Source organism: Gordonia gummivorans (assembly GCF_022513585.1).
GTDB lineage: Bacteria > Actinomycetota > Actinomycetes > Mycobacteriales > Mycobacteriaceae > Gordonia.
Genome location: NZ_JAKWBF010000013.1, coordinates 1 through 55,397 on the forward strand (window position 1 = coordinate 1; position 55,397 = coordinate 55,397).

Annotated in this window: 57 protein-coding genes and 1 pseudogene (1 of these 58 running past the window's edge); 30 read left to right on the forward strand and 28 right to left on the reverse strand. The window is 64.9% G+C overall.

Annotation, left to right across the window (positions count from 1 at the left end):
• Window positions 1-112 precede the first annotated feature (112 nt).
• Both MKW15_RS11375 and MKW15_RS11380 read right to left on the reverse strand, forming a co-directional pair.
• Window positions 113-928 carry a mycofactocin-coupled SDR family oxidoreductase gene (locus MKW15_RS11375; protein WP_240857735.1) on the reverse strand — a complete coding sequence of 272 codons (816 nt, stop codon included), beginning with the start codon at window positions 926-928 and terminating at the stop codon, window positions 113-115.
• Window positions 929-1,077: 149 nt separating this feature from the next.
• Window positions 1,078-2,073 carry an AraC-like ligand-binding domain-containing protein gene (locus tag MKW15_RS11380; protein WP_240857736.1) on the reverse strand — a complete coding sequence of 332 codons (996 nt, stop codon included), beginning with the start codon at window positions 2,071-2,073 and terminating at the stop codon, window positions 1,078-1,080.
• Window positions 2,074-2,195: 122 nt separating this feature from the next.
• On the opposite strand from MKW15_RS11380, the gene MKW15_RS11385 reads away from it, so the two are divergent.
• Genes MKW15_RS11385 through MKW15_RS11395 form a run of 3 tightly spaced genes read left to right on the forward strand, consistent with a single transcriptional unit; the run spans window position 2,196 to window position 4,828 of the window.
• Window positions 2,196-3,422, forward strand: a complete 1,227-nt coding sequence (locus tag MKW15_RS11385) for a cytochrome P450 (RefSeq protein ID WP_240857737.1) — start codon at window positions 2,196-2,198, stop codon at window positions 3,420-3,422.
• 43 nt (window positions 3,423-3,465) lie between these two features.
• Window positions 3,466-4,494, forward strand: coding sequence for an NADH:ubiquinone reductase (Na(+)-transporting) subunit F (locus MKW15_RS11390; RefSeq protein ID WP_240857738.1), 1,029 nt, complete (start codon window positions 3,466-3,468; stop codon window positions 4,492-4,494).
• A 34-nt stretch (window positions 4,495-4,528) separates the two neighbouring features.
• On the forward strand, window positions 4,529-4,828 hold the full coding sequence (locus tag MKW15_RS11395; protein ID WP_240857739.1) for an EthD family reductase: 300 nt from the start codon (window positions 4,529-4,531) through the stop codon (window positions 4,826-4,828).
• A gap of 11 nt (window positions 4,829-4,839) precedes the next feature.
• Here MKW15_RS11395 and MKW15_RS11400 read toward each other — a convergent pair whose 3' ends face one another.
• On the reverse strand, window positions 4,840-5,841 hold the full coding sequence (locus MKW15_RS11400) for an AraC family transcriptional regulator (protein WP_240857740.1): 1,002 nt from the start codon (window positions 5,839-5,841) through the stop codon (window positions 4,840-4,842).
• Window positions 5,842-5,975: 134 nt separating this feature from the next.
• Here MKW15_RS11400 and MKW15_RS11405 point away from each other — a divergent pair, with 134 nt between their 5' ends.
• From MKW15_RS11405 to MKW15_RS11415, 3 genes are all read left to right on the forward strand, one after another.
• On the forward strand, window positions 5,976-7,541 hold the full coding sequence (locus MKW15_RS11405; protein ID WP_240857741.1) for a 4-hydroxyphenylacetate 3-hydroxylase family protein: 1,566 nt from the start codon (window positions 5,976-5,978) through the stop codon (window positions 7,539-7,541).
• A 53-nt stretch (window positions 7,542-7,594) separates the two neighbouring features.
• Entirely contained in the window at window positions 7,595-8,077 is a 483-nt protein-coding gene (gene nphA / locus MKW15_RS11410; RefSeq protein WP_240857844.1) for an NADH-dependent flavin reductase, read from the forward strand.
• 154 nt (window positions 8,078-8,231) lie between these two features.
• Entirely contained in the window at window positions 8,232-9,041 is an 810-nt protein-coding gene (locus MKW15_RS11415) for an IclR family transcriptional regulator (protein ID WP_240857742.1), read from the forward strand.
• 17 nt (window positions 9,042-9,058) lie between these two features.
• Here the strand turns inward: MKW15_RS11415 and MKW15_RS11420 are convergent, their stop codons facing one another.
• A complete protein-coding gene (locus MKW15_RS11420; RefSeq protein ID WP_240857743.1) occupies window positions 9,059-9,811 on the reverse strand; it encodes an IclR family transcriptional regulator in 753 nt (250 codons plus the stop codon).
• Window positions 9,812-9,899: 88 nt separating this feature from the next.
• Here MKW15_RS11420 and MKW15_RS11425 point away from each other — a divergent pair, with 88 nt between their 5' ends.
• From MKW15_RS11425 to MKW15_RS11445, 5 genes are all read left to right on the forward strand, one after another.
• Window positions 9,900-10,691, forward strand: coding sequence for a 2-keto-4-pentenoate hydratase (locus MKW15_RS11425; protein ID WP_240857744.1), 792 nt, complete (start codon window positions 9,900-9,902; stop codon window positions 10,689-10,691).
• Window positions 10,688-11,488, forward strand: coding sequence for a 2-keto-4-pentenoate hydratase (locus MKW15_RS11430; RefSeq protein ID WP_240857745.1), 801 nt, complete (start codon window positions 10,688-10,690; stop codon window positions 11,486-11,488). Before MKW15_RS11425 ends, MKW15_RS11430 begins: the two co-directional genes overlap by 4 nt.
• Window positions 11,489-11,490: 2 nt before the next feature.
• On the forward strand, window positions 11,491-11,700 hold the full coding sequence (locus tag MKW15_RS11435) for a tautomerase family protein (RefSeq protein WP_240857746.1): 210 nt from the start codon (window positions 11,491-11,493) through the stop codon (window positions 11,698-11,700).
• 124 nt (window positions 11,701-11,824) lie between these two features.
• Window positions 11,825-13,081: an acyl-CoA dehydrogenase family protein gene (locus tag MKW15_RS11440; RefSeq protein WP_240857747.1), complete on the forward strand. Its 1,257-nt coding sequence runs from the start codon at window positions 11,825-11,827 to the stop codon at window positions 13,079-13,081.
• A gap of 48 nt (window positions 13,082-13,129) precedes the next feature.
• Window positions 13,130-14,185 carry an AraC-like ligand-binding domain-containing protein gene (locus MKW15_RS11445; RefSeq protein WP_240857748.1) on the forward strand — a complete coding sequence of 352 codons (1,056 nt, stop codon included), beginning with the start codon at window positions 13,130-13,132 and terminating at the stop codon, window positions 14,183-14,185.
• On the opposite strand, the gene MKW15_RS11450 is transcribed toward MKW15_RS11445, so the two are convergent.
• The 9 genes from MKW15_RS11450 to MKW15_RS11490 all read right to left on the reverse strand — a co-directional run bounded on the left by MKW15_RS11450 (window position 14,136) and on the right by MKW15_RS11490 (window position 22,388).
• Window positions 14,136-15,293, reverse strand: a complete 1,158-nt coding sequence (locus tag MKW15_RS11450; protein WP_240857749.1) for an NAD(P)/FAD-dependent oxidoreductase — start codon at window positions 15,291-15,293, stop codon at window positions 14,136-14,138. The two genes, MKW15_RS11445 and MKW15_RS11450, sit on opposite strands and share 50 nt — an antisense overlap.
• Window positions 15,290-15,490 (reverse strand): ferredoxin, encoded by a 201-nt coding sequence (locus MKW15_RS11455; RefSeq protein ID WP_240857750.1) that lies wholly within the window; start codon window positions 15,488-15,490, stop codon window positions 15,290-15,292. The genes MKW15_RS11450 and MKW15_RS11455 overlap by 4 nt, the downstream gene beginning before the upstream one ends.
• On the reverse strand, window positions 15,490-16,713 hold the full coding sequence (locus tag MKW15_RS11460) for a cytochrome P450 (RefSeq protein ID WP_240857751.1): 1,224 nt from the start codon (window positions 16,711-16,713) through the stop codon (window positions 15,490-15,492). Before MKW15_RS11460 ends, MKW15_RS11455 begins: the two co-directional genes overlap by 1 nt.
• A gap of 45 nt (window positions 16,714-16,758) precedes the next feature.
• Window positions 16,759-17,577, reverse strand: coding sequence for an alpha/beta hydrolase (locus MKW15_RS11465; RefSeq protein WP_240857752.1), 819 nt, complete (start codon window positions 17,575-17,577; stop codon window positions 16,759-16,761).
• Between the two features lie 211 nt (window positions 17,578-17,788).
• Window positions 17,789-18,220, reverse strand: coding sequence for a tautomerase family protein (locus MKW15_RS11470; protein WP_240857753.1), 432 nt, complete (start codon window positions 18,218-18,220; stop codon window positions 17,789-17,791).
• A 15-nt stretch (window positions 18,221-18,235) separates the two neighbouring features.
• Window positions 18,236-18,988 carry an SDR family NAD(P)-dependent oxidoreductase gene (locus MKW15_RS11475; RefSeq protein ID WP_240857754.1) on the reverse strand — a complete coding sequence of 251 codons (753 nt, stop codon included), beginning with the start codon at window positions 18,986-18,988 and terminating at the stop codon, window positions 18,236-18,238.
• Between the two features lie 6 nt (window positions 18,989-18,994).
• The gene (locus MKW15_RS11480; RefSeq protein ID WP_240857755.1) at window positions 18,995-20,464 is read right to left on the reverse strand and encodes an aldehyde dehydrogenase; all 1,470 of its coding nucleotides are present in this window, start codon (window positions 20,462-20,464) and stop codon (window positions 18,995-18,997) included.
• Entirely contained in the window at window positions 20,461-21,513 is a 1,053-nt protein-coding gene (gene dmpG / locus MKW15_RS11485) for a 4-hydroxy-2-oxovalerate aldolase (protein WP_240857756.1), read from the reverse strand. The genes MKW15_RS11480 and dmpG overlap by 4 nt, the downstream gene beginning before the upstream one ends.
• Entirely contained in the window at window positions 21,510-22,388 is an 879-nt protein-coding gene (locus MKW15_RS11490; RefSeq protein WP_240857757.1) for an acetaldehyde dehydrogenase (acetylating), read from the reverse strand. The genes dmpG and MKW15_RS11490 overlap by 4 nt, the downstream gene beginning before the upstream one ends.
• Before the next feature lie 226 nt (window positions 22,389-22,614).
• Between MKW15_RS11490 and MKW15_RS11495 the strand changes: the two genes are divergently transcribed.
• Together MKW15_RS11495 and MKW15_RS11500 are read left to right on the forward strand one after the other, a co-directional pair.
• Entirely contained in the window at window positions 22,615-23,703 is a 1,089-nt protein-coding gene (locus MKW15_RS11495) for a VOC family protein (RefSeq protein ID WP_240857758.1), read from the forward strand.
• Between the two features lie 112 nt (window positions 23,704-23,815).
• Window positions 23,816-24,829 (forward strand): zinc-dependent alcohol dehydrogenase family protein, encoded by a 1,014-nt coding sequence (locus tag MKW15_RS11500; RefSeq protein ID WP_240857759.1) that lies wholly within the window; start codon window positions 23,816-23,818, stop codon window positions 24,827-24,829.
• Between the two features lie 33 nt (window positions 24,830-24,862).
• On the opposite strand, the pseudogene MKW15_RS11505 reads toward MKW15_RS11500, so the two are convergent.
• Window positions 24,863-25,648, reverse strand: a pseudogene (locus MKW15_RS11505) (EamA family transporter); the annotation flags it as partial.
• A gap of 131 nt (window positions 25,649-25,779) precedes the next feature.
• Here MKW15_RS11505 and MKW15_RS11510 point away from each other — a divergent pair.
• Window positions 25,780-26,706 (forward strand): LysR family transcriptional regulator, encoded by a 927-nt coding sequence (locus tag MKW15_RS11510; RefSeq protein ID WP_240857760.1) that lies wholly within the window; start codon window positions 25,780-25,782, stop codon window positions 26,704-26,706.
• Window positions 26,707-26,729: 23 nt separating this feature from the next.
• Here the strand turns inward: MKW15_RS11510 and MKW15_RS11515 are convergent, their stop codons facing one another.
• From MKW15_RS11515 to MKW15_RS11525, 3 genes are read right to left on the reverse strand one after another with little or no spacing between them, the layout of a single operon-like run.
• A complete protein-coding gene (locus MKW15_RS11515; RefSeq protein WP_240857761.1) occupies window positions 26,730-28,214 on the reverse strand; it encodes a flavin-containing monooxygenase in 1,485 nt (494 codons plus the stop codon).
• A complete protein-coding gene (locus MKW15_RS11520; protein WP_240857762.1) occupies window positions 28,211-29,143 on the reverse strand; it encodes a patatin-like phospholipase family protein in 933 nt (310 codons plus the stop codon). The genes MKW15_RS11515 and MKW15_RS11520 overlap by 4 nt, the downstream gene beginning before the upstream one ends.
• Complete coding sequence (locus MKW15_RS11525) at window positions 29,140-30,018, reverse strand: SDR family oxidoreductase (protein ID WP_240857763.1); 879 nt, start codon at window positions 30,016-30,018, stop codon at window positions 29,140-29,142. The genes MKW15_RS11520 and MKW15_RS11525 overlap by 4 nt, the downstream gene beginning before the upstream one ends.
• 97 nt (window positions 30,019-30,115) lie before the next feature.
• Between MKW15_RS11525 and MKW15_RS11530 the strand changes: the two genes are divergently transcribed.
• The gene (locus MKW15_RS11530; RefSeq protein ID WP_240857764.1) at window positions 30,116-30,715 is read left to right on the forward strand and encodes a TetR/AcrR family transcriptional regulator; all 600 of its coding nucleotides are present in this window, start codon (window positions 30,116-30,118) and stop codon (window positions 30,713-30,715) included.
• A gap of 247 nt (window positions 30,716-30,962) precedes the next feature.
• Here the strand turns inward: MKW15_RS11530 and MKW15_RS11535 are convergent, their stop codons facing one another.
• From MKW15_RS11535 to MKW15_RS11545, 3 genes are read right to left on the reverse strand one after another with little or no spacing between them, the layout of a single operon-like run.
• Complete coding sequence (locus MKW15_RS11535) at window positions 30,963-31,565, reverse strand: TetR/AcrR family transcriptional regulator (RefSeq protein ID WP_240857765.1); 603 nt, start codon at window positions 31,563-31,565, stop codon at window positions 30,963-30,965.
• Between the two features lie 13 nt (window positions 31,566-31,578).
• On the reverse strand, window positions 31,579-32,793 hold the full coding sequence (locus tag MKW15_RS11540) for a hypothetical protein (protein ID WP_240857766.1): 1,215 nt from the start codon (window positions 32,791-32,793) through the stop codon (window positions 31,579-31,581).
• A 2-nt stretch (window positions 32,794-32,795) separates the two neighbouring features.
• A complete protein-coding gene (locus MKW15_RS11545) occupies window positions 32,796-34,331 on the reverse strand; it encodes an NAD(P)/FAD-dependent oxidoreductase (protein ID WP_240857767.1) in 1,536 nt (511 codons plus the stop codon).
• A 130-nt stretch (window positions 34,332-34,461) separates the two neighbouring features.
• On the opposite strand from MKW15_RS11545, the gene MKW15_RS11550 reads away from it, so the two are divergent.
• The 4 genes from MKW15_RS11550 to MKW15_RS11565 are packed head-to-tail and all read left to right on the forward strand — an operon-like array spanning window position 34,462 to window position 37,813.
• Window positions 34,462-35,511, forward strand: coding sequence for an ABC transporter permease (locus MKW15_RS11550; RefSeq protein WP_240857768.1), 1,050 nt, complete (start codon window positions 34,462-34,464; stop codon window positions 35,509-35,511).
• On the forward strand, window positions 35,508-36,344 hold the full coding sequence (locus tag MKW15_RS11555; RefSeq protein WP_240857769.1) for an ABC transporter ATP-binding protein: 837 nt from the start codon (window positions 35,508-35,510) through the stop codon (window positions 36,342-36,344). Before MKW15_RS11550 ends, MKW15_RS11555 begins: the two co-directional genes overlap by 4 nt.
• On the forward strand, window positions 36,341-37,204 hold the full coding sequence (locus MKW15_RS11560; protein ID WP_240857770.1) for an ABC transporter ATP-binding protein: 864 nt from the start codon (window positions 36,341-36,343) through the stop codon (window positions 37,202-37,204). The genes MKW15_RS11555 and MKW15_RS11560 overlap by 4 nt, the downstream gene beginning before the upstream one ends.
• A gap of 3 nt (window positions 37,205-37,207) precedes the next feature.
• Window positions 37,208-37,813, forward strand: a complete 606-nt coding sequence (locus tag MKW15_RS11565) for a TetR/AcrR family transcriptional regulator (RefSeq protein ID WP_240857771.1) — start codon at window positions 37,208-37,210, stop codon at window positions 37,811-37,813.
• An 89-nt stretch (window positions 37,814-37,902) separates the two neighbouring features.
• Here the strand turns inward: MKW15_RS11565 and MKW15_RS11570 are convergent, their stop codons facing one another.
• Together MKW15_RS11570 and MKW15_RS11575 are read right to left on the reverse strand one after the other, a co-directional pair.
• Complete coding sequence (locus MKW15_RS11570) at window positions 37,903-38,700, reverse strand: aldo/keto reductase (RefSeq protein ID WP_240857845.1); 798 nt, start codon at window positions 38,698-38,700, stop codon at window positions 37,903-37,905.
• A gap of 53 nt (window positions 38,701-38,753) precedes the next feature.
• Entirely contained in the window at window positions 38,754-39,149 is a 396-nt protein-coding gene (locus MKW15_RS11575) for a (R)-mandelonitrile lyase (RefSeq protein WP_240857772.1), read from the reverse strand.
• A gap of 92 nt (window positions 39,150-39,241) precedes the next feature.
• On the opposite strand from MKW15_RS11575, the gene MKW15_RS11580 reads away from it, so the two are divergent.
• Window positions 39,242-39,907, forward strand: coding sequence for a TetR/AcrR family transcriptional regulator (locus MKW15_RS11580; RefSeq protein WP_240857773.1), 666 nt, complete (start codon window positions 39,242-39,244; stop codon window positions 39,905-39,907).
• Here MKW15_RS11580 and MKW15_RS11585 read toward each other — a convergent pair.
• On the reverse strand, window positions 39,904-40,203 hold the full coding sequence (locus MKW15_RS11585) for a hypothetical protein (protein WP_240857774.1): 300 nt from the start codon (window positions 40,201-40,203) through the stop codon (window positions 39,904-39,906). The genes MKW15_RS11580 and MKW15_RS11585 overlap by 4 nt on opposite strands.
• Before the next feature lie 204 nt (window positions 40,204-40,407).
• On the opposite strand from MKW15_RS11585, the gene MKW15_RS11590 reads away from it, so the two are divergent.
• From MKW15_RS11590 to MKW15_RS11600, 3 genes are all read left to right on the forward strand, one after another.
• Window positions 40,408-41,385, forward strand: coding sequence for an alpha/beta hydrolase fold domain-containing protein (locus MKW15_RS11590; protein WP_240857775.1), 978 nt, complete (start codon window positions 40,408-40,410; stop codon window positions 41,383-41,385).
• Between the two features lie 43 nt (window positions 41,386-41,428).
• A complete protein-coding gene (gene acmB / locus MKW15_RS11595) occupies window positions 41,429-42,634 on the forward strand; it encodes a methyl acetate hydrolase AcmB (RefSeq protein ID WP_240857776.1) in 1,206 nt (401 codons plus the stop codon).
• A 96-nt stretch (window positions 42,635-42,730) separates the two neighbouring features.
• Complete coding sequence (locus MKW15_RS11600) at window positions 42,731-43,756, forward strand: CdaR family protein (protein ID WP_240857777.1); 1,026 nt, start codon at window positions 42,731-42,733, stop codon at window positions 43,754-43,756.
• A 16-nt stretch (window positions 43,757-43,772) separates the two neighbouring features.
• On the opposite strand, the gene MKW15_RS11605 is transcribed toward MKW15_RS11600, so the two are convergent.
• A complete protein-coding gene (locus MKW15_RS11605; protein WP_240857778.1) occupies window positions 43,773-45,089 on the reverse strand; it encodes a vWA domain-containing protein in 1,317 nt (438 codons plus the stop codon).
• 61 nt (window positions 45,090-45,150) lie between these two features.
• Here MKW15_RS11605 and MKW15_RS11610 point away from each other — a divergent pair, with 61 nt between their 5' ends.
• Window positions 45,151-46,098, forward strand: coding sequence for an NAD(P)-dependent alcohol dehydrogenase (locus MKW15_RS11610; protein ID WP_240857779.1), 948 nt, complete (start codon window positions 45,151-45,153; stop codon window positions 46,096-46,098).
• A gap of 28 nt (window positions 46,099-46,126) precedes the next feature.
• On the opposite strand, the gene MKW15_RS11615 is transcribed toward MKW15_RS11610, so the two are convergent.
• Window positions 46,127-46,804, reverse strand: coding sequence for a DUF6319 family protein (locus tag MKW15_RS11615; RefSeq protein WP_240857780.1), 678 nt, complete (start codon window positions 46,802-46,804; stop codon window positions 46,127-46,129).
• 207 nt (window positions 46,805-47,011) lie between these two features.
• Between MKW15_RS11615 and MKW15_RS11620 the strand changes: the two genes are divergently transcribed.
• The 3 genes from MKW15_RS11620 (at window position 47,012) to MKW15_RS11630 (ending at window position 50,576) form a co-directional block, all read left to right on the forward strand.
• On the forward strand, window positions 47,012-47,629 hold the full coding sequence (locus MKW15_RS11620; protein WP_240857781.1) for a TetR/AcrR family transcriptional regulator: 618 nt from the start codon (window positions 47,012-47,014) through the stop codon (window positions 47,627-47,629).
• Between the two features lie 3 nt (window positions 47,630-47,632).
• A complete protein-coding gene (locus MKW15_RS11625) occupies window positions 47,633-49,396 on the forward strand; it encodes an oleate hydratase (RefSeq protein ID WP_240857782.1) in 1,764 nt (587 codons plus the stop codon).
• Window positions 49,397-49,484: 88 nt separating this feature from the next.
• A complete protein-coding gene (locus MKW15_RS11630) occupies window positions 49,485-50,576 on the forward strand; it encodes an ABC-2 transporter permease (RefSeq protein ID WP_240857783.1) in 1,092 nt (363 codons plus the stop codon).
• 75 nt (window positions 50,577-50,651) lie between these two features.
• Here the strand turns inward: MKW15_RS11630 and MKW15_RS11635 are convergent, their stop codons facing one another.
• Window positions 50,652-51,560, reverse strand: coding sequence for a LysR family transcriptional regulator (locus MKW15_RS11635; protein WP_240857846.1), 909 nt, complete (start codon window positions 51,558-51,560; stop codon window positions 50,652-50,654).
• Window positions 51,561-51,664: 104 nt separating this feature from the next.
• On the opposite strand from MKW15_RS11635, the gene MKW15_RS11640 reads away from it, so the two are divergent.
• Window positions 51,665-52,612, forward strand: coding sequence for an EamA family transporter (locus MKW15_RS11640; RefSeq protein ID WP_240857847.1), 948 nt, complete (start codon window positions 51,665-51,667; stop codon window positions 52,610-52,612).
• On the opposite strand, the gene MKW15_RS11645 is transcribed toward MKW15_RS11640, so the two are convergent.
• Both MKW15_RS11645 and MKW15_RS11650 read right to left on the reverse strand, forming a co-directional pair.
• The gene (locus tag MKW15_RS11645; protein ID WP_240857784.1) at window positions 52,545-52,940 is read right to left on the reverse strand and encodes a type II toxin-antitoxin system VapC family toxin; all 396 of its coding nucleotides are present in this window, start codon (window positions 52,938-52,940) and stop codon (window positions 52,545-52,547) included. The genes MKW15_RS11640 and MKW15_RS11645 overlap by 68 nt on opposite strands.
• Window positions 52,927-53,115 (reverse strand): hypothetical protein, encoded by a 189-nt coding sequence (locus MKW15_RS11650; RefSeq protein WP_240857785.1) that lies wholly within the window; start codon window positions 53,113-53,115, stop codon window positions 52,927-52,929. Before MKW15_RS11650 ends, MKW15_RS11645 begins: the two co-directional genes overlap by 14 nt.
• A 71-nt stretch (window positions 53,116-53,186) precedes the next feature.
• Between MKW15_RS11650 and MKW15_RS11655 the strand changes: the two genes are divergently transcribed.
• Window positions 53,187-53,903 carry a TetR/AcrR family transcriptional regulator C-terminal domain-containing protein gene (locus tag MKW15_RS11655; RefSeq protein ID WP_240857786.1) on the forward strand — a complete coding sequence of 239 codons (717 nt, stop codon included), beginning with the start codon at window positions 53,187-53,189 and terminating at the stop codon, window positions 53,901-53,903.
• Window positions 53,900-55,397 carry the 5' portion of an acyl-CoA dehydrogenase family protein gene (locus MKW15_RS11660; RefSeq protein ID WP_240857787.1) on the forward strand. 182 nt of this gene lie beyond the right edge of the window, so the window shows 1,498 of its 1,680 coding nt (coding positions 1-1,498); the start codon lies at window positions 53,900-53,902; the stop codon falls past the right edge of the window. The genes MKW15_RS11655 and MKW15_RS11660 overlap by 4 nt, the downstream gene beginning before the upstream one ends.

Below are 55,397 nucleotides of genomic sequence, written 5' to 3' on the forward strand. Positions count from 1 at the left end.
TTTCTCGCGGATGACTATGAACCCCGGGGAAGAAGTTCTTCCCCTAGATTTCGCGGGCACGGCGCTGACGCGTTTTCCCAGGTCAGCGGGGGCGGTCACCGGGCTCTTCGGATCAGAAGTACTGGGCTCCCCCGTCGACGCTGAGGTGCTCCGCGGTGACGAATGACGACGCGGCGGACGCGAGGAACAGCACCGCGTCGGAGATCTGCTCGGGTTCGGCGGCGTAGGTGTCCAGGAACGGGGTGCCCATGTTGTTCAGCCGCGGGTTGGTTTCACCGGCGGCCGCGAGCCGCACCTGCATGTCGCCCGAACCCATCGGTGTATTCACGCCGCCCGGGTGAATGCTGTTGACGCGGATGCCCAGTGGGCCGAGTTCGGCAGCAAACGCCCTGGTCATACCGGTGACCGCATGCTTGGAGGTGGCGTAGGGAACCATGAACGGCTGCACCTTCTTACCGGCATACGAGCTGATCAGGATGATCGAGCCACCGCCGCCTGCGGCCATGTGGGACGCCGTGGCCATCACCGTGTTCCAGACGCCGACGACGTTGATGTCCAACGTGTCCCGCAGGATGTCCGGCGTGATCTCGTTCCACGGCGCCGGAATACAGATACCCGCGTTGGCCACGACCACATCGATCCGCCCCAGTTCGTCGACGCCGCGCTGGGCCAGCCCCTTCAGATGATCCAGGTCGCGCACGTCGCCCTGCTCGACGACGATCCTGCGACCCTCGGCCTCGACCAACTTCACCGTCTCGTCGAGGTCGGCCGAGGTCGGTGAGTCGTAGGGCACTCCGGGCAACGGCCTGGCAAGGTCTTGCGCGACGATGTCGGCGCCCGCCCGCGCCAGCGCCACGCAATGTGCGCGGCCCTGCCCACGGGCCGCGCCCGTGACAAAGGCAACCTTGCCGTCGAATCCTGAAGTCATTCGTCTCACCTGATTTCTGTCACGACTTGATCCATAGCGCCTCAGCCGTGATCGGCATCACAACGTCGGCTCTGCCATTCGATCACACCACCCTCCGGGTTTTGTCACCGGGTGCCAATAGTGTCGCGAGTGGCCGCTGCCTGCCCTTCTCAGGAACCGGAGGCACGGAACTGACTCGGACTGCGCCCGCAACGCCGGCTGAATGTGCGGCTGAAGTGTGAGGCGTCGCGGAACCCGAGTTGGAGGCCGATCTCCGCGGCTCCGAGATCGGTTTGCAGCAGTAGACTCTTCGCTCGGTCAATCCTCTTGCCGTACAACCATGCTCGCGGTGTCGAGCCCGAGGCGCTGAACAGTTTGTGTATGTAGCGCACCGACATCCCAAGTTCGGCAGCGGCATCGGCGATCGTCCGATCCGGGTCGGACATGTCCCGGATCATCACCGCCTGGACCCGCCGGAGGTCATCGATGTGAACACGTTCGGTGAGCGACAAACCGGCGGCCTGATGATTGACGGCGGCCGATACGACGTCGAGCACTGCCGAGGACACCGCGTCGAGGGAGGCGGCAGCGATCACGTCATCGTGAGTCGCGATGTCCACCAAAAGGTTCGACGCCAACCGCCCGACACCGTCATTCGCCGAAATAGCCCGTGCCGTCAGACCGTCGGCAATGTTCGCACCGACTCGTGAGGCAAGTAGGGATCGGGAAGCGCGCATCACCACCTGCTCGAACTCGGTTTTCCCGCTGACGACGAACGGCCGAGATGAATCGACCAGCCCAAAGGACCCATGGGCCAGCGTGGCCGTTCGGGCGTCCTGCGTGATTGTGGCGGTCCCCTTGGAGATCAGGCACAGAAGGTAGTCGTCGCCTGGGTCGGAGTCGATCATCGCGGGTGTCCGAACGACGGTGTGCGGGTCCGCCCGGACAACACTGACCGACAGGTCACCCACCGGCCGCGCGCGGATGTCGGCAGCGAAAGACGTCTGCGCGGACGGCCAGTCGACCGCCATTTCGCAGTAGGTGGAATCCAAGGTCTCGGCCCAGATCGCGCGCCCTTCGGTCGAGGCGAGCCGGCGCGTGCTGAGGGCAACTGTGCCGGCCGACCCTGTGCACTCCGGATCAAGGATCCGTGCAGTCTCGGTCATTCTTTCGCGCCTCCTGGACTCATAGTGTTCCAAGTCACAGGGAATGGCCAGCCCGCGGCGTCATAGCCGAACAATCGCTCACCACCACTCCCTTCCATCCCGCTATCCCGACGGAGGAACCCATGACCACGACGCAGGCGCTCACCCCCAGCTGGATCACGGAAGTGACGATGGCCGACCTCGAGGCCGACCCTCACTCGGTGTACGAACGTCTCCGGAGGGAGGCGCCGGTCGCCTACTTTCCGCAGCTGGGCCTGCACATCGTCTCAACCCGAGAACTGTGCATGGAGATCGCCAAGGATTCGGCCAACTGGCCTGCAGTGATCTCGCCGGCCGGCGGCCGCACCTTCGGGCACGGGGCCATCCTCAACTCCAACGGCCCAGAGCACCGCGACCTGCGCGACATGGTGGAACCCCACTTGCAACCCTCCGAGGTGGACAAGTACATCGATCCACTCGTTCGACCGTTCGCCCGCGAGCGACTCGCCACCATCGAGGACAACGGCGCCGCGGACATCGTCGCCGAGTACTTCGAACCCGTCAGTGTGCGAGCACTCGGCGATCTGTTGGGCCTCGACGACGTGTCGACCGACAAGTTGCGCGAATGGTTCCACAAACTGAGCGTCTCGTTCACCAACGCCGACATGACGGCCGACGGTGAGTTCGCCAATCCCGACGGGTTCATCCCCGGCGACGAGGCAAAGGCCGAGATCATCGCGCACGTCGACCCGAAGATCGACCATTGGATCGAGCATCCCGACCGCACGGCCATCTCACACTGGCTGCACGACGGGATGCCCGAGGGCCAGACCCGCAGCCGCGACGTCGTCTATCCGAATCTGTACGTGTTCCTCCTCGGCGCCATGCAGGAACCGGGCCACGCCATGGGCACCACGCTGGCCGGACTGTTCAGTCGTCCGGAACAGCTGGAGCGGGTCATCGACGACCCGACACTGATCCCGCGTGCAGTCAACGAGGGGATGCGCTGGGTCGCTCCGATCTGGTCGGCGGCCGTGAAGGTCTCGACCAGTGAGGTAACTGTCGGCGGCGTCACACTGCCGGAGGGCTCGCTGGTCATGCTGTCCTACGGCTCGGCCAACAACGACGAGAATGCCTACGACGCACCGACATCCTATGACCTCGATCGCGCGGTCATCCCGAACATGACCTTCGGCGGCGGTGTTCACGCCTGCGCCGGAACGTATTTCGCCAGTGCGGTGGTGCGGATTGCCCTCGAGGAGCTCTTCGAGACGATTCCCAACATCGAACTCGACCCCAACCATGACGTCGACTTCTGGGGCTGGGGATTCCGGGGACCCAAGGAACTGCACGTCGCCTGGGAGGTGTGAGGTGACCGCGACGATCCCGGAATCGGACATCACGGAGAGGCCCATGGATCAGACACACCGGGTCAGGATTGCTGGCACCGACACCGATCTCTCGGTGGCACAGGATCAACCGATCCTCGATGCCGCGTTACGCGCCAACGCCTGGATTCCTCACTCGTGCACTCAGGGCACCTGCGGTACATGCAAACTGAAGGTTCTGTGCGGTGCGGTCGACCATCACGGTTCACCCGACTACACCTTGACCGCCGAGGAACGATCGAGCGGACTGGCGTTGGCCTGCATGGCAACTCCGCGGACCGACGTCACGGTCGAACCCATCGGTGCCGTTGACGACGGGGTGCCCCATCACCCGCTGCGGGACTACACCGGCACGGTCATTCAACTCGACGACATCGCGGCCAACACCCGCCGCCTGGTCGTCGAACTCGACACGGAGATGACGTTCAACGCCGGGCAATACAGCGAGCTGATCGTGCCGGGCACCGGCGTCGGCCGACAGTATTCGATGGCCAATCCGCCAAGCGAATCACGACGTCTCGAGTTTCATGTCAAGCTGACCCCAGGCGGCCTGGCGACTGATGGCTGGATCTTCTCGTCACTGTCCGTCGGCGACCCGATCTCGCTGCGTGGACCACTGGGGCAATTCAATCTCGTCGCCGAGCAACCCCAGCCGGCGATCCTGATTGGCGGCGGAACAGGGTTGGCACCCTTGAAATCGATTGTGCAGCACAGCCTTGCACACCAACTCGTGCCGGAGATCTATCTCTACCACGGTGGGCGTCGCCGCGAAGACCTCTACGACTTCGAGTACTTCACCGCATTGTCAGAAGACAACGCCAACCTGCACTATCGGCCGGCACTGAGTGAGGAGACCTGGTCGGGCGCCAACGGATTGGTGACCGACGTCGTCCTCGAGGACTTCTCGTCCTGCAAGGGAATGAGCGCCTACCTATGCGGGCCGCCCGCCATGATCGAGGCGTCGGTGAAGGCGCTCAAACGGCGCCGGATGGCTCCTCGTCTCATCTTCCGCGAGGAGTTCACCCCCGCAGCCACACCGAAGTCGAATAGTTGATCATTACAACAACACTCACGAATGGAGAACTCCCATGTATGACGTCATCATCATCTACAGCCAGCCGAATGACAGCGCCGCGTTCGACGACTACTACGCGACCAAGCACGTTCCGTTGGTCGATGCGATCACCGGCGTTCGAGCGTTCACGATGAACAAATGCGAATCGCTGGACGAGAACCCACCGGCAGCCTACGCGCTGGCGCAGTTGCGTTTCGACTCCAAGGACGATGCGCTCCGGGCTCTCGGCTCACCGGCCGGCCAGGCCGCGGCCGCCGACGTCGCCAACTTCGCCACAGGTGGCGCCACCATGCTGTTCTCCGGCGATTGCTGATCTCGTGAAACTCATTGGCCCATAGCCGATTCCGAGTTCCGATAGCGCCCCGGCGAGATACCCGCCTGCTTACGGAACACCCGGCTGAAATGGGAGACGTCACGGAACCCCACACTGACACTGATGTCGGTCAGCGGAGCTTGAGTGTTGAGCAACAACATCTTTGCGCGTTCCACCCGGGCGTCGTACAGCAGGGCTCCGGGCGTCGTCCCCGTCGTGCGCACGAGCTTCTGCACATTGCGCAACGACATCCCCGCGACGTGTGCAACGTCGGTCAGCGTGAACTCCGGATCGTGAAGGTTGTCGTCGATCACCTGCCGGATGTGTGCCAGATCCTGCAGGCGGAGCAGCTCGCCCGGCGTCGCGGTAGGGGTGTCTTCGATGATTGCGGCAGAGAGCATCTCCAGCGCCGACGACGAGAACGACTCCGCGATCGTCGTCGACATCTCGGTGGTCGCCAGGTCGACGATCAGCCGGCCGATGACCCCCACCGACCCGGCATGGGGATCAAAGGATCGCCCGGTCGAGAGCCGTGCGGCGTTCTCGGGCAGTCGCGACGCCATGGCTTCGTGCGGAACACGGACAACAACCTGCCGAAAGGTGGCCGGGGAATGAAAGACAAAGGGAGAACCCAGATCCAGGATCGCGAACGCGCCACTCTCGAGGACTGCCGTTCGATTCGATTGAGTCACCTCGACATGGCCGTCGGTCACCAGACACACCAGGTAGTCGGTGCACGAATCCGATTGGATCATTGTCGGGCTGCGGACGACAGTCTGCTCGTCGCATCGGATGCTGCTGAAATGCAATCGCCCCAGCGGCCGACCACCCCACTCGGCGTCCAACCCGCCAGGACGGTCCGGCCAGTCGACATCCATCTCTGCGTACAGGTGACCGAGCGTGTGCTGCCATTCGTCGCGGCCCTCGGAGCCGTCGAGTTCGGAGGTCCACAGGGCGACCACGTCATCGGACTCCGGTCGCGCAGAGTCATCCGATTGTTCGCTCTCGGACATGTCTTGCCACACCTGACCCTTCTAGTGTTCTACGTCACAGGGACGTGGCCTCGTCACGATATACCGGAGTCCCCCTCCCTGGCGACCACCAATCGAATCATCAAGTTTGGCAGTAGATCCGGAGGATGAACGCCATGACCATCACCGCCATTGCGCCCAGTACAAGCACCGCCAACGACGTGCGGCCGATGACCGGGGCCGAGTATCTCGACTCCCTGCGCGACGGCCGCGAGATCTACTTCCGCGGCGAACGAGTCGACGACGTCACGACTCATCCGGCATTCCGGAATTCCGCGCGCTCGGTGGCCCGGATGTACGACGCCCTGCACCAGCCGGACGCCAAAGGCGTACTCTCCGTGCCCACCGACACCGGAAACGGAGGCTTCACCCACCCGTTCTTCAAGACCGCACACAGTGCCGACGACCTCCTCACCGCCCGCAACGCCATCGTCGAATGGCAACGGGAGGTGTACGGCTGGCTCGGCCGTTCACCCGACTACAAGGCGTCGTTCCTGGGCACCCTGGGGGCCAACGCCGACTTCTACGGCGAGTACAAGCAGAACGCCCTCAACTGGTACAAGAAGTCCCAGGAACGGGTGCTGTACCTGAATCACGCGATCGTCAACCCGCCCATCGACCGCGACAAGCCCGCCGATGAGACAGCAGACGTCTGCGTGCACGTCGTCGACGAGACCGACGCCGGACTCGTCGTCTCCGGCGCCAAGGTGGTGGCCACCGGGTCGGCGATCACCAACGCCAACTTCATCGCGCACTACGGACTCCCATTGCGCAAGAAGGAGTTCGGCCTGATCTTCACGGTCCCGATGGATTCACCCGGGCTGAAGCTGTTGTGCCGCACCTCCTATGAGATGAACGCCGCCGTTATGGGCACCCCCTTCGACTACCCGCTGTCGAGCCGCTTTGACGAGAACGACGCGATCATGGTGTTCGACAAGGTCCTCGTTCCCTGGGAGAACGTCTTCGCCTACGATGCCGAGACCACCAACAACTTCGTCATGCGATCAGGCTTTCTGAACCGCTTCATGTTCCATGGTTGTGCACGTCTCGCCGTCAAGCTCGACTTCATCGCCGGCTGTGTGATGAAGGGTGTGGAGATGACCGGTTCGGCAGGCTTCCGCGGTGTGCAGATGCAGATCGGCGAGATCCTCAACTGGCGAGACATGTTTTGGGGCCTGTCCGACGCGATGGCGAAGTCGCCCGACGAGTGGGTCAACGGGGCCGTCCAGCCGAATCTCAACTACGGACTCGCCTACCGCACATTCATGGGCGTCGGTTACCCGCGCATCAAGGAGATCATCCAGCAGGTCCTCGGCAGCGGCCTGATCTACCTGAACTCGCACGCCGACGACTGGAAGAACCCGGATATCGAGCCCTACCTCAATCAGTACGTGCGCGGGTCCAACGGCATCGCCGCCATCGATCGCGTGCAGCTCCTGAAGTTGCTGTGGGATGCCGTCGGCTCCGAATTCGGTGGCCGCCACGAACTCTACGAACGCAACTACGGCGGCGACCACGAGGCCGTGCGCTTCCAGACCTTGTTCGCCTATCAGGGCACGGGGCAGGATGTCGCGCTCAAGGGCTTCGCCGAACAGTGCATGTCCGAGTACGACATCAACGGTTGGACCCGGCCGGATCTGATCAACAACGACGACCTGCAGATCCTACGGACCGCGCGGTGAGTACCGTGGCTCAGCCGCAGGAGGGCACCGACCTGGAGCCCACTCCCCTCCGCATGCGTAAGGCGTTGGGCCGCTTCGCCAGTGGCGTCACCATCGTGACCACAGCCGAGAGCGAGGACGAGGGATCGGTGCACGGGATGACGGCCAACGCGTTCACGTCGGTCTCCCTGGACCCGCCTTTGGTGCTGGTGTCGATCGCGAACCGAGCCAAGATGAACGCCAAGATCAGCGAAACCGGGCGCTACGGCGTGTCCATCCTCGCGAACGATCAAGAGCCGTTGTCGCTCCATTTCGCCGGAGCCGCGAACGAGCCCGATCTCGTTCGGTTCACCTGGCGCAAGGGCGTCCCACTGCTCGACGGTGCCCTCGTTCACCTCTCGTGTTCGGTCACCGACTCGCACGTCGCCGGCGACCACACTTTGCACGTCGGTCGAGTCGAGGAACTCTGGTACGACGACGGGCGGCCACTGCTCTTCTACACAGGCAGTTTCCGAGCGCTCGAACTCCAGGGCGACACGGGTACGTGGGGCTTCTGACCAGCCTCGATAGACCGCGGGGCGTGCAGTCACGAACTGGCTGCACGTCCTGCACTTCATGTGCCGCTCAGCGGCACAAGCTGGTGGACAGCGCCCCCGAACTAGCACATAGTGGCAGCCGATTCACGCTCCACGGAATCAAGGAAGGTTGATCATGGCAGCACTGCAGACGGTTCAGAAGATCGGTCCGGTTCTGGATCTGTTCACCGTGGCTCGCCCCGAGTGGGGTGTGTCGGAGGTGGCCTCCGCGATAGGTGTTCCGCGATCGAGCGCGCATGCGCTCCTCGCCTCACTGGTCGACATCGGACTGCTGCAGTGCCGCGCGCGCGGACGCTACCGCATCGGGTGGCGGGTGGTGGAACTCAATCAAACACTCCAGGGCACCGTCGATGTGCGGACGTGCGCAGCGCCGATCCTGCAATCGTTGTCCGAGAAGTATGGCGAGACCACCCACCTCGCGATCATGGAACGCTATCGGGTGATGTACGTCGACAAGGTCCTCGGCAATCACGTGATCACGGTGAACGGCGCGCGGATCGGCGCGCACCTCGACGCACACTGCAGCGCTGTCGGCAAAGCGTTACTGGCACAGTGTGACCCAGGTGAGATCGAACGCAACGTGACCCATCAGCCGTTGCGGCGGCTCACACCGTCAACGATCACCGATCCCTCCGAACTGAGCCGCGAGTTGAGATCGGTACTGCGCCAAGGCTGCGCATTCGACAACGGGGAGGCCGTCGCCGAGGTCCACTGTGTGGCGGCACCGATTCGCGACGACATGGGTGTTGTGGTCGCTGCGATGTCCATCACCGCACCCGCGAGCCGATTCATACCGGCACAACAGGAGTTCCGACGCGCGGTGATCGCCGCGTCCGCCGAGGTGTCGCGCGCGCTGAGCACGCCGATGCCGACCCCTCTGCCCACGGAACTCGACAACCTGACTCTGCACGCCGTCGCAGGGTGATGCTCATGGCCCGACGATCAGGGACCCGACAACTGACGCGAGAGACCAAGAGCTGCAGTACGTACCGCAGCGGCCGAGTGATCCAGGTTGATGCGGTTGTGCCACCCCGACACCGAGATGCCGGCCACCACCTGGCCATCGCTGCCGACCACGGGGCTGGCCACGCAGGCCACTCCGGCGCGAGACTCCTCGAGGTCGTAGCTGACACCGCGTTCCCGGATGCGCGCGAGTTCGGCGGCGAACAGACCAGGATTGGTGATGGTGCGTTCGCTGAGTCGCCGGAGGCCGGCTGCCACAACCCGGTCGACGACGTCGGCCGACGAGAATGCCAGGATCGCCTTCCCGATTCCGGTTCCGTGCGCCGGCCAGCGGCCGCCCGCACGAGTGGGCAGCGGTGGAGCCGACGGACTGCGCAGCACATCCAGGTAGACCACCGACGTACCGTCGAGCACCGCCAGATGCACCGAGTGACCGGTGGCCTCACGCAGATCGTGCATGAACGGCGCCGCGGCATCGCGCATATCTCGACGCCGCGGAACCCGCTGTCCGAGTTCAAAGAGGTGCAGCCCCAACCGGTACCGCGTTCCATCGCGTTCGAGCAGCCCGTTCTCCACCAGTTCGACCGCGATCCGCTGGGCACTCGATTTGGAGATCCCGGTCTCGCGGGCGATCTCCGAAACACCCATGCCGAGTTCGGCAGCGCCGACGGCATCGAGCACCCTGACCGCGCGCGCAATCGAACCGAGTTCCACACTCCGTTCACCATGCACGGTTTCCCATCGTGCCGCACCCCCATCACCGAAAGCAATGCATTGCAGTCATGTTCCGCGATGCCCGAGCAGAAAGCACGTGCCACCCATGGCCGATGACATCCAGGTCGCCGCCGAATCCCTTCTCGGCGCATACCGATCGATGGAACCCATCGATCCCCTCACTCCGCACTTCGCCGACGCCCCGCTGTCCGCGGCGTACGAGATTGCGCTCGCTCAAGTGCAGGACTGGGAGAAGAACGGGGACACCGTCAAAGGCCACAAGGTGGGCCTCGCATCGCGGGCGATCCAGCGCCAGATGGGCGTCGACCAGCCCGACTTCGGTCATCTCACCGCGAGCATGTTCCACCTCGAACACGCACCGATCCCGGCGGGCACGTTCATTCAACCGCGGATCGAGCCCGAGGTCGCGTTCGTACTGGGCAAGCCGCTGACCGGGCCGGGTGTCACCGTCGCCGAGGCCGTCGCTGCAGTCGACTTCGTGCTCCCCGCACTGGAGATCGTCGACTCTCGTATCCGGGACTGGAAGATCGGCATCTTCGACACCATCGCCGACAACGCGTCATCCGGCGGCGTCATCCTCGGCAGCCGACCGTCGAAGCTCTCCGACGTCGACCTCCGGTTGGCCGGGTGCAACCTCGATGTGAACGGCGAGCTCATCGCCACCGGCGGAGGCGGCGCGGTCCTGGGTTCCCCGATCAACGCGCTCGTGTGGCTGGCCAACACCGTCGGGCCACTGGGCGTCACGCTGGAACCCGGGCATGTGGTGCTCCCCGGTTCCATGACCAAGGCGGTGCCCATCGGGGCCGGGGACACCATTGTCGCGAGCATCGCCGGCCTCGGCACCGTCACCGCCGTCATGGAAGGAGAAAACCGATGAGCAACAGCAACACCGACGCGCAGTGGAATGCCGCCCGGGTCGCCGACACGCTCCTCACCGCCGAACGCTCACGCACCGCCCGAACCTCGATCGCACACGAGTGGCCGGGCCTCACCCTCGACGTCGCCTACGCGGCGCAGGACATCGCGCTGGCGGACCGTCGATCTCGCGGTGAGGTGGTGACCGGTATCAAGTTGGGGCTCACCTCGCGGGCCAAACAGAAGCAGATGGGCGTCGACGAACCATCGGTCGCATGGCTGACCGACGCCATGGCACTTCCTGCGGGACTGCCGGTTCCGCGCGAGCGGCTCATCCACCCGCGCGCCGAACCGGAGATCGCGTTCGTCCTCGGCCGGCCGTTGTCCGGGCCGGGAGTGACTGCCGCACAGGCCCTTGCGGCGGTCGACCACGTGATGGGTGCGATCGAGATCATCGACAGCCGGTATTCAGGGTTCAAGTTCACCCTGGCCGACGCCGTCGCCGACAACAACTCCTCGGGCGTCTACCTCACCGGACCCATCACGCGGAACGTCTCCGAGATCGATCTCTCGCTGGAAGCGTGCCTGCTCGAGGTGGACGGCGACATCGTCGACAGCGCAACCGGATCTGCGGTGCTCGGTCATCCGGCAGAGGCATTGGCATTCGCCGCCAACACCTTTGGTGCGCGCGGCGTGACCCTGGAACCGGGCTGGGTGGTGCTCACCGGCGGCATGACCGACGCCATCGCGGTCGAACCCGGGAGTCGCGTTGCCGCACACTTCACCTCACTTGGCTCCGTCACCGTCGCAGGAGGTTGATCATGCCGTTCATCGACGTCACCATCGCGCACGGTCGCACGCCGGCGGAGATCCGAGCGCTGATGCATGAATTGACAGAGGCCACCCACCGCGCCATCGGTGCGCCCGTCGCGAACATCCGGGTCTGTGTGCGCGAGGTGCCGAAGACCCACTGGTCGGCCGGGGACGTGACGGTGGCCGAACGGGAGGCGGGCACCACGCCGTCGCCCTGACAAAACCGAACAACTTGCGCCGCGAAGCGACGCGCAGTCGAGATAACCGACTCGGTGTTGAGCCGAATTCGAATCGGGACTAGACCCGAGGTATCCATCCGCACAGAAGCTTTGGGAGCGCCAGATGACGTCGACGATCAGCACCCCACCCGCCAACCCCGCCGCACCGCCGGCACGGTTGGCGGACACCATGTATCACGATCTCCTGTCCCCAGCAGAGGTCAGCGACGTCCGTTCTCGCGTGCGGACTGTGGCGCACGAGTTCATCTCCCCTCTGGCACAGCGAATCTCGCACGGTGATGAACGAATCGACGGGTTCCCGCGTGACGCATTCGACGCACTTGCCGTCAACGGCGTGTTCCGGATCCCGTTCCCCGGAGATGTTGGTGGTGACGATCTGCGGCATCCGGCAACCGCAACAGCAACTGCGGTCGAGGAACTCGCCTACCATTCCAACAGCGTGGCCGCGATCTTCGACGTGCACTGCATTCTGGCCGGTAACGCAGTCAACCAGGGCACCGACGAGCAGCGGCAGCGGTGGCTCGCGCCGGTGGTGAAGGGTGACATCGTCGGTTCGTTCGCGACCAGTGAGCCGGCCGCGTCCAGCGACCTCTCGCCGTCCGCCGTGTCCACGGTTGCCGAGCGTCGCGCCGACGGCTGGATTCTGAACGGCCGCAAACGGTGGATCACCAACTCCGCGGTAGCGGCGTTCGTGGTGGTGCTGGCCCGGACCGGAGATCGACTGAGCACCTTCATCGTTCCGACCGATACACCAGGTGTCCGCATCGGCGTTCCGGACCGCAAGCTCGGCAACAACGGGCAGATCACCGCCGACGTTATTCTCGACGACGTCGAGCTCGGGGCGGCCACACTTCTCGGCGAGGAAGGCGGTGGCCTCAAGGTGGCACTACAGACACTCACCTATGGTCGGATCGGAATCGCCGCTGCCGGAGTCGGCATGGCCCAAGCGGCCTTCGATCACACCGCAGCGCATTTGAAGAGTCGCCACGCATTCGGCGAACCCCTCGCTGCCAAACAGCACTGGCAGTTCTTGATGGCCGATCGCGCCACCGAGATCGCCATCGCACGCGATCTGTATCTCAAGGCGGCTCTGCGTCTGGATTCGGGAACCGCATTCCCGGAGCCCGAGGCGGCAATGGCAAAGCTCCGCGGCACCGAGATCTCGGTCCAGATGGCCCGCGACGCCATTCAAGCGTTCGGCGGCTTCGGATTCACTCGTGAGCTCGGTGACGACGATTCCTCGAGCCCGGTGGAAGCCATCTATCGGGACGCGAAGATCGGCGAGATCTACGAAGGCGCCAACGAGATCCAGCGCTGGGTGCTCGCGCGGCAGATCTTCGGACGAGATATCACGGGGTGATACCACCTGTTCGGTGCAGGTGGGACACTGATCTTGGAGGTGTTCTCAATGGCAGCGACCATTTCCCGACGGCCCGAGCGGCACATCAATGAGACCACCGAGTCCGCAGGCGGTCGCGACTGGTGGACGAACACACTTGCGACCGTGTATTGCGAGATGGACCCCCAGTGGTCTGATCGTGGCTCGCGCTTCACCGCCGAGTTGTCCACCTACGACTTCGGCGATCTGCAGATGACAAATGTCCACGCAGATGGCCATTCCGTAATACGCACACCAGCGATGATCAGCGGAGCGGTCGAGCACGACTTGTTTCTCTGCGCGGTCACCGCGGGCCCGGGCACCGTCGAACAGAAAGGTGAGGCGGTGGTGCTCGACCATGGCGATTTCACCGTGATCGACTCCGCACTGCCCTACCGGTTCGACTTTCCGCAGTCCTTCACCCAGACCGTGGTCCGGATACCCCGACAGCGGTTGATCGCCAGTGCCGACGCAGACGACCTCGATTCGCTGATAATGCGCCGCTTGGGTGCCGACACCGGCGCCGGCGCGGTGGTCAGTCGGCTCGTGCAACAACTTGCCTCGGACCGCATGCCGGTCGACTCGGGCATCGCGACCGCATTGTCCGCCGCCGCAATCGACATGATGCTCGTAGCCCTCACCGCCGGACGGCCGACCGAATCCGCGACTGATGCGGCACACCGCGACGACCTGCTCCGCGCCCAGACCTTGTTCCGCGCACGGCTCGGCGACGAGACCCTCACCATCTCTTCGGCTGCGGCCGACCTCGGTATGTCGGTGAGATACCTGCAGAAGATCTTCGCCACAGCAGGGACCGCGCCTCGGGAGTGGTTGACATGGATACGTCTCGAGCGCGCCAGGACCCTTCTCCTGTCCGGCAGCCACACGGTCGCGGAACTGAGTCAGTCGGTGGGATTCCGGGAGAGTTCCCACTTCAGCAGGGCCTTCTCGGCCCGTTTCGGCATGAGCCCGGGCCGATTCCGTCGTGCGGTTCGCGCCGGCGAGAACATCAACGTGGCCGTCGGCGGCTCGGACATCATGCCTCGACGGTCAAGCCTGCGGCGACTCGCCGTCGATATCCGATGAAGGACTTGTTGTCGTTCACTGTGACGCCCGCGATCAGATCACCGCTGCTGTCGAGACCATCCCAGCTGTACTTTCCGGGCGCCGTCTCGACGGGTTGGAATTCGACCACCCGACCGAGGAAGCCTGCCGCTTTGATGTGCAAGTCATACTGATCCGACCAGAATGTCGGGATCGGCGCGTATGGCTTGGCGCTGCTCGGGTTGACTAGATTCTCCGCCGCATGCAGGCCCATGTCCGCTGCATTCGACCAGTGTTCCACCCTGATCACGCCGCCGACACCGACGTGCGTCCACTGCGCGACATCTCCCACTGCGACAACGTCTGGACGGTTTGCGGCAAAACAGAACTCATCGCACACGACATTCCCTCCGTCGAGGTCGACACCGGATCCGGTGAGCCATTCCGTGCTGGGCTGCGACCCGATCGCGACCAGCACCACGTCGGCCGCGAGCCGTTCCCCAGTGGAGAGTTCGATCTCTTCGACACAGGTGGCCCCATGAATCGCGACGACACCGGTGCGGCAGCGAACGTCTACGCCGTGCCGGCCATGGACACGCTGCGCGAATGCACCGATCGTCGGTCCCAGCACCGGCATTACGGTTTCGGACATCTCCACGATCGTCACCGACCCGACCCCGGCAGCACGGAGCACCGCGGCAACCTCGCACCCGATGAATCCGCCACCCATGATCACGACGTTGGACGTCGACGAGACCGCTTTGCCGAATCGCCGCGCGTCATCGATGCCGCGAAGCACGTGGATACCCTGCAGGTCAGGAATGTTGGACGGCAACCGCGCACGACGTCCGGTGGCAATGACGAGTCGGTCGAAAGCGATCGAATCGTGTCGGAGCGCAACCTCGTTGTGCTCGAGATCCAGACCGACCGCGGGATTGCCCAGTTCCCAGCGAAAGCCGTCGTCGGCGTCGGGGAAGATGCATTCCTCGGCCGACATCGTGCCGGCCAGAAGCTCCTTTGAGACAGGCGGTCGGTTGTACGGCCGGTAAGCCTCATCGCCCACGATCACCACCTCATCGCCCGACAGCTCACGGATCCGCTGCCCAGCACGAAGCCCGCCCAACCCGGCACCGACGACCACGGTCGTCATCGGGGGTCCTCGATCCGCAACACCGCCACCGGGCAAAGTTTCACGGCGGCGGCCACCTTCGGCCGCAGTTCTTCACCGGGATCGTCGTTCAGCAGAAGCACGGTGTCACCGTCGTCATTGAGATCGAACACCTCCGGAGCCGCGATGACGCACTCGCCGTGTCCGTCGCACATGTCGTAATCGACAGAGATCTTCATCAGTCGGCCCACCTGATCGACAGCTCAAGTTCGCCGAGACTGCGGATGATGTTGTTGGGCTCGTACCGGTATGCGCCTGCCTCGAAGCGCTCGACATGATCGGCCAAGGCGTTGAACAGCGTGATCATCTCCAGCCGCGCCAACGGTTTGCCGAGACAGGAGTGCTTACCGCGCCCCCACCCCAGATGCTGCGCCGGGTTCCTGGTGATGTCGAAGCCGTCGGGATCGGGGAACTGGCGTTCGTCGCGATTCGCGGAGCCATACATCACGATCAGCCGCGAGCCCTCGGGGATCCGGGTGCCGGCGATATCAGCATCGCGGGTGGCGACACGCGTGAAGAATTGGAGCGGCGAGGCCAACCGGACGATCTCCGGTATCGCACTCTGCAGCAACCTTCGGTCACCGCGCAGCAGATCCCATTGATCCGGATGCTGGGCGAACAGCAACAAGCCGATCCCGATGGCACTGATCGTGCTGTCGATGCTCGGATACACGTAATCGTTCATGACGCCGCGACAGAGGGCCTCGTCCCATCCGGCCTCGGCACCGTTCTTGAACAATTGATCGGCCCAGCCACCGTCGCGAATGTTGGCGGGAAAGTTTTCTTCGGCGTACTGCATGTAGCCCGCCATCGTCTGCAGTGCGGGCATCGTTCGCGGCGCATCGAGCGGACCGATGCTGTCGAAACCCGCTTTGCCCCATTCGAAGAACTGTGCGCGACCAGCCTCCGCGATACCGACGAGATCGGTGACCACGTCGATCGGCATCCGCATTGCGATGTCGGCCACGCCGTCCAGCGTTGCTCCCTCGCCCTTGCTCCTCAGCTCGGCGATCAGGTCGTCAGTGAAAGCGGCCAGCCGCGGCTTGAGTTCCTCGAGTGGCCCCTTCTTGATCGGACAGCCCTCCACCTGACGGATCTGGTCGTGGAAGTCTCCTTCGTTCATGAGACTTGTTTCCCGTATCGAGTTGAACATGTCGTTGAAACCGACTCCCTCACCGCTGGTAAAGGTTTCCCAATCAGCCAGGGTCTCGGCGACTTCCGTATACCTCGGCAGTGCGTAGTATCCGTAGTGGCGCAGCCAGACGACCGGACCGGCCTCTCGCAATTCGGCATAGGTCGGGTACGGGTTGGTCAGGATCTCGTCTACGTGCAGGTTGACGTCGAACGCAGGTACACCAACCGGATCGGGAGTGGTTGGGGTCAGGGTTGATTCGTGTGTCATGGAAGCTCTCCTTTTATCGAAACGGGCTGTGGGTTCGGCCGCGTGTCACGAATTGAGTTGGGCCGAAAGGAATCCTGCGGTGATCGCCAGGTTGCCGGGCGAGTCGAACTCCGCTCCCTCGTGGCCGGCGCCTCCGAGAACCACCAATGTGGATTCCGCGCCGACCCCGACGAGCGAGTCGTGCAGCAGTCGACTCTGGGCCGGCGGAGTGATCCTGTCGCGGTCACCGTGGGAGATGAGGAATGGCGGCGCCGAGGGCGCGACCCGGGAGAGCGGGCTCGCCTGCCAGGACACCTCGGTGGGTGTATCGACTTCGGCATCTCCGATCAGGGTCGCCTCGAACGGCGGAGGCAGCAAAAAGGATTCCACAGCACTGCGATGCGTGTTTGCAGCAAGATCCGACGGACCGAACCAGTGCACCACCGCATCGACGCGGCTGGACTCCTGCAGGTTCCCGCCCACGTCGCCCTCGAGCGCAGAGTCTCCCGCCGTCAGGCCGACCATGGTCGCGAGGTAAGCACCTGCGGACGCGCCCCACACACCGACCCGTTCGGTAGCAACCTGCAAGCTGTCTCCGTTGGCACGCAACCAGCGCAGCGCACCCTTCACATCATGGATCGGGTTCGGGAAGGCTCCATGCTGTCCGAGCCGATAGTTCACCGACAGCACTGCGACGCCGTACGACGCAAGCCGCGAGAGGCGATCGTCGGCACCGTCCGCCTTGTCGCCGAGCTGCCACCCACCCCCGTGCAGGTAAACGACGACGGGCGGCAGCTCCGCCGACGGTCGATGGAGGTCGGCGGTGATCTCCACGCCGTTCACGGTTGCGATCGAGATATCTGACCGGACATGCACATCGCTCATGTCAGTTCCTTCCGGGTGTGTGAAATAGGCTGTGCTGAACAATGATTCAGAACATTCTGGTGGTGTGATCCACAACACTATGGCAAGCCCGGATGCATGCCCATGTCGTCATGCGCACCAATTCGTGGCGCAATGCGCACCGCAGCGGTGAGTCACACGAAAAGGCCCGGCGATCCGTGATCGCCGGGCCAATTCCTACACTTATCCTCGCCTACCGCCAGTCTCCGCTCTCTACTCTCGCGCGGTCCGCGACCTCTTTCGAACGCACGGCACTGGCGGCCTTGCCGCCGATCCCCCAGTTTTCCGGAGCCACTTCAATGATCTGGCCACGCACGAGTCCGCGCTCGACGCCGAGGACATCGACGATCAGAGTCGTGAAGGCGGCCATTAGTTCCTGTCGCTGTGCAGCTGGGCGCCCAGCGAGCACGATCGCGGTGAAATACGGTGCAGCAGAACCACCCTCGGCCACGATCTCACCCGCGACGGCAAGTTGCGTCGGCTCGTAGTGCACGACGAAGGTCCGGACCCGCTCGATCGGTGAGTCAAGGATCTGCGAGTAGAGCGTGCTGGACTCGATCAGCAACGACCGCTCCTGCTCCGCCGTCGCAAGTCCTGTGGGTAGGTGAAAATGGGCTACGGGCATGGAAACTCCTACATGTCATTGGATTCCGCGTCGCACGCCACCGTCGGCGGTCAGGACACAACCGTGCAGGACGGACGCTTGCGGGGCGAGCAGTGTCTCGACAAGCCAGGCGATCTCGTCGAGAGTCGGCAATCGACCGAGCGTGGTCTTGTTCCGGTACCGATCCCAGATCTGCTCGATCGGCTGACCGGTCTCGGCGGACTCCGTCTCGATGAAGCGTCGGAGGCGAGGTGTGTCGATCGGACCCGGAGCGATGGTGTGCGTCGTGACGCCCTTCGGTCCGTAGAGCGCACTGATCTGTCGCATGAGGTTGAGCAAAGCGGCGTTCGCCGTGCCCGGGCCGGCGTCCAGCGGCCCCGGCTCCAAGCCCAGTGACCCGGCGATCGCCACAAAGCGAGACCCCTCGACGAGGCGATCGCGGACCCCCTGCAGGAGGCGTACCGGCCCCGCAACCTTGATGTTGGCCGCGGTTGCCAGCGCCGACGGCTCGATCGAGTCGGCCGATCCCTTGACCGGAAGGCCGGCCGCGAACACGGCCATGCGGACCGGTCCGTCCAAGGATCCCTTGATCTGATCCACAGACTCGTCACTCGCGATGTCCGCCGCGCAGCAGACGACCAGATCACTGATTGCGGCAAGCTTCTCCAGCTCGTCCGCCGAACGCGCCACCGCGACTACCTGGTAGCCCTTCGCCGCCAGACGTTCGGTGAAGATCGCCCCCATGGCGCCGGTCGCACCGACCACCACACAGGTTTCGTCGACAACCATTGTCGCTCAGCCGCGTAGTCGGATCGTGACAGCGCGCGGTTCGGTGAAGAACTCGCGTGAGTACTGGCCTCCTTCGCGGCCGAGGCCGCTGATGCCCTCCCCGCCGAACGGCAGGCGCAGATCGCGTTCGAAGAAGGTGTTGATCCACACGGTGCCGGCCTTCCATCGCGCAGCGAGACGGTGGGCACGATCGAGGTTCTGGGTGAACAGGATTCCGGCGAGCCCGTAGGGTGAATCGTTGGTGATCCGCAGAGCTTCCTCTTCGGTGTCGAAACCGATCACCGTCTCGACAGGACCGAAGATCTCCTCACGCGCGGTGCGGGATTCGTTGGTCAAACCCGTGATGACGGTCGGCGGGAAATAGAATCCCCCGGCGTGGGCCTCATCGGTGAGACGTTCACCGCCGGTGACGATCTTGCCGCCTTCCTCCTGCGCAAGTTCGACGTAGCCCGCCACCTTCTCGAGGTGGCGCTGCTCGATCAACGGCCCCATGAACGTCGACGCTTCCTTCGGATCACCGACGGTGAGTTTGCGGGCCTCCTCGGCGAACCGCTCCAGGAATTCTTCCCGGATCGAGTTCTGTACCAGGAGGCGGGAACCCGACAGGCAGACCTGACCGTTGCCGCCGAAGATGGCGCGAATCGACATCGGCACTGCCACATCGAGATCCGCGTCGGCGAAGACGATGTTCGCCGACTTCCCACCCATCTCCGCCGACACCGGCGTGTGATTGAGCGCGGCCGCCTGCAGGATCTTGACGCCGGTGGCGCTCGAGCCGGTGAAGGTTATCCGGTCGACTCGCGGATCGGACGTCAGTGGTCCGGCGACCGCCTCACCACCGAAGCCGTGCACCACGTTGAGAACACCGGCCGGAAGTCCGGCCTCCAAGGCGATCTCGGCGAATCGGTTGGCGGTCAACGGAGTCTGCGGCGCCGGCTTGAGGACAACGGTGTTGCCAAAAGCCAATGCGGGAGCGATTTTCCAGGTCGCCAGCATCAGCGGCGCATTCCACGGGCTGATCGCGGACACCACACCGGCCGGCGGATACAGCACGTACGACAGCAGATCTCCGTCGGGATAGGCCTCATTCGCCGCCATCGCCACGTAGTCGGCGAAGAACCGCAGGTTGTGTGCCACTCGCGGGATCTCCGCGTGCAGCGACTGCGTGATGGTCTTGCCGCCGTCACGGGTTTCCAACTGCGCAAGTTCTTCTCGGTGATCGTCTACGGCGTCGGCGACAGCGTGGAGAACCTTGGCGCGTTCTTTCGGTGACATCTGCGGCCACGGGCCGTCGTCGAACGCCTTGCGAGCCACCGAGATGGCCGCACTGCCGTCGTCGGCGGTGCCACGGGCGACGGTGGCCAGCAGACTCCCGTCGTGCGGATCACGAGACTCGAAGGTGGATCCGTCCGACGCCGTCTTCCACTCGTCGCCGATGAGATGGCGTATCTCGATCGGGGCGTTGATCGCGGTCATACCGTGGCCACCTCCGGGGTCTCATAGGTGCGTCCCGCCAGCTCCGACGCGACGTCGATGATCATGTCCTCTTGTCCTCCGATCACACCACGACGACCGAGTTCCAGAAGGATTTCCCGAGTCGAGATGCCGAACTTCTTTGCCGCACGCTTGGTGGGGTGGAAGAACGTCGAGTAGACGCCCGCATAGCCGAGCACCAGGGCGGTCTCGTCCACGATCTGCGGTTCCTTCATCAACGGCGCGACAACATGTTCGGCGGTGTCGATGAGCGGGAAGAGGTCGACGCCGGTGTCCCAGCCTGCGCGCTCGAAGGCGGCTGCAAGCACCTCGGTCTGTGCGTTGCCTGCGCTGGCGCCGAGCCCTCGCAGCGATCCGTCGATGTAGGTGGCACCGTTCTCGGCGGCCGTGAGCGCGTTGGCAATTCCCACTCCGAGGTTGTTGTGGGCGTGGAAGCCGATGTCGGCCGAGATCGCCGTGCGCAGCGCGGCCACCCGCTCGCCGGCCTGCTGCGGCACCATCGCGCCGGCGGAGTCCACCACGTAGACGACGTCGGCGCCGTACGAGTCGAGCTTGGCGGCCTGTTCGGCCAGTGGCTCTGCCTCGAGCTTGTGGCTCATCATCAGGAAGCACATGACGTTGAGGCCCTTGTCTTTTGCCCACTCGACAGGCTGCTGACCGCAATCGGCCTCGGTGCAGTGCACGGCGACGCGCACGGTCTTGATCCCGGCGTCGATGGCTCCCTGCAACTCGTTCAACGTGGCGATGCCCGGGACGTAGAGCACGGCGATGTCGGCGTTGTCGACCGCGCCGACGGCGGCCCGCACATAGTCGGGGTCGGTGGCCGCGGCGAATCCGTACTGGATCGACGACGCCCCCAGCCCAATGCCGTGCGCGACCTCGATCGTGGAGATTCCGGCCCGGTCGAGTCCGGCGGCGATGGCGGCGACGTTGTCGGTGGTGAACTGATGCGACACACTCGACATCCCATCGCGGAGGGTGGTGTCGACGAGGGTGACCTTGCGGTCGGCTGCGGTTCCGTCGGTGCTCATTGAGCTGCTCCTGTCACGAGGTTCTCGGAGGCCATGACGTCGGCGACGCGCACGGCGGCTGCGGTGATGATGTCGAGGTTGCCGGCGTAGGTGGGCAGGAAATCGCCTGCGCCAACCACTTCGAGCATGACGGTGACGAGATCACCGTCGACGTCGACGAGCTTGAGGGTGTATCCGGGCACGTACTTCTGGACTTCGGCGACCATGTCGATGACGGCCCGCTCGATGGCGACGGCGTCGGGGTTGCGCACCTTGGCGTAGACGGTGTCGCGCATGTTCATCGGCGGCTCGGCCGGATTGATCACCGAGATGGCCTTGGCGCGGTCGGCGCCGGCCACCGTCGCGAGCGCGCGGCCCGTCTTCTCACTGAACTCACTGAGGTTCTGCCGGGTGCCCGGGCCGGCGCTCTTCGACGCGATCGCGGCGACGATCTCGCCGTAGGAGGCGTCGGCCACCTCGTTGATCGCATACAGGATCGGGATGGTCGCCTGCCCGGCGCAACTCACCATGTTGACGTTGGGTGCCCTGAGATGTTCGTGCAGGTTGACCGCAGGCACGACGTAGGGACCGACCGACGACGGGGTCAGATCGATGGCCGTGATGCCCGCCTCGGCGTAGCGGGGTGCCGCCGCAGCGTGGATCTTGGCCGAGGTGGCCTCGAAGATGAGGTCGGGCCGCTCGGGCTGTGCGAGGAGCCAATCGACACCCTCGGCGGAGGTTTCCAGTCCTTCCGCGCGGGCGCGGGCAATGCCTTCACTCTTCGGGTCGATGCCGATCATGTACTTGGGTTCCACGTTCTCCGAACGCAGCAGCTTGTACATCAGGTCCGTCCCGATGTTGCCCGATCCGACTATCGCGGCGGTCAACCGACTCATGGTGTTCTCCTCTACTCGCGGTGCGATACCGACGACGGTAGGTACTTGGTCCCGGCGAGCGGGCCGGTCGACGACGTACCCGGATCAACGGCGACGACAATCGGCGGTTGTTCGGCAATGCCGAACGTGGGTGACTGGGGTCACAAACACGGCCATGCTGTGAGCATCCAGTAGATGGAAGGTCCCCGCAGACGCGGTGCCCGCACGATTGACCACAGGAGAACCGATGAGCGAGAACCCCGCCCGTTTCGATGTCGCGCACCTGGCGCGCTGCGAACTCTTCAGCCCCAAGCCGCAGGAAACCGAGGACTTCTTCACCCGTTTTCTCGGGATGTACGTGACCAAGCGCGAAGGTCAGTCGGTGTTTCTCCGTGGTTACGAGGACCCCTATCAGTGGAGCCTCAAGATCACCGAGTCCGACCAGCCCGGCATGGGTCACGCAGCAATGCGCACCAGCTCACCGGAGGCTCTCGAGCGCCGGGCGTCGTCGCTCAAGGACGGCAACATCGACAGCAAGTGGCACGAAGACGAGTTCGGCTACGGCAAGACCCTGTCCTACAAGACCGCCGACGGCCACAACTTTGCCCTCTTATGGGAGGCCGAGAAGTACGTCGCCCCACCGGAATTGCAGAGCAAGATTCTCTCGCGTCCGTCGAAGAAGCCGTTGCAGGGCATTCCCGTGAAGCGCATCGACCACCTGAACCTGATGGCGTCGGACGTGACTGCGGTGAAGAACGAGTTCGAGCGGCACCTCGGATTCCGTACCACCGAACGCGTCGTCGACGGTGAGGTCGAAATCGGCGCATGGATGAGTTCGAATCTGTTGGGCCACGAGATCGCCTGCATGCGCGACATGACCGGCGGCGCAGGTAAACTCCACCACCTCGCGTTCTACTACGGTAACGGCCAGCACAACATCGACGCGGCAGAGATGTTCCGCGACTACGACATTCAGATCGAGGCCGGACCGGACGTGCACGGCATCACGCAAGGACAGTTCCTCTATGTGTTCGAGCCCGGCGGCAACCGCATCGAACTGTTCGGCGAAGCGGGCTATCTGCACATGGATCCGGATGCACAGACCAAGACCTGGAACATGGCCGACATCGACACCGGCCTGGCCATTGGTGGGGCGAAACTCCCCTGGGAGACCTACTTCACCTACGGAACCCCCAGTCCACTCACGCTCGATCAGCACATCGAGCAGTTCGCGCACTTCGGCCCCGGGCAGGAACCGCCGGCCGTCGAAGCAGCCGAGGAGAACATCCCACTGGAGATCGACCACTCCCGCGCGGTGGCGGGCTCACCCGTCTGACCTGTACCTGCGTCGCTCCCGCCGCTTCCTGTGCTCTGGAAGCGGCGGGTCGCACGTTAGGGGTAACGGCAATGCCTCCCATGCGCGGGCGAAGTGGAGTTGAGTGGAAAGCATGTACGGAGCCGTATTGCATGCGCCACGGGACGTCCGCTTCGAGGAACGATCCGACCCCACCATCGTCGAACCGTCGGATGCGGTTGTCCGCACGGTCGCGGCCTGCGTCTGCGGGTCCGACCTGTGGCGATACCGCGGAATCACACCCGTGCCCAAGCCCATGCCGATCGGTCACGAGTTCTGCGGGGTGGTCACCGCGATCGGCGATGGCGTCACCACCGTGAAACCGGGCGACTTCGTGGTCGGCGGATTCAATCCCTCCGACAACACCTGCCCGCTGTGCCACAAGAGCGCCACCGCCAACTGTCAGCACGGATCGCACTACGACGGCGCGCAGGCCGAGCAGATCCGCATCCCGATGGCCGACGGCACGCTGATCGCGACCCCCGAGTCGCCACCCGACGACCTGATCCCGAGCCTGCTCGCGCTGTCGGACGTCATGTGCACCGGGTGGCACGCAGCGGTGTCGGCAGGTGTCGGGCCCGGCACGAGTGTCGCTGTCGTCGGCGACGGCGCGGTCGGCCTGTGCGCGGTGCTCGCCGCGCGGCAGCTGGGTGCCCAGACGGTGATCGCCATGAGCCGTCATGAGGCACGCCAGAAGATCGCGAACGAATTCGGCGCCACCCACATCGTCCCCGAACGCGACGACGAGGGCATCGCCAAGATCAAGGATCTGACCGGCGGCATCGGCGCCGATTGCGTCCTCGAGTGCGTTGGCACCGAAGGAGCCCGGCTGCAGGCGGCGGGCTCTGTTCGCGATGGCGGCAACATCGGGCTCGTCGGGGTGCCGCACGGCGATCTCCCCATCGACCAGTTGTTCTGGCGCAACGTCGGCATCAAGGGCGGACCGGCGAATTGCCGAGCCTACCTACCTCACCTCATAGATCTGACGTGGTCGCGAAAGATCCACCCCGGCTTGGTCTTCGACCTCGACCTCCCGCTCAGCGACATCGCCGAGGCCTTCGCCGCCATGGACGAACGTCGCGCCATCAAGTCGCTCGTCACGCCCTGACACCGACCGGGCCGTCACCACGGTGCCGATGCTGGCGGCGATGACCAAGTCGATGGCCGCGAGTCGTAGTGGCCCGGTCGGCTGATTCAGCAACACCCAGCCGGCAAGTGCCGCGACGATGGGCTCCAGGCTCAGCAGGATGCTGAAGACATGTCGCGGAAGTCGGCGCAGCGCAGCGAATTCCAGCGTGTATGGGATGACCGACGACAGCACGGCAACCGCAAGAACACCCACCAGCAGAGTTGGGTCATCGAGCGCACGCATTGCGCCTGATGCTCCCAACGGCAACACGAACACCGTCGAAAATGCCAGTGCGACAGCAAGTCCGCCGGCGCCCGGCACTGCGTCGCCGACTCGCGCACTCGCGATGATGTAGAGCGCCCAGAATGATCCGGCCACCAAGGCGAACAGAACGCCGACGAAATCGAGCGAATCAGCCTGCGTCGCGCTCTCGACGCCGAGCAGGCCGATACCGGTGAACGCCAGCGCAACCCAGGCCAGGTCGACGGCGCGACGCGACAGCACGGCCGACAGCAGCAGTGGTCCCAGGAACTCGATGGCCACCGCCGCGCCCAGCGGCAACCGCTCGATGGCGCAGTAGAACGACCCGTTCATCCCGCCCAGTGCGAGTCCGAACAACCCGACGGACCGCCACTGGGACCAGGTCCACCGTCGCACTCGCGGGCGAACCACGACCAGGAGGATCGCGGCAGCCAGTCCCAAGCGCATCGTGGTGACGCCCCACGAGCCCATGGCCGGAAACAGGTGCACCGCGATCGCCGCCCCGAACTGCAGCGATACGCATGATCCGAGGATCATCCCCACTGCGGGAGCAGATGCGGGAGCGCGTGCCGTCGTGCTCACGCATCAAGCATCGACTCGCATAATTGATCAGTCCAGTGAATGTTTCTGGCGCTGTATCATCACTTCAGCTAACCAATGGAGGCAGGATGCTGAACGTCGCACGGCTGCGAATCCTGCGCGAACTCCACCTGCGGGGAACGCTCGCACAGGTCGCTCAGGCGTTGTCGTACACGCCGTCGGCGATCTCACAGCAGCTCTCAATGCTCGAACGGGAAACCGGTGTCCAACTGTTGGAGCACGTAGGCCGACGCGTCCGTCTCACCGACGACGCACTCACGCTCGTCGCACATACCGAGGCGGTGCTCGCGCAGTTGGAGCAGGCCGAATCCGATCTCGCCGCCGCGCAACCGGCCGTACACGGAACGCTGCGCCTGGCGTCGTTCCAGACGGTGGTCCTCGAGATCGCACCGCGCGTGCTGACACTGCTCGAGCAGAGCCACCCGGCTCTCGAGGTGGAGATCACCATGCGCGAGGTCGACGCGGCATTCAGCGGCCTGCTGTCCGGCCTGTTCGACGTGATTCTCGGCGAGGAGTACCCCGGCCTCCCCGACCCGGTACGCGAGGGAACCGACCGAACCGACCTCGCGCCCGATCCGCTCTACCTCGCCGTGCCCTCGCACGGTCCGTGGGCCGCACGGCCCGGCACCATCGCCGAACTCGCCTCGACCCCATGGGCATTGGACCCGCCGGGCAGCGCGAGCGGGGATTGGGCCCGTGCCATGTGCCGCAGCGCGGGCTTCGAACCTCGGGTGCGGTTCGAGGGGCCGGATCCGCTACTGCACGCCCACCTCGTGCGCACCGGCCACGCGGTCGCGTTCGTACCCGCCCTGATCGCGACGGATCACCTCGAGGGCACCCAACTCATCGAGTTACCCGGCAGGCCCGAACGCATCCTGTACACCGCGGTGCGCGCCGGTCGAGCCGGACATCCAGCCGTGCGAGCACTCCGAGAAGCGCTCGCGCACAATGTCGCCGAACGTCAGCCGCGACGACCCACGCTATCGGTGAACTGATTCGCACCTGCGCGCCGGATGCGTCAACGTGCCGACAGCACCTGCGCACCATCCGCGGCGCGAACGTCGAAGTGATCGAGATCGGGATGCGCCAGCATTCTGGTGAGAGTCGGCTTGTCCCACGGCCACAGGTCGACGGCACCGTTGGGGGTGAGATACCAGGAGTTACAACCGGTGTTCCAGACCGTCGGTGTCATCGCTTGCGTCACATCGGCATTGAACTTCTTGGTCGCTTCCTCGGTCACCTCGATCGTTGCGCTGGACGTCTGCTCGAGGTGATCGAGGAGGTCGGCGATGTAGCCTGCGGTGAGTTCGGAGGTGAGTTGCAGCGAGATCGAACCGGTGGGCGAGTTCGGCCCCAGCACCGTGAACATGTTGGGGAACCCAGGAACTGCGAGGGTCCGGTAGGCGCGCGGCCCGTCGGCCCACGCCTCGTCGAGCGTCATACCGTCTCGCCCGGACACGGTCATCGGCCGCATGTAGTTGTGCGCATGGAATCCGGTCGCCAGCACGACCACATCGACGGGATGCGTTGTGCCGTCGGCGGTCCGAATGCCCTGAGCGGTGATCTCCGTAATCGGATCGTTGACGAGAATTGCATTGTGTGCCTGGATCGCACGGTAGTACGTGCCCGACACGACCTGTCGTTTGCAGAGCGGTTCGTAGTCGGGGGTCAGCACCGTACGGAGCGCACGGTCGCGTACCTGAACCCTCAACGACAGACGTGCGTACGCTTGGACGAGCCGGCGGCGCCAACTCGGACGGGTGGTGATGTCGGCAAGAATTCCTGAGCCCCAGAGCAGTGACTTTGTCAGCGTCTGATGCACCGGAGGGAGTCGTCGCAGAACCGACGACACAACTCGTGACTGCCGAATTCCCATGGTTGCCCACAGAATCCACTGCGGCGACCGGACGAAGTGGACGATCGAGGAGGCCGCGGGCTGCAGTGCCGAAACCACCTGAACCCCGGTCGATCCCGTGCCGATCACAGCGATGCGTTTGCCGTCGGTCACCACATCGCCGTCCCAGCGCGCGGTGTGAACCACCGGGCCGTCGAACTCTGCCAGACCAGGAATGTCAGGAATGGCGGGATGATGGAGAACACCGGTGGCACAGATGAGGACGTCGACGACCAGATCCTCGCCCGCTGCCGTCGAGACCGCCCACGTGCGGGCGTCGTCGTCCCAGGCGGCAGAGGTCACCTCGGTGTTGCACCGGATGTGCGGTGCGAGCCCGAACTGTTCGACGACATCACGGTGGTAGCGTTGAATCTCGCTGCCGTCGGCCCAGATTCGAGTCCAGTCGGGTTTCGGGGCGAACCCGAACTGATAGATCTGCGACGGTACGTCGCACGTCAGACCCGGATACCGATTCCAGTGCCACACACCGCCGACGTCGTCGCCCTTCTCGAGAACAGCCACGTCGGTGTATCCGCGTTCACGCAGTACGTGCAGCGCAGTGATGCCGGCGACCCCTGCTCCGATGATCAGGATTCGCGGCGCGGTCATCCACCGGCCTTGCTTTCCCTCAGAGCACGCCGAACGGTGTGCCACGCAGTGCGCATGGCGGATTCGAACGCTTCGGCGCGACGCCCTCGGTTCATGAAGTTGGCCCCGAGTCCAGCGAGATCGGCTGCAGTGGGCAGAATTTCGACCACCTGAGTGCCGCGGCCGCGAACCTCGGCGACCTCCCGGCGCAACAAGCTCGACATAGGTCCGCGCAACGCGGCCTGCTCGATCAGTCCACCCACGCCGGGTACACGCACTCCAGGATGTGACGCCATCGGAGCGATCACGTAGATGACGTCGGCATCCTCGGGTTCGATGAGATCGACGGAGGCGGTCGATGCCGCGCCACCGTCGACGTAGGACCTGCCGTCGATCACGACCGGCGGCATCCAGCCGGGGATCGCCCAGGATGATCGCAATGCCTCACCAACGGTGATAGATCCGGGTTCGGTTCCGCCCCATACGGTTCGCCGACCGGCGCGGTAGTCGAACGCGACCATGCGGGCATCGGGGTGAGCGAGCCAACCCGACGAGTCGGCATACCCGTCCGCCAGTCGTTGCAGCCACGCGGCATCGGCACGTCCGGTCGGTGCGATGCCGGTGAGCGCCGCCAGTCCGTGCTGTGATCGCAGCAGTCTCGGATTAAGCAGCGGCGGACGCGGGATCCGCGGCAGGCCGAAGGGCGTGTCGACGACGTGGCGACGCAATCGGAGGTCGGCGCTGGTGCCGCGCTGCATCGCAACGAGTTCGTCGATGTCGGCGCCGCCGCCGATGATGGTGACGAGTTCCGCGCCGGCCGACGTTCCTTGCAGGACATCGGCGTCGCGGGGTTCGGACCCGAGTTGTTCGGCCAGCGCGTGTAGGGCGGCTACGACCCACGCCCCACCGATCGTGCCGCCGCAGCCGATGACGATCGCGGTCTTGCTCATCGGTTCCCTCCTCGCGAGGCCACATCGGCACTGCCGGCGTGACGGGCAATCCGGTCGGTGTACGCGCGACGCGCATCGGCATCGAGCGAGGTCAACGCGCGATTGTCACCGATGAGCCGCCGCGCACGGGACTCCAGCCATTCGGGTACGAGGCCGTCGACCAGCGACCAGCCCGGCCCCAACCAGCGCGGTACCGAGACCTCACGCGCACCGCTGAGAGAGGCGCCGACGACGGCCTTGGCCACCTCGACGGGGTCGACGGTCGGCATGCCGTGCCCCAGCGGAGCGCCTGACGACAGTTCGGTCCGAACCGCCGACGGCAGGACGGTCGACACCACCACACCCTGCTCGATCAGTTCCCTTCGCGCAGCGAGTGATACACCGCGCGCGGCGAATTTGCTGGCGTTGTAGGCCACCATTCCGGGAATCGGGAGCCGTCCCGCCATCGACGCCACATTGACGATGCGCCCGCCCCCGCCGCGGATCATCTCCGGGGCGACCGCCCGCATTCCGTTGATGACGCCTCGTACGTTGACGTCCAAGGTCAGGTCGATGACGTCGTCGGCCTCGTCGAGGAACGGACCGAGTGGCATCACGCCGGCGTTGTTGACGAGCACGTCGATACGACCCGACTCACGAATCACCTCGTCGACAAACGTCTGCCACGACTCGCGATCCCGCACGTCGAGGCCCGCGGAGCGCACACCGGGCAAGCCTGCGGCGGTCTCCTGGGCCACGTCGGCGTCCAGGTCACCGATCCATACCGAAGATCCTTGAGCCGCAAACACTTCGGCGGTGGACGCTCCGATTCCGCGAGCACCGCCGGTGATCACCACCACCGAGTCGGACAGTGGTCGCGCTGTGAGTCGTCGCATGCATATCCTCGCCGTCGCCATTTCGGATACCGACGGTATTTGGATACTTCGAGAATGTCAATGGCCGTTGTCACGCTACAGTGTGACGGTGGCGCGAATGAGCAGGGCCGACCGTCAGGCCATCACTCGACGCGAGATCCTTGACGCCGCACGTGTGCGCTTTCTGCGCGACGGTTATCGCGCCACAAGCCTCGAACAGATCGCCGACGACGCCGGCTACTCCAAGGGAGCCGTCTACTCCAACTTCCAGAACAAGGCGAACCTCTGCCGCGTCGTCCTGCAGGGTGTGCAGCAGGAGAAACTCGCCGAGGTCGCCGACATCGTGGCCCGCAGCGACGGAGTCTCTGACCTTCAGCATGGGCTGGAGAAGTGGATGAGCGACACCATCGGCGACGTCGGCTGGACAATGCTGGAGATGGAACTCTCGCTTGATTCGCGCGGTGACCGTCGGGTGGCCGAGATGATCATGACCATGCACACCGGCATGCGGGACACGATGGTGTCGGTCATCCAGCAGGCCGCCGATCACCTCGGCCTGGGGGCCATCTCCGACGAGCAAGCCCAGGAACTGGCCGGGATGTTGACCGCGACCACCTTCGGACTCGGCGTCCAGCGTGCGGTCAATCCATCGGTGTCGATCGAGCCCGGCATGGCGGTAATCCGGACGATTCTGGCCACCTTTGTCGGCGCCGACTGACGTAACGAGCCCTTCGCCGATCGCCCCCCCCCCCCCCGCTCCCTGAGGTGCTCGAGGCGCTAGCCGAGAGCCTCGAAGGGCCAGTGAGACAAGGCAATTAGACGACCACGTAGCTACGGTCACCAGGGGCTTCGAGGCTCGTCGACTTCGAGACGCTCCATGCTCGTACCTCGCATGGGGCTCCTCAGCCCGGCGGCTAGCGCTCCTCGCACCTCAGCCAGCGGGAGGGGCTCCGCCAGCGGAGACGCTACGACGACGTGCGCGCTCGCGGACACACCCAGGCACGCAAGAACTCTCGCAGTTCGTCGTCGGTACGCGGCGGGTGCGTGGGGTATTGCAGAAAGCTGAGCCAGACGCGCATCACCATCTCGGCAAGCCCCTGCATCGCCGTCTCGTCGTAGCCTTCGGCTTCCCAGTCCACCGACAGCCGGCGAAGCATCGACGCACCGAGCGCAATGGCACCGGCCGTGGTGGCCTCCTTTGTGAAGAACTCGGTCTCCCCGGCGCGCACGAGCAGGCCGATCGCCGGTTCGTCGGGCAGCACCCGCAGGCAGTAGATGATCGTCTCGGTGATCGCGTCCTGCGCTGTGGTGACGTGCGCGAGGTCGACAGCCATGCGATCGAGGAAGTCCTGCGCGCCGGCGGCGGCGACCGCGGCAAGCATGTCGTTGACCGTGGGGAAATACCGGTAGACCGTCTGGCGGGTGACGCCGATCTCGTTGGCCACGTCGGCCAGGGTGGTTTTCTGCGCGCCGTATCGGTCGACGCAGCGGATGGCCGCGTCCAGGATGCGCGACCGCGCCTCTTCCGAGTTTCGCGGCAGGTCACCCTGCCACCCACGTGTTCTCACCCGGACGATTTTCTCATGAGCCGCTGGCCGACGGTGTCGCCGGAGCCGCTTGCTGCTCAATCTCGACCGCAGCGCGTCCACGGAGCAACGCCGCGGTGAGCGATGTCCCGGCGACCACGAAACAGCACACGACGTAGAAGAGGTTGCCAGTCGGTGTGTCATTGACCGTGACCACGTCGGATGCGCCGATGACGTCGGGCAGAGCGGTGATCCACAGAATGGCCAGCACGGCGAGGTAGAGGACCGGGAAGACCCGCAGGAACGGCCGCGCGGTCCGCGCAGCGGTTCCCGACGGATCTCGGCGGTGACGCCACCAATGCGTCACCAGGATGTAGCCGCCGACCAGCCACAGCAGGGCGATCTCGATGCCGAGCACGATCGTCTGGCCGGTCAGGTTGGCGTTCTCGCGGCCGAATACCGCGGTCGGAATGCTGAACAGCGGCATGCAGACGACTGCCAGAGCCCCGGCCACCACGGTGCGCCACGTCAACGACCACCCGCGTGGCGGATTCCCGGCTCGCGTGGGGTCGGCGACCAGCTTCGCGCAGAAGTAGACGAGGACACCGAACGACACAGAAGCGAAGAGCCACACGCTGTTCAAGGGCACCGAGTCCATCAACGGAACCGCCGACGGGTTGCCGAGTTTGGCGGAGTCAGGTCCGTAGAACGGCTCGTCGACGTTCCAGGCCCACCACTTCAGTTGCGGTCCCAGCTGATCGAAGATCTCGTAGAACGCCTGGTAGACAAGTGCTACACCGACGGCACCCCGCAGCGTGGATCCCTTGCTGCCGTCGAAGATTCCCAGGGCACGCACGATCTCGTAGGCCACCTGACTGAGCGCCGGATAGAACGCAACGATGTACAAGGGTAGCCGGTCGTACATGAACTGCACGGTGAAGACGTTGTGGGAGAACATGAATCCCATCGCGTCTTGCATGCCGAACCACTCCGGGAAGTACAGCGGTGGCTCGATGATGAAAAGGTAGACGAGTCCACCGAACCACAGCGCGAGGTTGGTGGCGTCACCATCGTTGCGCAGGCGCCGGATCGCGTGGACGAGTGCGAGGATCGCGCCCACAACGATCGTCAGCTCCAGCACAGGCAGCGTCCAGTTGTCGAGGCCAAATGGATTCCGGAGTGTGACAAATGGATTGGAGTCCTGACAGTCGAAGCCCAGGTAGCGGGTGATGATGTAGGCGGGTGATCCGGTGTCGCACGATACCGCCATGATCAGACCACCTGCACGCGCGGGAGCACCGTGGCCGGGCCACCCGGCTGGGGCCGGCCATCGCGATAGATGTCCGACGGCGGGTCGGCTTGCGGATCGAATCCGATCGGCAGCCGGTTGCGACCCACTGCACGTTTGATGGCAAACCTGGCCAGCCCGAACAGCACTCGCGGACTGGTCACCATCGCGGTGACCGGTTGTTCGAGGTTGAACACCGCGGTGAAGGCACTCTCCACCGCTTTGTCCTCACGACTCGTCGCCGAGATCAGGTTGAAGATCGGCCATCCCGCGCGGGCGGCGATGCGCTGGCGCCAGCGGGGCGCGATCTCGGTTCCTTCGGCGTTCTCGTAGCCATGGTCTCGGGCCAGCGCGAGAACCCAGATGTCGTCCAGCAATTCGCGTTGCGCCGCGAAGTATCGCTGCGGGAAGGCGGCGTCGAGCAGGGCCTGACCGCGACGCAGCTCGACGTCGAGCATGTCGCTCAGCAGGACGGCGCTCTTGGCAGCCGACGTCATCCCCTGTGCGTAAAAGGGATTGAAGCCACAGATCGCATCACCGAGGACGATGAGGCCGGCGGGCGGGTTCTCGAGCTCGTCGAAACGACGCCGCTTGTTGCCGGTCGACTTGGTGACGAACACCTTCGACAGTGGCTCACACAACGCCATGATCTTGGCGAAGACGGGGGTCCGGAGCCGAGTGGCGGCGTCGTAGAAGTCGTTCTCCTTGCGCGGCATCGGGTGCCCCCAGGAGCCCATGGTCACGAGCACTCGGTCGCCTTCGATCGGGAAGATCTGGCACAGGAAGTCGTGTTCAGGCGGGTGCGGACCGGTGTCGCTGGTCGGCATCACCGACAGTTGGTGCCACCACCAGGACTCCGGCAGATCGGCCGGTTTCTGGAACCACTGGGTGGTGTAGGTGACCCCGGCGTCGAGCGATTGCACCGGCGCCTCCGGCCAGCCCGCCTTGACCAGCCAGTCCGACACGAGCGATCCGCGACCGAGCGTGTCGACAACGAGGTCACCCTCGATCAGCCGACGGTCGGGGCCGTCGTCACCGCCGGTCGCCCACACGCCGGTGACCCGGCCGCCCGACTCGGCGTCACCGACGATCTCGATGCCCTCGACGTTGACGCCCTCGACGACGTGAACATTCCTGAGCTCACGCAGCTTGCCGCGCAAGGTGCGCTCGATCAGCAGCCGCGACGCATACACCATGGTCATGGTGCTTTCCTGCCGCGGAATCCAGCCGCTGCCTTCGCAATGCGCGGCCGCCATCGACGGCATGAGATGCATTCCTCCGGCGTCGATCAAAGCGTCTTCGTAGCCGGGGAAGAGGGTGTCCATCGCGCGGCGACCCGCGTTGAGCAGGAAGTGCGGGTGCTTGCTCTGTGGCACTCCGCGCCGATGCTCGGCGTCGTCGGGTATGAGGTCGCGTTCGAGCACGACGACCTCGTCGAAATACGGCGCCAGCGCACCGGCCGCGCACATCCCCGCAACACTGCCGCCCATCACGACAGCACGCCCACCCAGTAGCCCCATCCCAGCCTCCGCGTTACGCCATACATCAATTGGATGGTGTATGACCATAGGCAGCGGTGCCGACGGGAGTCAATGAGGAAATATTCAACAACTGGTGACATTCTCCCGCTTGAGTCTTAAGCTCAAGTGCATGCGTGCGATGATTCTCAAAGAGTTCCGCGAGTTGCGGCGCGATCCGCGCACGCTCGCGATGTTGATTGCGCTCCCGTTGCTGCTGCTGGTCATATTCGGTTACGCCGCAAACTTTTTCGTCTCCTCGACGGAAACGGCGGTCGTCGGTCCACAAGCCCAGCAGGTGGCCGACCAACTGCCGTCGTACTTCGACGTCAAGACCATCGAGCCCGGCGACACCGAGCAGGACGCGGTGAACCTGTTGAAGGAGAACAAGGTTGACGTCGCGATCGTCACCGGACAGACACCGGCTCTGGCGTTGGTCGACGGCTCCAATCTGTTCTCGGCCCAGTCCACGGTTGCCGCCCTCAACAAGGCCGGCAACATGGTGAAGACGCAGGTGCTGTTCAATCCCGACCTGAAGACCTCCTGGGTGATGGTGCCCGCGATCATCGGGCTGATCCTCACCTTCATCGGAACCATCGTCACCAGCATCGGCCTGGTGCGCGAAAGAGAAGCGGGCACACTGGAACAGCTGGCCGTCATGCCCATCAAACCCAGCCAGGTGATCCTGGGCAAGATCGCCCCCTACTTCCTGCTCGCGGCGATCGACATGATCATCGTGACCCTGTTGGGTATGTGGCTGTTCGGTGTTCCCTTCAACGGAAATGTGTTGACGTTCGCGCTCGGCGGCGGGATCTTCTTGTTCGTCGTACTAGGCCTCGGCGTGCTGATATCGACGATCTCGCAAACCACCGGCCAGGCAATTCAAACGGCTTTCTTCTTCCTGTTACCCCAGATCCTCCTGTCGGGCATGATCTTTCCGCTCGACGCCATGGCCGCCGGCGTGCGCTGGATCGGCTACCTATTGCCGCTGACCTACTTCACGATGATCTCCCAGGGTGTCATGCTCCGAGGCGCGCCGATATCTTCGCTCTGGCTGCCGCTGCTGATTCTGACCGTGATGGCCGTCGTGGTGTTCACCGGAGCGACGTTGCGGTTCCGGCGAGACCTGGCGCCCAATGCACCCAAGGCGCGCAGCGTCACTGCACCGGCCGATGCCTCGTGATCGCCTCGGCCACATCGATATCCGTCCAGTTCGGCGACACAGTAGCACTGGACGGCGTGTCGGTGGAACTGCCCGCCGGCACCGTGGTCGCGGTGGTCGGCGGTGACGGTGCGGGCAAGACCACGCTGCTGCGGGCGTTTGCGCGCAAGGTGATTCCCAACTCGGGACAGGTGACGTCGCCCGACAAGAACGGCCTGGGCTTTCTGCCTGCGGGACCGGGCAATTGGGGTGCGCTGACCGTCCGGCAGAACCTCGATTTCGTCGGCGGTATCTACGGGCTCTCCGGAGCCGAACTGGCCGAACGCCGTGAGGAGATGATCACTCGCGCCGGTCTCGGCGTCGCCGCCGACCGGCTGGCGTCGGCACTGTCCGGTGGCATGCGTCGCAAACTGGCCGCGTCGATGGCCATGATCCACCGCCCGAAGCTGATCATCCTCGACGAACCCAGTACCGGCGTCGATCCGGTCAGCCGAATCGATCTGTGGCGCATGATCTCCGAGTGCGCCGCCGATGGCGCCGCGGTGATCATGTCGACGACCTACCTCGACGAGGCCGAGCGTGCGGGCTCACTCCTGGTACTCGACGGTGGACGCACCCTCGCGCAAGGTTCCTACGACGACGTCCGGGCCGGATTTCGTGGAACCATCACGCGCGCAACCCGACCGGTGCGACCTGAATGGTCGTGGCGTCGTGGCCACGAGCGTCACGAATTCTGGCCCGACGGCTCGACGCCCGCAGACATCGATCCGGGCTCTGTCGTCGAACCCGACCTCGAGGACATCGTCATCTCACTGTCGCTGCAACGACAGCTGGCCGCGGGAGCGCCGGCATGAGCAGCAACGCAGTCATTCGCGCCACATCGGTCACCAAGAGGTTTGGTGACTTCACCGCCGTCGACGACGTCACGATGGACGTCAAGCCCGGCGAGGTCGTCGGGCTGCTCGGAGCCAACGGCGCCGGCAAGACCACCCTGATCCGCATACTCCTGGGACTACTCCGACCCACCGAGGGCACAACCTCCCTGTTCGACGGTCCGCCCGATCGCGACCGGCGCGCACGCCTCGGCTATGTCCCCCAGAACCTCGGTTTGTATCGGGACCTGACCGTCGCCGAGAATCTCGATTTCTCCACCGGAACCTATGGTGTTACAACACCGGCCTTGCCCGACGATCTCCGGTCGCATGCCGACACCCTGGTCGGCGAGCTCCCGCTCGGCGCGCAACGACGGATCGCGTTCCTCGTCGCCCTCGCGCACTCCCCTGCCGCACTTGTGCTCGACGAACCGACCTCGGGGGTCGACGCCCTGTCCCGTGCACGGCTGTGGGACACCATCCGAGGTGAATCCGACAAGGGCACCGGCGTTCTCGTCACCACCCACTACATGGAAGAAGCCCAGGAATGCGACCGGCTGTTGCTGATGTCGTCGGGCAAGCTCGTCGCACACGGCAGCGAAGCCGACATCATCGGCGACACTCGCGCAGTATCGGTGAGCACCGACGACTGGCAGCAGGCCTTCGCGGTCCTGAATGCGGCGAGTGTGCCGGTCATCCTGTCCGGGCGCGCAATTCGCGTCGCCGACACCGACACGGCCAAGCTCGATGCGATCCTCGATCAGGCAGGCATTCCCGCCACCATCACGCCCGTGCCGGCCACCATCGAGGAGAAGATGCTGGTTCTCGCCCGGCACGATTGACCCATGAGCGAACGAAAACGGGGGCGACCGCGCCTCGATGCCGGACGACCGGACTCGCGGGAGGCGATCCTGACCGCAGCCCGAGAGCTGTTCGCCGAACGCGGATTCGACCGAACCACCATGCGCGCCATCGCTTCACGTGCCGGCGTCGACCCCGCCCTGATCCACCACTACTTCGGCAACAAGAACGCACTGACCGTCGAGGCCCTGCGCCCGCAGGTCGACCCGACCGCCGTTCTCGGCGGACTCGACGCCTACGCCCCACATCTCGGAACCGAGTTCGTCACCCGCGTGCTGACGATCTGGGAGAACGACGCCGCGCAGCGCGAACGTGCGATCGCGCTGTTGCGCATCGCCGTCACACACGACGAGGTCGCCGAACGGATGCGTGCTTTCTTCATCGGGATGGCGACCATGGTGCTCGGTGACTTCGCACTCGCCGAGGATCGCGAGCTCCGCATCGCCTTGATCGCCAGCCACGTCCTGGGAATCCTCATGATGCGGTTCGTCTTGCGCCAACCCGACATTGCCGGCGCCGACATCGGCGACCTCGCCGCCCGCATGGGTCCCGCGATCGATCACTATCTGACCGGCGGCACCGCCGTGTGAGCTAGATCGGCCATATCTTCACCTGATTGCGTAACTGAGGATATGGGCAACGGATACCTTCACTCGACACCGGCCGGCCGCTACTCACGTCACTTCCCGCTGAAGACCGGGAATGCGCCCGCTTCGCCGTAGTCCCGAATGTGCATGCCGCGCAGCGTGTTCATGTCCTCGGCGGAGATCGTGAAGTCGACTTGCGCGTTGCTCCGCATGTGCTCGGGATTGGCGGTCTTCGGCAGAGACACCGCCCCCAGCTGCAGTGTGTAGCGGATGCACAGCTGGGGCACCGTGACGTCGTAGCGCTCGGCAATCGCGACGATGTCCGGATTGTGGAGGATCTCACCGTGGCCAATCGGTGAATACGCCTCGACGAGAATGCCTTTCCCGTCGCAGTAGGCAATGAGCTCGGCCGGGGTGTTGCCCGCGTGCACAAGGATCTGGTTGACGTGCGGCGCTACCGTGCTGGCCGCCAGGATGCTGTCGAGATCGTGCTCCTCGAAGTTGGAGACCCCGATCGACCGGAGCTGTCCCGCCTTGTGGGCGTCCTCGAGCGCACGCCACGCTTCGCGGTTGCCCTCGGCGTAGTCGCCGCCGCGCCAATCGCCCCACGGCTGCGGGCTGTGGATCAGCATCAGGTCGAGGTAATCGAGCCCCATCGTCGACAGTGATCCTTCGATCGCATTGACGGCGTCGTCGTAGTTCTTGATCTCGGCAGCCAGTTTGCTGGACACGAACAGTTCATCGCGGGCGACACCGCTGGTGCGGACACCTTCACCGACGCCGCGCTCATTGCCGTATGCCTGCGCGGTATCGATGTTGCGGTAGCCGACGTCGACGGCGTCGCGTACCGCCTGGGCGGCCTTGTCGTCGTCGATGAACCACGTCCCCATGCCCAGCTTGGGAATCGTCACGTCGTTGGACAGTGTGTAGGTTTCGTCGAGAATCACGCTGTGTACTCCTCATCGGTGACGTGGTCGAGCCAGGTGACGACCTCGCCGTTCTCGTCGGCCTCCTGCATGGCGACGTGCGCCATGAAGCGGTCGGCTGTCGCGCCGTGCCAATGCTCTTCGCCAGGCTCGATGTAGACCACGTCGCCGGGCCGGATCTCCTGTACGACACCGTCTCGGGTGGCAACGAGGCCGATACCGTCTGTGACGTACAGGGTTTGGCCCTTCGGATGGTGGTGCCAGGCGGTGCGCGCGCCGGGCGAGAACCGGACGTGCGCGCAACCGATGGCTGTCTGTTCATCTGGGTTGCGAATGCCGTCGATCTGGACGGTGCCGGTGAACCAGTCGGCCGGTCCGGCCCCAGTCTGGCCGCCACTCTTGGTGTACTTCATCTCGCGTTCCTCCGTTACCGGATATCGTTGTCCGCTTACCACGATACTCACCAAGCGGATATAGTCAATCCGCTTATGCTAGGGTTCACGTCATGGCACAGGCGGACGCAGCCCGACCGCTCCGCAAGGACGCACAGATCAACCGCGAGCGACTACTGGAAGCCGCCCGAGAGTTGTTCGCCGCGAAGGGTCTTGACGTCACACTGAACGACATCGCCCACCACGCGGGGGTCGGCGTGGGCACGGCTTACCGACGTTTCGCGAACAAGGGCGAGATCATCGACGCGCTCTTCGAGGAGCGACTTCAGGCCGTCGAGGCCGTCGCCCGGGAAGCACTCGATGAACCGGATCCCTGGCTGGCCCTCACCAGTTACCTGCGCCGCACCCTGCAGATGCAGATCGGCGACCGCGGACTCCACCAGATTCTCAGCGACCCAACGCTGGGCGACGAACGCATCAACGACGTCCGCGTCCGCATCGCACCGCTGATCGTCGAACTTGTCGACCGCGCCAAGCAGGCCGGCGTCGTCCGCGACGACTTTGCCCCCACCGACGTCACGTTCATCCAGTCGGCGATGGCGCCGATCATGGACAGCACACGCGACGTCGCACCCGATCTGTACGAGCGCTACCTGACCTTCATTTTCGACGGAATTCGCAGTGACAGACAGTTCTCCCCGCTACCGGCACCCGCGCTGAGTTCCGCGATCACCCACAGCGCGATGACCCGCAAACGTCGCTCGGGGTCCGCTACCTAGCTGGCGGTCCCCCGGTCATCGACGATCGTCATCGTCGGCCACGGCGGTTGCTTGTACACCGCTGCCGAGCCCAGGGTCGCGGCGACAAGTCCGGTGACCACGCCGCTGAGCGCGACCCTCCCCTGATCGACTATCGGCGTCCATGTGGCAGTTCCGTCGCTGATCGTGAATGCGCCCATGGCAACTGGGCGACCGAACAGCCCGCGCCGACTCACCGGGATGAACGTCGTATGCTCGTCGACGGTGATCGGATCACCGAAATGTTCTGAGATGGACGGGATTTCGCCTGAGCTCATGAGTCCTCCTGGTGGACAATCCATCGGGTTCTACGCACGTCGCCCTCAATTTTCGCACAGACGTACGAGGCCGGAAGCTCTCGCCGAAAGTCTCCGCCCCTGGCGGCTGCCCGCACTGCAACCGCCATCTGGCGGTCGACACCACCACCAACTCCGTCGGGTCGGCGGTTTCGGCTGGGTCACATCGTTCCTAGACTGTGTTCCATGACACAGCCCGCCGGCTCGACGGAGAGCGGCCCACCGTTCGACGCCGAGTTGCGGGCCAGCCTCGCCGTTGTGGGCGGCACTTTTCCACCCACGGTGACGCCGGACCTCATCGGGTTCATGCGGCAGTCCTATGCCTCACGCCCGTTGGCCGACACTATGCGGGGACGAGCCGTCGCACATCGAGAAGCGACCATCGAGGGATTTCGGGGCGACCCGGTCACCCTATCCATCTTCACTCCGCTCGGGATGACGTCGCGGCGGCCGGCCATCGTCTACGCCCACTCCGGCGGATTGATGTTCGGGGATCGCTTCAACGCGCTCGACGCCAGCTTGGATTGGGTGGAAAAGCTTGGTGCAGTGCTGATCTCGACCGAGTACCGATTGGCTCCAGAGTTCGCCGATCCATATGCGCGCGAAGACATGTACGCGACCCTCGACTGGGCCGCCCGCAATGCCGAGCGCGTCGGCATCGATCGGCGTCGACTCCTGGTCGCGGGAGCCAGTTCCGGTGGTGGTCTCGCGGCGGGGTTGGCGTTGGCCGCACGTGACCGCGACGGACCGGCCATCCGCGGCCAGTTGCTGTCCTACCCGATGCTCGATGACCGCGGGATCGCGCCATCCACACAGCAGTTCGACGGCGTCGGGGTGTGGGATCGGGTGTCCAACGAAACCGGTTGGCAGGCCTACCTTCAGGATGCATATCGAACCGACGCAGTGTCGCCATATGCGGTTCCCGCGCGGGCGGAGGATCTCCGCGGGCTGCCGCCGGCCTTCCTCGACGTCGGCGATTGCGAGATCTTTCGCGACGAGGTCGTTGCCTACGCCAACAGTTTGTGGGCGGCCGGGGTCAACGCCGAACTCCACGTCTGGCCCGGCGCGTTCCATGCCTGCGACATCTTCGCCCCGCACACCGCGATGGCGAAAGCGATGCTGCACACCCGCTTTTCGTGGGTACAGCGAATGCTCGCCGACTGAACCCCCCACTGATCCACGAGCGTCCCCAATGGAAGGAATAACAATGAGTGCACCCACCATCGACCCGAAGAAGGTCGAAGATGCCGCGAGCGCGGTCATCGCCGCCGCGTCGGCCGGGACGGATCGCGTACCCGGTGTGGTCGCGGGCGTGACCACCGACCGCGAGACCATCGTGCTGGAGTCCTCCGGGCGGCGAGCTCTCGACGAAGACACTCCGATGACCACCGACACGGTCTTCGCGATCTTCTCCACCACCAAGGCGATCACCGGCACCGCGGCGCTGCAACTCGTCGAGCGCGGCCAACTGGATCTCGATGCACCCGCGCGCGAGTACGAGCCGCGACTGGGTGAGGTGTCGGTCATCGACGGATTCGACGACGCCGGACAACCAAGGCTGCGAGCACCGAAGTCGGAAATCACCACCCGTCAACTCCTCACCCACACAGCGGGTTTTGGCTACGACTTCTTCAACGAGACCTACAACCGCCTCGCCACCGAGCACGGCCAACCGAGTATTGTCACCTCGTCGATGGCCTCACTGAGAAGCCCGCTGCTGTTCGACCCGGGCACCGAGTGGGAGTACGGCAGCAACATCGACTGGGCCGGATTGGTCATCGAGGCGATCGCCGGACAGCGACTCGGCGAGGTGGTCACGGAGAACATCCTCGACCCGCTCGGCATGACCGACACCTCGTTCACTCGCAACGACGACATGCGGAGCCGGACCGCCACGATGCACCATCGCAACGCCGACGGCTCGCTGACTCCCGATCATGGCTTCGCACTTCCCGACGACCCCGAGGTGCACATGGGCGGACACGGCCTCTACTCGACCGTGGGCGACTACCTCACATTCATTCGCATGTGGCTCAACGACGGACGCGCGGACTCGGGCGCACAGATTCTCCGACCGGACACTGTGGCCGATGCCGGGCGCAATCACCTCGGCGAGCTGAAGGTGAAGATGCTGCCCGGCGTGATCCCGGCGTTGTCCAACGATGCCGAGTTCTTTCCCGGGATGCCGAAGTCGTGGGCGCTCACATTCATGATCAACGACGAGGACGCGCCGACCGGCCGGCCCGCCGGCGCTCTGGCCTGGGCAGGTCTGGCGAACCTCTACTACTGGATCGACCGGCAGAACAAGATCGGCGGCTACTGGGCGACGCAGATCTTCCCGTTCGCCGACGCGGCATCGGTGGGCGGCTACCTCGATTTCGAGACCGCTGTGTACCGCGCACTCGCGCACTGACCCGGCGCTGCGCGTCGTCGGGCCCGACCGACCTCGGGTACCGGCGACGCGGCGTAGGGTCGACGACATCATCTCGGCCGGACCTCAGGAGGCGTCGTGCAGGAACTCCTCGGTCGGATCGCCGCTCTGGATCCGACCGCAAGTCTCGGTCTGCGGGTCATTGCCTGTTTCGACGAACTCATCGTCGGCCAGGTGAATATTCATGGGCTGCTTGCCACCGCCGCAGCCCTGGCCGGGTGTCCCGCCGGGTGTTCGTTCGGCCCGCGCGTCTCGCCTCTCGGGGAGACACTCGCCGGCGATCCGCCCACTGGCCGACTCAGCCACGGCGTCGACTCCGACGCCGCGGTATGGCTCGAGCGCGCCGGACCCGAGGAAGCCAATGACGCCATCATCCTGGAACGGCTCGCGCTCGCCGTCGGTATCCGGCGGTCCGGCGCCAACCCGGATGCAGCTCGACGCGATATCGCGGTTCTGCTCGGCCGCGACCACCCCGTCGATGAGCGGTCGGAGGCCGCCGCCCGACTCGGACTCTCACCGTCGCAGCGGTACCGCGTGTTGACGCAGCCGCTCTTCGCAGAATGGGCGTCGCATCCGAACTGGCCGAGCGATGTCATCTCCACCTCGCTCGGCACGATCCACACGCTGATCGCTCCCGCCTCGGTCACCGCCGGCGACGCGCCGGCCGCGCCCTGCGGGCTCGGGGTGACCGGCGCGATCCCCGATCTGGCGTTGTCGTTCCGCACCGCGCTCATCGCGCTTCGGCTGTGCGAGCGCCCCGCCAGCAGCGCTGTCGATGCCGAACGCTACGGCGGCCTCATCCACATGCTGGCCGAGTCGCCGTCGACGGCGACCAATCCCGACGTCGACCGCCTCGAAACGCTCCTCACCGAGCACACCTGGGCGTCGGCGACGATCGTCGCGGTCATCGAGTCCTCGAGCGCCCGGCAGGCCGCCCGCTCGCTCGACATCCATCATTCGACGATGCAGGTGCGCGTCGAGACCCTCTCGGGTGAGCTCGGATTCGACCCCTTCGACGGTCTGGGCAAGGCCCGCTTGGGAGTCGCCTACCTGGCCTGGCGGATGCGTCATTCCCGCGCGCTGGAGCTTCCGCCACCGCAGTGAGAGTCACGCGGACAGATCAGAGGATGCGGTGACGCTTGGCCTCGGCCACCCACGAGGGAAACTCGGAGAGCAATCGGTCGTAGAGTTCTTCGTCGGGCAGCTTGTCGATGTTGTCGACCGCGAAGAACCCGACGTTGTCGACGAGCCGGCCGGGTAGCGTGTCGAATTTCTCGAGAATCCCGAAGTTGGCGCGGCCGAGACCGACGAACTGCCAGAAGATGGGTTCCGTTACCGCGCTGCGCAATTGGTCTTCGATCTCCTTGTTGCGGTAGACGCCGCCATCGGAGAAGAACAGCACCAGCGTCGGGACTGGCTGAGGGTCCTTGGCGACCAAGGCGCGGACGTCGGCGATCACCTTCTGCTCTTCGTTACCGATGCCGAGGTTCCTCATATCGAGCTGGCCGTTGGCGAGGTTCTTCGAACGCTTGCTGCCCCTGCCGATCTTCATCTGGCCCACCCGCACGTGCAGGCCGATCCATTCCGGCAGGTTACCGATCTCGAAGTCCGGCAAGCGAGCACTGTTGGACGCGAAGATGAAGGCCTGCATGGTCCCGTCGTCGTCGAGCTGTGCGGCAACGGCCGCCATCCGTTCGACGACGCCCGCGACAACACCTTTGGAGTACAGGCCAGACATCGATCCCGACGCGTCGAGGACCAAGATCACCCGGGCCTTGAGTTGCCCGGCGCCACGCTTCTCCAGCGACACCGCGACCTTCTGCTTGCGCAGGTCGAGGCGCTTACGCATGTCGATCGGCAGGCGGTCCATGCCGGGCGTCGACTGTGCAACCGGCGTGGCCGAGGTCGGGATACGTGCGGGTTCGTCGTCGACGCTGACCCCGTGGTCGGTGACCAGCGCAGCGAATCCCCCGGCGTACCCCTGCCCGACCGCCCGAACCTTCCAATGCCCTTGGCGCCGATAGAGATCGAGGGCGATGACGATCGATTCGGTGTCAAGACCGTCGATTCGATACTCGAACAGTACATTTCCGGCCCCGTCCCAGAGCCACGCGACGGGTGCCGCATGGTTGCCGAAGCGGCCCGCCGCGTCGTCGAGGGTGATGACGGTCCGCACCTGACTGATCTCGGCCGGGATGCCGGAAAGCGCGATGGCCAGGGTGGCCGGTTGTCCGGCCTGCGCCAGGTGCAGGCGAACTCCGGGGCCGGCGAGCTGGTTGTAGAAGACGAAATCGTGGTCGCCGCGAACGGTTCCCGCGTCCGTGACGAGAAGCGCGGACAGGTCGGCTGCGGCGTCGAGGGTGAGCGTCACCGCCACGTCTGACACTGTCAGCGGTGCGTTCTGACCTTTGCTCAGTACCTGGTGCGTGCCGGTCACGACTGCAGGATAGTCGAGACGACACCTCAACGATCGCCTGCGCGGGCGTACCATCGACGCCATGCGCGCCGTCGTGTACGACCGCTACGGGATGCCCGACGTCCTGAGAGTCGACGAGATCCCGATTCCCACACCCGCGGCAGGGCAGGTGCGGGTCAAAGTGGCCGCCACCTCGATCAACCTCAGCGACTGGGAGTGTCTGACCGGCTATCCCGCGTACGCACGGATGGGTGGGCTGCGGCGGCCGGGCAAGCACATCCTCGGTTCGGACATCGCCGGCTGGGTCGACGATGTGGGTGCGGGCGTCACCCGGTTCCGGCCTGGTGACGAGGTGTACGGCGATAACATGCGCCTCAAGGGCGGCTTCGCCGAGTACGCGACCGTCGACGAGAAAGCATTGGCCCACAAGCCATCCGAGCTGACCTTCGTCGAGGCGTCGACGATCCCGCAGGCTGGACCGATCGCCCTTCAGGGCACTGCGGGCGCCACCGACGGATGCCGAGTTCTGATCAACGGCGGCGGGGGCGGTTCGGGCGCCTTCGCGATCCAACTCGCCAAGCAGGCCGGTGCTCATGTCACCGCTGTGGACAACGCCGGCAAACTCGACTTCATGCGATCAGTCGGTGCCGACGCGGTGATCGACTACCGTACAACGGATTTCACCGAGGACAGCCACGACCTGATCCTCGACCTCGTCGCCCACCGCTCGGTGTTCGCGTATCGCCGGGCGCTGTCACGCGGCGGGCGATACCGGTGCGTTGGCGGATCAGTACCCACCTTGGTGCGGCTGCTCACTGCGGGCTTCGTCGTCGGCCCTGTCAGCGGGCGTCGAATCGGTGTCCTCGCAGTACGTCCCGGGCCGCAGTACTTCGAACCGCTGGCAACGCTGTGCAGCGCTGGCGAGATCGCGATCCACGTGGAACGCACCTACGGCCTCGACGAGGTTCCCGAGGCGCTGTCACATGTGGGCAACGGCCACGCGCTCGGCAAGGTCGTGGTCACGCCGTAGCGGCGTCAACCCCGCTGACCTCACGACGTCAGTCACCGTCCAGGTCGGCCAACGCGGCCCTCGCATTCTCGAGTTCTTGGCTGAGTTCGGCGACCCGCTTCTGCGCCGCCTCCCGTGCCGACGCGATGACACCGTCGACAGCGGCAATCGCCGCATCGTCGCCGAGTTCACGCACGGCCCGAGCCACCCGATCCGCGGTGACCTCCACCGGTTTTCCCTGCTTCTTCGCGCCGCGCGACACCGACACCGTCCACGTGCTCGCGCCTGCAGAGGTGACCGTCACACTCACCGCCGCCGTTGATTCCTTGCTGCGACGCGAAGACGCTTTCGCCGGAACGGGTTTCGGACTCGGCGAACTCACTACCTCGGGCGCGGGCGCAGGTGAGGATGCGGGCGTGGCGACCGGCGTCGATTCCCCTCGAGACTGCCGGGGGGTTGACGGCTTTGCCGGCGCCCGGGTAGGCGCCTGGGAGCGAGTCCTATTCAGCTCGTTCGCCTCGAACGGCAACTCGTCGTCGACGCCCTTGGGCCGCACCGTGACGGTCGACCCGTCGACGCCGACGACACGCGCAGACGCGCCTGCCTCGAGCCCCAGGGACACCATCGGCTCTCGCAGGTACACGGTGACACGTTTGCCCGCTTCCACCCCCGCCGCCAACGCGACCAGGTCGTCGGCGGTCAATCCATTCACCTTCTGCACACTCACCGATCCATCTTCGCACACATGTGCGATGGGCGGGGCCGACGCCTCTCACACCTTCGGTTGGCCATGGACATTCGGAAAAAACTGAGTACGCTCATTAATGAGCACAGTCATTATCGTCCACGACCGGATCACCGTCCCGGGTAGCGATCCACGGAGGAGTTTGCAGTGCCGGACACGTCACCATCGGCAGGACTTCGCGAACGCAACATGCGCGACAAGCAGGAACGGATATTCCGTTCTGCTGCAGGACTCTTTTCTGATCACGGGTTCGAGTCGGTGTCGACGAACGAAATCGCGAAGAAGGCCGGCGTCGCATCCGGAACGGTCTTCCGATACGCGGCCACCAAGGGCGAGTTGCTACTGATGGTTCTCAACAAGGAGCTGGGCCAGGCGATCGCGGCCGGAGCCCAGCGGGCCACATCTCTGCCCGATACTTCGGCGGCCATCACAGCGATGATTGTCCCCATCCTGGAGTATGCGGTCGCGCACCCCGAAAACGGGCGGGCCTACCAGCGCGAATTGTTGTTCGGCGACCCGTCCGACCGATACCGCGCCGAGGGGCTTGCACTCGTTCTCAAGCTGCAGAACACCATCGCCGAAAGATTGATGGCCGACGCGGAAAAGGCGGGGCTGCAACCAGATCCGAATGCAGCTCTACTGGTAGGCAACATGATCTTCGGAGTCGTGCATCTGACGCTGGCGCGCCCGAGTACCGGCGCGCATCCCGACCGGGACCCGGTGACCGACATCCGGAACCAGATCGATGCTGCCACGGCCGGCTACCTCCACCGCCTACCGCCCATCAGCCCCACGAAAGGAAGCTGAATCATGCAGTACACCAACGGAAACTACGAGGCATTCGCCCGTCCCCGCAAGCCGGCCGGAGTCGACGACAAGTCGGCCTGGTTCGTCGGTGCCGGACTGTCGTCACTGTCGGGCGCGGCATTCCTCATCCGTGACGGACGGATGGCCGGGGATCGGATCACCATTCTCGAACGTCTCACGCTGCCCGGCGGCGCGCTCGACGGCATCAAGGAACCCGAGAAGGGCTTCGTGATCAGGGGCGGTCGCGAGATGGAAAACCACTTCGAATGTCTCTGGGACCTGTTCCGCTCGATCCCGTCGCTGGAGATCGACGGCGCCAGCGTGCTCGACGAATTCTATTGGCTCAACAAGGACGACCCCAACTATTCACTGCAACGCGCCACCGTGGAGCAAGGCAAGGACGCGCACACCGACGGGCTGTTCACCCTCTCGGAAAAGGCACAGAAGGACATCATCAAGATCTTCCTCGCGACCCGCGAGGAGATGGAGAACAAACGCATCGATGAGGTCTTCTCCCAGGAGTTCCTGGACTCCAACTTCTGGCTCTACTGGCGCACCATGTTCGCGTTCGAGGAATGGCACTCCGCGCTGGAGATGAAGCTCTACCTGCATCGGTTCATCCACCACATCGGTGGTCTGCCCGACTTCTCGGCGCTGAAATTCACCAAGTACAACCAGTACGAATCGCTGGTCCTGCCGCTCTACACCTGGCTGCTCGATCAGGGCGTCACGTTCCGATTCGACACCGAGGTCACCGACGTCGACTTCGACATCCACGGTGAGCGCAAGCAAGCCACCTACCTTCACTGGGTCGACGCCGACGGAGATGAGGGCGGCACATCGTTGACCGAGAACGATCTTCTCTTCATGACCATCGGGTCGCTCACCGAGAACTCCGACAACGGCGATCATCACACCCCCGCCGCGCTCGACGAGGGACCCGCGCCCGCGTGGGACCTGTGGCGTCGCATCGCCGCCAAGGACCCGTCGTTCGGCCGCCCCGATGTCTTCGGCGGCCACATCCCGGAGACCAAATGGGAGTCGGCCACCGTCACTACCCTCGACCGCCGGATTCCGGCCTACATCGAGAAGATCTGCAAGCGAGACCCGTTCAGCGGCAGGGTCGTAACGGGTGGCATCGTCACGGCGAAGGACTCCCGTTGGCTGATGAGCTGGACGGTCAACCGGCAGCCCCACTTCAAGCAGCAGCCCGCCGACCAGATCGTGGTGTGGGTCTATGCGCTGTTCGTGGACGAGCCCGGCGACTATGTCACCAAGACGATGCAAGAGTGCACCGGCGAGGAGATCACCCAGGAGTGGCTGTACCACCTGGGCGTTCCGGTCGAGGACATTCCCGAGTTGGCGGCGAACGGCGCCAAGACGGTGCCGGTGATGATGCCGTACGTGACTTCGTTCTTCATGCCTCGTCAGGCCGGCGACCGCCCCGACGTGGTGCCGGCAGGTGCGGTGAACTTCGCCTTCATCGGGCAGTTCGCCGAATCGGCACAGCGCGATTGCATCTTCACCACCGAGTACTCGGTCCGCACGCCGATGGAAGCCGTGTACACCTTGCTCGACATCGAGCGTGGTGTCCCGGAGGTGTTCAACTCCACCTACGACGTGCGGGCGCTGCTGGCCGCGACCAGCCGGTTGCGCGACGGCGAGGAGGTCGGTCTGCCAGGGCCGCAGTTCCTGCGCAACAAGCTGATCGGCAAGCTCAACGAGACCCAGATCGGGCAGCTCCTCTCCGAGAACCACATCCTCTGAGCATGCCCGCCTGACCCACCACCACCTCCTGCGTCCCGGCGAATGCCATCGCCGGGACGCCTCGTCCCACACCGTTCGGAGGTCCATCGTGACGTTGTTGTCTGCCGAGCCGTTGTCCTTCGGCACCCACTACCGCCGCCTCCTGATCGGCGTCGTGGTCCTCGGCGCCCTCACCCAGTTCCTTCTCGGCACCTTCTATCTCGGGGTCGGTCACTCGCCGGAGCCGCGGAACCTTCCGATCGGTATCGTCGGGCCGCCCGCACAAGTCGAACCCGTTGCCGCCCAGCTCGAATCCGCCGGGAAGTTCGACGTGACAACATATTCTTCACCGGAGGCCCTCACCGCCGCGATCAAGGCACGGGACGCGGCCGGGGGTCTGGAGATCACATCGGGCGGCGTCGTGGCCGTCGTCGCCGGAGCCGGTGGGACGCTTCCGGCTGCGACGTTGAAGACGGTCGCGGCAGAAGCCAACCAACGCAACAACTCTCCGCAGACCATCCCCCGCGACGTCGTGCCGCTGGCGCAGAGCGACATCAACGGAGCATCGCTCGGATATATCCTGCAGGTGATCTCGCTGGGCGGCAGTATCGCCTCGCTGGGCCTCGGACGGTTGATGCCGCGCGTGCGTCAGTCACTTCGCCGGGGGCTGGGACATGTCGCCGCCCTGATCGCCTACGCGTTGGTGTCCGCGGCGATAGTCCTGGCGTTCTCGTCGATCTACGGGGTCGGGTCCGGCGCCGACACCGGAGAACTGTTCTGGACATATGCACTCATCTCACTGGCCATCACCGGATCGATCTCCGGCCTAGTCACGCTATTCGGGCCGGTGGGGTCCCTGACCGGTGGCTTCTACTTCCTGATCGGTGCGACCATCTCCGGCGCATCGATACCGTGGACCTTCCTCCCCCATTTCTGGGCGCTACTGGGTCAATGGCTGCCCACCGGCGGTGGTGCGCAACTCATCCGCAACTCGCTGTACTTCCCCGCCGCGAGCAACACCACGGCCCTGCTGTGCCTCGGCCTGTACGCAGGAATCGGCACTCTGCTGGTGCTGGTCTGGAACATCATGGGCAACAGGGATTCCCGAACCTCCGCCATCGACGTCGACGCCCTGTATCCGGTCACCGGCGAACACCACCATCATCACGACACCTCGACAGAAGCAGAGAGCCAGCCGTGAGATCCTGAGTCTCCTGGACTCGTTGGATTCGTTTGCACTTCAAGGCAACTGCGTTGCGGCATTGATGATTGATCATCACACGGTGCGCGGCCATCGATGGAGCTCCGGGACCACATTCCCGGGAGGAACCAAGCGGCTCAACAAGACTCGCAGCGGCGGCCAGGTGTCTCGGCCCCGTCGCGTGACCGCATAGGCGGTCATCCGCAGGTCATGTGTGCCGAGAGGCAGCACCGTCAAGCCCTCGCGAGACGCGCGATGCAGCGGCAGCAATGCCACTCCGTAGCCGGCGAGGATGAGGTCCTCGACGAGTTCGAGACTGTCGATCTGATGCGCGATCGTCGGTGTGAATCCCGACAGCGAGGCCAAGGTACGAACGGCCGTCTCGTCAGCACTGTTGCGGGAGTTGACAATCCAATACCGGTCCGCGTAATCGGACGGCGCGCGCGTGCCCGCGTCGTCGTCGGGTACTGCCAGCCCCCACGGCGTGGACCACAACGCGACGCTCTGCAGCGCGGGATCGATCGTGGCCGGCGCGAGGTTGTAGTCGTAGGACAGCGCGAGGTCGATGTCGTCGTTCATGAGTAGTTCGAAGGCTTCGACGGGCTCGTACTCACTGATGACCGCCCGCAAACCCGGATGGGAGTCCCTCAACTCGGCGAGGACCGGAAGCAACGACACTCGGATGCCGGTGGCGAATCCGCCGACCCGCAGCGTGCCGACGGGTTCGGCATCGGGATCGAGGTCGCGCAGTGCCGCATCGACCTCGGCGAGGATGGTCACCGCGTGATCGGCCAGCCGACGACCCGCCGGGGTCAGCCGAACGCGGCGGCCGTCGGGCTCGATCAGCGATGTCTTGGTCTCGCGGGCGAGCGCAGCGATCTGCTGCGACACCGTCGAGGTGGTCAAGTGGTAGGCGTCGGCAACCGCTCGCATCGAACCCATCCGCGAGAGCGCGAGCAACAATTCCAGCCGCCGGAAGTCCACTGGTCTATTGTTCATAATTTCCGAACGATATGTCCATAAATGTCACGTGGACACGAACGATCTGAGTGGCCTTCAATGAGAGCGTGCAACACTTCACCAGCGCCATGGGACAGAACACAGCACGCGCCGGGACGGCGATGGCCATCGTGTCGATGCTGTGTGTCCAACTCGGACTGGCGTTTTCGGTGACCCTCATCGACCGCGTCGGCGCCGAGGGCGCGGGCTGGCTGAGGCTGGCGTGGGCCGGAATCTTGCTGCTCGTGATCGTGCGGCCCTCACCGTCGGCGTTCACCCGACGCACGTTTGCCGCGGCGGTACTCCTCGGAATCGTCACCGCCGGTATCGTTCTGCTGTTCATGGCCGCGGTGGCGCGAATTCCGCTCGGTACGGCCAGTGCGATCGAGTTCCTGGGCCCCTTGGGCGTCGCCGTGGCGACAGCCCGCGGAGGCAAGCGCATCCTGTGGCCGGCACTGGCAGCGACCGGCGTGATCCTGTTGACTCAACCGTGGTCGGGCACGGTGAACACCGTCGGAGTGCTGTTCGCACTCGCCGCCGCGGCGTGCTGGGGCAGCTACATCCTGTTGACCCAGCACATCGGCGACGAGGTGGCCGGAGTGCAGGGGTTGGCGGTGTCGATGCCGGTTGCCGGTATCGTCGCGACCGTCGTCGCGGGTCCCTCGGCATTCGGTCGGCTGACTCCCGAGTTGCTGCTGATCGGCCTGGGCCTCGCGATTTTGCTGCCGGTGGTTCCGTTCGTGCTGGAAATGCAGGCATTGCGGCGCCTCACCACGTCGTCCTTCGGCACGCTGATGGCCCTCGAACCCGGCTTCGCCATGCTGATCGGACTCCTCGTACTCCACCAAATCCCCGGACCCGCATCGATTCTCGGACTCGGGCTGGTGGTGGCGGCCGGAATCGGCGCGGCACGAGGAGGATCGCGCCGAAACGAGCCCGCCAGCACCGGCAATCCACCTGATTCGCGACTCACCCGCCAAGTACTTCGATCCGACACGTCGGGCCATGTGCGCGAGCGAGTTTCGCGTCGAGCGTGACCAAGGTGGCGTCAAGCGCCTCGGCCAACGTGACATAGAACGCGTCCGGGCCGCGAATCGACTCCCGCAGTTCCCAGACTCGGTCGAGCATCCACCGGTGGGAGTACCGCTCACCGGGCCACTCGCGCCGATCCTCCACCGCCTGACCTGCGGCCGTTCCGTCCAATCCGCCGCGCAGGTACTGCGCACGGACCACGCCCAACACTTCGACATCGATGACCTCAGGGGCCACATGGTCGGGGTCGGCGGCGAGGCGTGCGCCGACCTCGACTGACCGCGGGGTGTCGGCGACGATTTCGAACAGGCACGACGCGTCAACGACGAGCATCGGGCCACTCGCCTCGCCATTTGTCGAGGTCCGCCAAGACGTCTTCGGTGCGAATCTGCGACGGCCGACGACCCGTGCGACGCAGCCATTCGGCAATGGACGGCCGTTCTGCGATTTTCGTGGCTTCGCGCTGCAACAGTTCCGGAACCGTGATGCCGTCTTCGTCTGTCTGCACTGCTGCTTGCTTGCTTGACGAGAACGCCGGCCCTGTTTATTGTTTGCCGTACAAACAACGGGATCGAGCGCATGTCCACCACGTCCACCGCACCCTCTCGTCGCGCGAGTCGGGAGTCCGGGAAGTCCACCCGGCAGTCATTGCTGCGTGCGGCCACCGAGGTGTTCGCCGAGCATGGCGAAACTGCATCAGTCGCGCAGATCTGCCAGCGTGCCAATGCTTTTCCCAATCAGGTCACTTACTACTTCGGCTCCAAGGAGCAACTGTTCGTCGAGGTCGCGTGCGCGGCCGTGCTGCGCGCCGGGCGTCATGCTGAAGAGGCCGCAGCCAACGCGACGACCGTCCGCGAGTACACACATGCGCTCATCGGTTCGCTACTGGGCAGCGAGGCCCGCAGCGTCGAGATGTTCACGACCGCGATGCTGCTGGTCGCACGCAGGCCAGACCTACGCGAACTCATCTCCGAGACTCTGCACACACTGCACGAACGTGGCGGAGACGCCCTTATGGCGACGCTGGTGCGTACCGGATGGCAATTGCGTGCGCCGATCGACGTCGAGGCCAAGGCATTCTGGTCGGCCACGTTTGGACTTGTCGTCCAAAAGGCCGCCACCGGAGCGGAATTCGGCTACACGCTGGAGGAGTCGGTGGCCGTGATCTTCACGAATCTTCAGATACCGGAAAACGTACTGGACCAACCGCTGAGTGGTCTCGAGACGCCTCGGGCGAGCAAGCTCGCACGTGGCTCCTCGACCAGCGGGGGTTCAGCCCTGAAAGGAACATCATGACCCGATCGACCACCACCCACCCGCAGCCGCACCTCACGCACGAGGTGCTCAACCAGTCGACACCGCGCGTCGACATCAACGAGTACGAACTCGACACCGTACTCAGGGAATCCGTCGCCCGACACGACGCCGGGTGGGCGGACGCGGAGCTCCGCGAGATCGGTGCGCTGGTCGGCAGCGAACAGTTCCAGCACGACGCCAAATTGGCGAACACCATCACGCCGCAGTTGCACACCTTCGACCGGTGGGGGCGGCGGATCGACGAGGTCGAGTACCACCCGTCGTATCACCGGATCATCTCGGCGTCGATTTCCCATGGCGCACATACCCGTTGCTGGGCCGACCCGCAGCCGGGATCGCACGTCGCCCGGGCGGCCGCGTTCATGCTGTTCGGTCAGATCGAGCCGGGTCATGCGTGTCCGGTGTCGATGACGCATGCGGTGATCCCGTCGCTCGAACTGCAGCCCGATGTCGCCGCGCTCTGGGTGCCCAAGGCGCTATCGCGCGAGTACTCCCCCGAACTGAGCGCCGACAAGTCGTCGGCCATCTTCGGCATGTCGATGACCGAGAAGCAGGGCGGCTCCGACGTCCGCGCCAACACCACCGTGGCCAAACCGGCCGGTGCGGGCGGCCCGGGCGCGGAATACCTTCTGACCGGACACAAGTGGTTCTGCTCGGCACCCATGTCGGATGCGTTCCTGGTGCTCGCTCAGGCGTACGGGCCTGGCGGTGAAGGACTTTCGTGCTTCCTCCTGCCCCGTGTGCTGCCGGACGGGACACGCAACGTGTTCCGCATCCAGCGACTGAAGGACAAGCTGGGCAACAAGTCCAATGCGTCGAGCGAGATCGAACTCGACGGAACAGTCGCCTACATGGTGGGCGAACCCGGTCGCGGGGTGCGCACCATCATCGAGATGGTGGCGCAGACGCGCCTCGACTGTGTCCTCGGCAGCGCGGCCGGCATGCGACAGTCCGTCGCCGAAGCGGTGTGGCATGCCCGCCACCGCAACGCCTTTGGTGCGCGTCTCGTCGACCAGCCGGCCATGACCGCGGTTCTCGCCGACCTTGCTCTCGAATCGGAGGCCGCCACCACCACCGCCATGCGGCTCGCCCGCGCCCACGACGAGGACGCCGACGACCAGGAACGCGCTTTCCGTCGGCTGGCGACGGCCGTCGCCAAGTACTGGATCTGCAAGCGCGGACCCCACCACGCGTACGAGTCGCTGGAATGCCTGGGCGGCAACGGCTATACCGAGGACTTCCCGCTCGCCATGCGCTACCGCGAGCAACCGGTGATGGCCGTGTGGGAGGGATCGGGCAACGTGATCGCACTCGACGTGCTGCGCGCAATGACCCGCGAACCAGAGTCTGTTGCGGCGTTCGACGCTGAGTTGTCCAAGGCGCGCGGTGCCAACACGACGCTCGACGCGCATCTCGACCACGTCCGCGTCGAACTCGGCGAACTCGCACGGTTCGAACCTGCTGCCGCGCAGG

What these genes read in the sequence shown, in the direction of transcription:
- MKW15_RS11375 (WP_240857735.1), bottom strand. Translation starts at nt 928, where the DNA reads ATGACTTCAGGATTCGACGGCAAGGTTGCCTTTGTCACGGGCGCGGCC.
- MKW15_RS11380 (WP_240857736.1), bottom strand. Translation starts at nt 2,073, where the DNA reads ATGACCGAGACTGCACGGATCCTTGATCCGGAGTGCACAGGGTCGGCC.
- MKW15_RS11385 (WP_240857737.1), top strand. Translation starts at nt 2,196, where the DNA reads ATGACCACGACGCAGGCGCTCACCCCCAGCTGGATCACGGAAGTGACG.
- MKW15_RS11390 (WP_240857738.1), top strand. Translation starts at nt 3,466, where the DNA reads ATGGATCAGACACACCGGGTCAGGATTGCTGGCACCGACACCGATCTC.
- MKW15_RS11395 (WP_240857739.1), top strand. Translation starts at nt 4,529, where the DNA reads ATGTATGACGTCATCATCATCTACAGCCAGCCGAATGACAGCGCCGCG.
- MKW15_RS11400 (WP_240857740.1), bottom strand. Translation starts at nt 5,841, where the DNA reads ATGTCCGAGAGCGAACAATCGGATGACTCTGCGCGACCGGAGTCCGAT.
- MKW15_RS11405 (WP_240857741.1), top strand. Translation starts at nt 5,976, where the DNA reads ATGACCATCACCGCCATTGCGCCCAGTACAAGCACCGCCAACGACGTG.
- nphA (WP_240857844.1), top strand. Translation starts at nt 7,595, where the DNA reads ATGCGTAAGGCGTTGGGCCGCTTCGCCAGTGGCGTCACCATCGTGACC.
- MKW15_RS11415 (WP_240857742.1), top strand. Translation starts at nt 8,232, where the DNA reads ATGGCAGCACTGCAGACGGTTCAGAAGATCGGTCCGGTTCTGGATCTG.
- MKW15_RS11425 (WP_240857744.1), top strand. Translation starts at nt 9,900, where the DNA reads ATGGCCGATGACATCCAGGTCGCCGCCGAATCCCTTCTCGGCGCATAC.
- MKW15_RS11430 (WP_240857745.1), top strand. Translation starts at nt 10,688, where the DNA reads ATGAGCAACAGCAACACCGACGCGCAGTGGAATGCCGCCCGGGTCGCC.
- MKW15_RS11435 (WP_240857746.1), top strand. Translation starts at nt 11,491, where the DNA reads ATGCCGTTCATCGACGTCACCATCGCGCACGGTCGCACGCCGGCGGAG.
- MKW15_RS11440 (WP_240857747.1), top strand. Translation starts at nt 11,825, where the DNA reads ATGACGTCGACGATCAGCACCCCACCCGCCAACCCCGCCGCACCGCCG.
- MKW15_RS11445 (WP_240857748.1), top strand. Translation starts at nt 13,130, where the DNA reads ATGGCAGCGACCATTTCCCGACGGCCCGAGCGGCACATCAATGAGACC.
- MKW15_RS11450 (WP_240857749.1), bottom strand. Translation starts at nt 15,293, where the DNA reads ATGACGACCGTGGTCGTCGGTGCCGGGTTGGGCGGGCTTCGTGCTGGG.
- MKW15_RS11455 (WP_240857750.1), bottom strand. Translation starts at nt 15,490, where the DNA reads ATGAAGATCTCTGTCGATTACGACATGTGCGACGGACACGGCGAGTGC.
- MKW15_RS11460 (WP_240857751.1), bottom strand. Translation starts at nt 16,713, where the DNA reads ATGACACACGAATCAACCCTGACCCCAACCACTCCCGATCCGGTTGGT.
- MKW15_RS11465 (WP_240857752.1), bottom strand. Translation starts at nt 17,577, where the DNA reads ATGAGCGATGTGCATGTCCGGTCAGATATCTCGATCGCAACCGTGAAC.
- MKW15_RS11470 (WP_240857753.1), bottom strand. Translation starts at nt 18,220, where the DNA reads ATGCCCGTAGCCCATTTTCACCTACCCACAGGACTTGCGACGGCGGAG.
- MKW15_RS11475 (WP_240857754.1), bottom strand. Translation starts at nt 18,988, where the DNA reads ATGGTTGTCGACGAAACCTGTGTGGTGGTCGGTGCGACCGGCGCCATG.
- MKW15_RS11480 (WP_240857755.1), bottom strand. Translation starts at nt 20,464, where the DNA reads ATGACCGCGATCAACGCCCCGATCGAGATACGCCATCTCATCGGCGAC.
- dmpG (WP_240857756.1), bottom strand. Translation starts at nt 21,513, where the DNA reads ATGAGCACCGACGGAACCGCAGCCGACCGCAAGGTCACCCTCGTCGAC.
- MKW15_RS11490 (WP_240857757.1), bottom strand. Translation starts at nt 22,388, where the DNA reads ATGAGTCGGTTGACCGCCGCGATAGTCGGATCGGGCAACATCGGGACG.
- MKW15_RS11495 (WP_240857758.1), top strand. Translation starts at nt 22,615, where the DNA reads ATGAGCGAGAACCCCGCCCGTTTCGATGTCGCGCACCTGGCGCGCTGC.
- MKW15_RS11500 (WP_240857759.1), top strand. Translation starts at nt 23,816, where the DNA reads ATGTACGGAGCCGTATTGCATGCGCCACGGGACGTCCGCTTCGAGGAA.
- MKW15_RS11510 (WP_240857760.1), top strand. Translation starts at nt 25,780, where the DNA reads ATGCTGAACGTCGCACGGCTGCGAATCCTGCGCGAACTCCACCTGCGG.
- MKW15_RS11515 (WP_240857761.1), bottom strand. Translation starts at nt 28,214, where the DNA reads ATGACCGCGCCGCGAATCCTGATCATCGGAGCAGGGGTCGCCGGCATC.
- MKW15_RS11520 (WP_240857762.1), bottom strand. Translation starts at nt 29,143, where the DNA reads ATGAGCAAGACCGCGATCGTCATCGGCTGCGGCGGCACGATCGGTGGG.
- MKW15_RS11525 (WP_240857763.1), bottom strand. Translation starts at nt 30,018, where the DNA reads ATGCGACGACTCACAGCGCGACCACTGTCCGACTCGGTGGTGGTGATC.
- MKW15_RS11530 (WP_240857764.1), top strand. Translation starts at nt 30,116, where the DNA reads ATGAGCAGGGCCGACCGTCAGGCCATCACTCGACGCGAGATCCTTGAC.
- MKW15_RS11540 (WP_240857766.1), bottom strand. Translation starts at nt 32,793, where the DNA reads ATGGCGGTATCGTGCGACACCGGATCACCCGCCTACATCATCACCCGC.
- MKW15_RS11545 (WP_240857767.1), bottom strand. Translation starts at nt 34,331, where the DNA reads ATGGGGCTACTGGGTGGGCGTGCTGTCGTGATGGGCGGCAGTGTTGCG.
- MKW15_RS11550 (WP_240857768.1), top strand. Translation starts at nt 34,462, where the DNA reads ATGCGTGCGATGATTCTCAAAGAGTTCCGCGAGTTGCGGCGCGATCCG.
- MKW15_RS11560 (WP_240857770.1), top strand. Translation starts at nt 36,341, where the DNA reads ATGAGCAGCAACGCAGTCATTCGCGCCACATCGGTCACCAAGAGGTTT.
- MKW15_RS11565 (WP_240857771.1), top strand. Translation starts at nt 37,208, where the DNA reads ATGAGCGAACGAAAACGGGGGCGACCGCGCCTCGATGCCGGACGACCG.
- MKW15_RS11570 (WP_240857845.1), bottom strand. Translation starts at nt 38,700, where the DNA reads ATGGGGACGTGGTTCATCGACGACGACAAGGCCGCCCAGGCGGTACGC.
- MKW15_RS11575 (WP_240857772.1), bottom strand. Translation starts at nt 39,149, where the DNA reads ATGAAGTACACCAAGAGTGGCGGCCAGACTGGGGCCGGACCGGCCGAC.
- MKW15_RS11580 (WP_240857773.1), top strand. Translation starts at nt 39,242, where the DNA reads ATGGCACAGGCGGACGCAGCCCGACCGCTCCGCAAGGACGCACAGATC.
- MKW15_RS11585 (WP_240857774.1), bottom strand. Translation starts at nt 40,203, where the DNA reads ATGAGCTCAGGCGAAATCCCGTCCATCTCAGAACATTTCGGTGATCCG.
- MKW15_RS11590 (WP_240857775.1), top strand. Translation starts at nt 40,408, where the DNA reads ATGACACAGCCCGCCGGCTCGACGGAGAGCGGCCCACCGTTCGACGCC.
- acmB (WP_240857776.1), top strand. Translation starts at nt 41,429, where the DNA reads ATGAGTGCACCCACCATCGACCCGAAGAAGGTCGAAGATGCCGCGAGC.
- MKW15_RS11610 (WP_240857779.1), top strand. Translation starts at nt 45,151, where the DNA reads ATGCGCGCCGTCGTGTACGACCGCTACGGGATGCCCGACGTCCTGAGA.
- MKW15_RS11620 (WP_240857781.1), top strand. Translation starts at nt 47,012, where the DNA reads ATGCGCGACAAGCAGGAACGGATATTCCGTTCTGCTGCAGGACTCTTT.
- MKW15_RS11625 (WP_240857782.1), top strand. Translation starts at nt 47,633, where the DNA reads ATGCAGTACACCAACGGAAACTACGAGGCATTCGCCCGTCCCCGCAAG.
- MKW15_RS11640 (WP_240857847.1), top strand. Translation starts at nt 51,665, where the DNA reads ATGGGACAGAACACAGCACGCGCCGGGACGGCGATGGCCATCGTGTCG.
- MKW15_RS11645 (WP_240857784.1), bottom strand. Translation starts at nt 52,940, where the DNA reads ATGCTCGTCGTTGACGCGTCGTGCCTGTTCGAAATCGTCGCCGACACC.
- MKW15_RS11655 (WP_240857786.1), top strand. Translation starts at nt 53,187, where the DNA reads ATGTCCACCACGTCCACCGCACCCTCTCGTCGCGCGAGTCGGGAGTCC.